The 56,841-nt window shown below is 75.3% G+C and carries 49 protein-coding genes (2 of these 49 only partly in view); 23 read left to right on the plus strand and 26 right to left on the minus strand.

The features are described 5' to 3' along the window. Positions 1–2,375: the 5' portion of a leucine--tRNA ligase gene (leuS, locus tag ACFYPD_RS24525; RefSeq protein WP_387117761.1), read on the minus strand. Its footprint begins 466 nt before the window's first position; the window shows 2,375 of its 2,841 coding nt (coding positions 1–2,375); its start codon is at positions 2,373–2,375; the stop codon falls past the left edge of the window. Between the two features lie 422 nt (positions 2,376–2,797). On the opposite strand from leuS, the gene ACFYPD_RS24530 reads away from it, so the two are divergent. Genes ACFYPD_RS24530 through ACFYPD_RS24540 form a run of 3 tightly spaced genes read left to right on the plus strand, consistent with a single transcriptional unit; the run spans position 2,798 to position 7,632 of the window. Beyond that, positions 2,798–3,847, plus strand: a complete 1,050-nt coding sequence (locus tag ACFYPD_RS24530; RefSeq protein ID WP_387117764.1) for an AAA family ATPase — start codon at positions 2,798–2,800, stop codon at positions 3,845–3,847. 1 nt (position 3,848) lies between these two features. After that, a complete protein-coding gene (locus ACFYPD_RS24535; RefSeq protein ID WP_387117767.1) occupies positions 3,849–5,147 on the plus strand; it encodes a DUF58 domain-containing protein in 1,299 nt (432 codons plus the stop codon). Between the two features lie 16 nt (positions 5,148–5,163). Continuing rightward, a complete protein-coding gene (locus tag ACFYPD_RS24540) occupies positions 5,164–7,632 on the plus strand; it encodes a DUF3488 and DUF4129 domain-containing transglutaminase family protein (protein ID WP_387117770.1) in 2,469 nt (822 codons plus the stop codon). Positions 7,633–7,930: 298 nt separating this feature from the next. Here the strand turns inward: ACFYPD_RS24540 and ACFYPD_RS24545 are convergent, their stop codons facing one another. From ACFYPD_RS24545 to ACFYPD_RS24585, 9 genes are all read right to left on the minus strand, one after another. Next, entirely contained in the window at positions 7,931–8,326 is a 396-nt protein-coding gene (locus ACFYPD_RS24545; RefSeq protein ID WP_091268111.1) for a DUF3040 domain-containing protein, read from the minus strand. Positions 8,327–8,441: 115 nt separating this feature from the next. Then, positions 8,442–9,701, minus strand: coding sequence for a DNA polymerase IV (locus ACFYPD_RS24550; protein ID WP_387117773.1), 1,260 nt, complete (start codon positions 9,699–9,701; stop codon positions 8,442–8,444). 45 nt (positions 9,702–9,746) lie between these two features. Next, positions 9,747–10,910 carry an alkaline phosphatase family protein gene (locus ACFYPD_RS24555; RefSeq protein ID WP_387117776.1) on the minus strand — a complete coding sequence of 388 codons (1,164 nt, stop codon included), beginning with the start codon at positions 10,908–10,910 and terminating at the stop codon, positions 9,747–9,749. Continuing rightward, on the minus strand, positions 10,907–11,656 hold the full coding sequence (locus ACFYPD_RS24560) for a methyltransferase domain-containing protein (protein ID WP_387117779.1): 750 nt from the start codon (positions 11,654–11,656) through the stop codon (positions 10,907–10,909). The genes ACFYPD_RS24555 and ACFYPD_RS24560 overlap by 4 nt, the downstream gene beginning before the upstream one ends. 14 nt (positions 11,657–11,670) lie before the next feature. After that, positions 11,671–11,850 (minus strand): hypothetical protein, encoded by a 180-nt coding sequence (locus tag ACFYPD_RS24565; protein ID WP_091268414.1) that lies wholly within the window; start codon positions 11,848–11,850, stop codon positions 11,671–11,673. Positions 11,851–11,947: 97 nt separating this feature from the next. Then, positions 11,948–15,325 (minus strand): error-prone DNA polymerase, encoded by a 3,378-nt coding sequence (locus tag ACFYPD_RS24570; protein WP_387117782.1) that lies wholly within the window; start codon positions 15,323–15,325, stop codon positions 11,948–11,950. Positions 15,326–15,667: 342 nt separating this feature from the next. Beyond that, positions 15,668–17,371, minus strand: coding sequence for a DNA polymerase Y family protein (locus tag ACFYPD_RS24575; protein WP_387117784.1), 1,704 nt, complete (start codon positions 17,369–17,371; stop codon positions 15,668–15,670). Beyond that, positions 17,368–18,141 (minus strand): hypothetical protein, encoded by a 774-nt coding sequence (locus ACFYPD_RS24580; protein WP_387117787.1) that lies wholly within the window; start codon positions 18,139–18,141, stop codon positions 17,368–17,370. Before ACFYPD_RS24580 ends, ACFYPD_RS24575 begins: the two co-directional genes overlap by 4 nt. Before the next feature lie 305 nt (positions 18,142–18,446). After that, positions 18,447–18,950 (minus strand): SAV_6107 family HEPN domain-containing protein, encoded by a 504-nt coding sequence (locus ACFYPD_RS24585; RefSeq protein ID WP_387117790.1) that lies wholly within the window; start codon positions 18,948–18,950, stop codon positions 18,447–18,449. 512 nt (positions 18,951–19,462) lie between these two features. On the opposite strand from ACFYPD_RS24585, the gene ACFYPD_RS24590 reads away from it, so the two are divergent. The 3 genes from ACFYPD_RS24590 to ACFYPD_RS24600 are packed head-to-tail and all read left to right on the plus strand — an operon-like array spanning position 19,463 to position 22,169. Then, positions 19,463–20,848 carry a ferric reductase-like transmembrane domain-containing protein gene (locus tag ACFYPD_RS24590; protein ID WP_387117793.1) on the plus strand — a complete coding sequence of 462 codons (1,386 nt, stop codon included), beginning with the start codon at positions 19,463–19,465 and terminating at the stop codon, positions 20,846–20,848. 20 nt (positions 20,849–20,868) lie between these two features. Then, on the plus strand, positions 20,869–21,357 hold the full coding sequence (locus ACFYPD_RS24595; protein WP_387117796.1) for an FMN-binding protein: 489 nt from the start codon (positions 20,869–20,871) through the stop codon (positions 21,355–21,357). Further along, positions 21,354–22,169: an FAD:protein FMN transferase gene (locus tag ACFYPD_RS24600; RefSeq protein ID WP_387117799.1), complete on the plus strand. Its 816-nt coding sequence runs from the start codon at positions 21,354–21,356 to the stop codon at positions 22,167–22,169. Before ACFYPD_RS24595 ends, ACFYPD_RS24600 begins: the two co-directional genes overlap by 4 nt. On the opposite strand, the gene ACFYPD_RS24605 is transcribed toward ACFYPD_RS24600, so the two are convergent. Further along, on the minus strand, positions 22,151–23,341 hold the full coding sequence (locus tag ACFYPD_RS24605; protein WP_387117802.1) for an FAD-dependent monooxygenase: 1,191 nt from the start codon (positions 23,339–23,341) through the stop codon (positions 22,151–22,153). The two genes, ACFYPD_RS24600 and ACFYPD_RS24605, sit on opposite strands and share 19 nt — an antisense overlap. A gap of 75 nt (positions 23,342–23,416) precedes the next feature. Here ACFYPD_RS24605 and ACFYPD_RS24610 point away from each other — a divergent pair, with 75 nt between their 5' ends. The 7 genes from ACFYPD_RS24610 to ACFYPD_RS24640 are packed head-to-tail and all read left to right on the plus strand — an operon-like array spanning position 23,417 to position 29,483. Next, complete coding sequence (locus tag ACFYPD_RS24610; protein WP_387117804.1) at positions 23,417–24,190, plus strand: TetR/AcrR family transcriptional regulator; 774 nt, start codon at positions 23,417–23,419, stop codon at positions 24,188–24,190. A 4-nt stretch (positions 24,191–24,194) separates the two neighbouring features. Next, positions 24,195–24,683 (plus strand): YbaK/EbsC family protein, encoded by a 489-nt coding sequence (locus ACFYPD_RS24615; protein ID WP_387117807.1) that lies wholly within the window; start codon positions 24,195–24,197, stop codon positions 24,681–24,683. Beyond that, entirely contained in the window at positions 24,680–25,411 is a 732-nt protein-coding gene (locus ACFYPD_RS24620) for a monooxygenase (protein WP_387117810.1), read from the plus strand. Before ACFYPD_RS24615 ends, ACFYPD_RS24620 begins: the two co-directional genes overlap by 4 nt. Beyond that, positions 25,408–25,992 carry a GNAT family N-acetyltransferase gene (locus ACFYPD_RS24625; RefSeq protein WP_387117812.1) on the plus strand — a complete coding sequence of 195 codons (585 nt, stop codon included), beginning with the start codon at positions 25,408–25,410 and terminating at the stop codon, positions 25,990–25,992. Before ACFYPD_RS24620 ends, ACFYPD_RS24625 begins: the two co-directional genes overlap by 4 nt. A gap of 55 nt (positions 25,993–26,047) precedes the next feature. Next, positions 26,048–26,860, plus strand: a complete 813-nt coding sequence (locus ACFYPD_RS24630) for a carotenoid biosynthesis protein (RefSeq protein ID WP_387117815.1) — start codon at positions 26,048–26,050, stop codon at positions 26,858–26,860. Next, entirely contained in the window at positions 26,857–27,984 is a 1,128-nt protein-coding gene (locus tag ACFYPD_RS24635) for a glycosyltransferase (protein WP_387117818.1), read from the plus strand. The genes ACFYPD_RS24630 and ACFYPD_RS24635 overlap by 4 nt, the downstream gene beginning before the upstream one ends. Before the next feature lie 11 nt (positions 27,985–27,995). Further along, positions 27,996–29,483 carry a phytoene desaturase family protein gene (locus ACFYPD_RS24640; protein ID WP_387117821.1) on the plus strand — a complete coding sequence of 496 codons (1,488 nt, stop codon included), beginning with the start codon at positions 27,996–27,998 and terminating at the stop codon, positions 29,481–29,483. A gap of 18 nt (positions 29,484–29,501) precedes the next feature. Here ACFYPD_RS24640 and ACFYPD_RS24645 read toward each other — a convergent pair whose 3' ends face one another. Both ACFYPD_RS24645 and metF read right to left on the minus strand, forming a co-directional pair. Then, the gene (locus ACFYPD_RS24645) at positions 29,502–30,191 is read right to left on the minus strand and encodes a CDP-alcohol phosphatidyltransferase family protein (RefSeq protein ID WP_387117824.1); all 690 of its coding nucleotides are present in this window, start codon (positions 30,189–30,191) and stop codon (positions 29,502–29,504) included. Between the two features lie 44 nt (positions 30,192–30,235). Next, positions 30,236–31,153: a methylenetetrahydrofolate reductase [NAD(P)H] gene (metF, locus tag ACFYPD_RS24650; RefSeq protein ID WP_387117827.1), complete on the minus strand. Its 918-nt coding sequence runs from the start codon at positions 31,151–31,153 to the stop codon at positions 30,236–30,238. Positions 31,154–31,381: 228 nt separating this feature from the next. Between metF and ACFYPD_RS24655 the strand changes: the two genes are divergently transcribed. Next, complete coding sequence (locus ACFYPD_RS24655) at positions 31,382–32,863, plus strand: helix-turn-helix domain-containing protein (RefSeq protein ID WP_387117830.1); 1,482 nt, start codon at positions 31,382–31,384, stop codon at positions 32,861–32,863. 10 nt (positions 32,864–32,873) lie between these two features. Further along, complete coding sequence (locus ACFYPD_RS24660) at positions 32,874–33,956, plus strand: polyprenyl synthetase family protein (RefSeq protein ID WP_387117833.1); 1,083 nt, start codon at positions 32,874–32,876, stop codon at positions 33,954–33,956. Between the two features lie 104 nt (positions 33,957–34,060). Here ACFYPD_RS24660 and ACFYPD_RS24665 read toward each other — a convergent pair whose 3' ends face one another. Next, positions 34,061–34,453, minus strand: a complete 393-nt coding sequence (locus ACFYPD_RS24665) for an Rv2175c family DNA-binding protein (protein ID WP_387117836.1) — start codon at positions 34,451–34,453, stop codon at positions 34,061–34,063. Positions 34,454–34,596: 143 nt separating this feature from the next. Here ACFYPD_RS24665 and pknB point away from each other — a divergent pair, with 143 nt between their 5' ends. Together pknB and ACFYPD_RS24675 are read left to right on the plus strand one after the other, a co-directional pair. Then, entirely contained in the window at positions 34,597–36,579 is a 1,983-nt protein-coding gene (gene pknB, locus ACFYPD_RS24670; protein ID WP_387117839.1) for a Stk1 family PASTA domain-containing Ser/Thr kinase, read from the plus strand. Further along, the gene (locus tag ACFYPD_RS24675) at positions 36,576–37,460 is read left to right on the plus strand and encodes a deoxyribonuclease IV (protein WP_387117842.1); all 885 of its coding nucleotides are present in this window, start codon (positions 36,576–36,578) and stop codon (positions 37,458–37,460) included. The genes pknB and ACFYPD_RS24675 overlap by 4 nt, the downstream gene beginning before the upstream one ends. Before the next feature lie 42 nt (positions 37,461–37,502). Here ACFYPD_RS24675 and ACFYPD_RS24680 read toward each other — a convergent pair whose 3' ends face one another. The 3 genes from ACFYPD_RS24680 to ACFYPD_RS24690 form a co-directional block, all read right to left on the minus strand. Continuing rightward, entirely contained in the window at positions 37,503–38,531 is a 1,029-nt protein-coding gene (locus ACFYPD_RS24680) for a threonine aldolase family protein (RefSeq protein WP_387117844.1), read from the minus strand. A 108-nt stretch (positions 38,532–38,639) separates the two neighbouring features. Further along, positions 38,640–40,046, minus strand: coding sequence for a class II 3-deoxy-7-phosphoheptulonate synthase (locus ACFYPD_RS24685; protein WP_387117846.1), 1,407 nt, complete (start codon positions 40,044–40,046; stop codon positions 38,640–38,642). Positions 40,047–40,160: 114 nt separating this feature from the next. Then, positions 40,161–40,655 (minus strand): hypothetical protein, encoded by a 495-nt coding sequence (locus ACFYPD_RS24690; protein ID WP_387117848.1) that lies wholly within the window; start codon positions 40,653–40,655, stop codon positions 40,161–40,163. Between the two features lie 240 nt (positions 40,656–40,895). On the opposite strand from ACFYPD_RS24690, the gene ACFYPD_RS24695 reads away from it, so the two are divergent. Next, entirely contained in the window at positions 40,896–41,885 is a 990-nt protein-coding gene (locus ACFYPD_RS24695; protein ID WP_387117850.1) for a helix-turn-helix domain-containing protein, read from the plus strand. Between the two features lie 69 nt (positions 41,886–41,954). Here the strand turns inward: ACFYPD_RS24695 and ACFYPD_RS24700 are convergent, their stop codons facing one another. Further along, positions 41,955–43,598: a glycosyl hydrolase family 18 protein gene (locus ACFYPD_RS24700; RefSeq protein WP_387117852.1), complete on the minus strand. Its 1,644-nt coding sequence runs from the start codon at positions 43,596–43,598 to the stop codon at positions 41,955–41,957. A 143-nt stretch (positions 43,599–43,741) separates the two neighbouring features. On the opposite strand from ACFYPD_RS24700, the gene ACFYPD_RS24705 reads away from it, so the two are divergent. Further along, positions 43,742–44,233, plus strand: coding sequence for a glutathione peroxidase (locus tag ACFYPD_RS24705; protein WP_387117855.1), 492 nt, complete (start codon positions 43,742–43,744; stop codon positions 44,231–44,233). 79 nt (positions 44,234–44,312) lie between these two features. After that, complete coding sequence (locus ACFYPD_RS24710; RefSeq protein ID WP_387117858.1) at positions 44,313–45,605, plus strand: exo-beta-N-acetylmuramidase NamZ domain-containing protein; 1,293 nt, start codon at positions 44,313–44,315, stop codon at positions 45,603–45,605. Positions 45,606–45,695: 90 nt separating this feature from the next. On the opposite strand, the gene ACFYPD_RS24715 is transcribed toward ACFYPD_RS24710, so the two are convergent. Beyond that, the gene (locus ACFYPD_RS24715) at positions 45,696–46,499 is read right to left on the minus strand and encodes an SGNH/GDSL hydrolase family protein (protein ID WP_387117861.1); all 804 of its coding nucleotides are present in this window, start codon (positions 46,497–46,499) and stop codon (positions 45,696–45,698) included. A gap of 179 nt (positions 46,500–46,678) precedes the next feature. Here ACFYPD_RS24715 and ACFYPD_RS24720 point away from each other — a divergent pair, with 179 nt between their 5' ends. Beyond that, positions 46,679–47,626 carry a threonine/serine dehydratase gene (locus ACFYPD_RS24720; protein WP_387117864.1) on the plus strand — a complete coding sequence of 316 codons (948 nt, stop codon included), beginning with the start codon at positions 46,679–46,681 and terminating at the stop codon, positions 47,624–47,626. A 35-nt stretch (positions 47,627–47,661) separates the two neighbouring features. Here ACFYPD_RS24720 and ACFYPD_RS24725 read toward each other — a convergent pair whose 3' ends face one another. The 5 genes from ACFYPD_RS24725 to ACFYPD_RS24745 form a co-directional block, all read right to left on the minus strand. Next, on the minus strand, positions 47,662–48,012 hold the full coding sequence (locus ACFYPD_RS24725; RefSeq protein ID WP_387117867.1) for a DUF2203 domain-containing protein: 351 nt from the start codon (positions 48,010–48,012) through the stop codon (positions 47,662–47,664). Between the two features lie 66 nt (positions 48,013–48,078). Further along, positions 48,079–48,897 (minus strand): pyrroline-5-carboxylate reductase, encoded by an 819-nt coding sequence (gene proC / locus ACFYPD_RS24730; protein WP_387117869.1) that lies wholly within the window; start codon positions 48,895–48,897, stop codon positions 48,079–48,081. A 73-nt stretch (positions 48,898–48,970) separates the two neighbouring features. Further along, a complete protein-coding gene (locus tag ACFYPD_RS24735; protein ID WP_387118130.1) occupies positions 48,971–49,999 on the minus strand; it encodes a 6-phosphofructokinase in 1,029 nt (342 codons plus the stop codon). A 178-nt stretch (positions 50,000–50,177) separates the two neighbouring features. Then, positions 50,178–50,681: a pyridoxamine 5'-phosphate oxidase family protein gene (locus tag ACFYPD_RS24740; RefSeq protein WP_387117872.1), complete on the minus strand. Its 504-nt coding sequence runs from the start codon at positions 50,679–50,681 to the stop codon at positions 50,178–50,180. A 69-nt stretch (positions 50,682–50,750) separates the two neighbouring features. Next, on the minus strand, positions 50,751–51,248 hold the full coding sequence (locus ACFYPD_RS24745) for a polyadenylate-specific 3'-exoribonuclease AS (RefSeq protein ID WP_387118133.1): 498 nt from the start codon (positions 51,246–51,248) through the stop codon (positions 50,751–50,753). 247 nt (positions 51,249–51,495) lie between these two features. Here ACFYPD_RS24745 and ACFYPD_RS24750 point away from each other — a divergent pair, with 247 nt between their 5' ends. Continuing rightward, positions 51,496–52,188: a Crp/Fnr family transcriptional regulator gene (locus ACFYPD_RS24750; RefSeq protein WP_387117875.1), complete on the plus strand. Its 693-nt coding sequence runs from the start codon at positions 51,496–51,498 to the stop codon at positions 52,186–52,188. Positions 52,189–52,296: 108 nt separating this feature from the next. Here ACFYPD_RS24750 and ACFYPD_RS24755 read toward each other — a convergent pair whose 3' ends face one another. Next, a complete protein-coding gene (locus ACFYPD_RS24755; protein WP_387117878.1) occupies positions 52,297–52,509 on the minus strand; it encodes a hypothetical protein in 213 nt (70 codons plus the stop codon). A 199-nt stretch (positions 52,510–52,708) separates the two neighbouring features. On the opposite strand from ACFYPD_RS24755, the gene ACFYPD_RS24760 reads away from it, so the two are divergent. Next, a complete protein-coding gene (locus ACFYPD_RS24760) occupies positions 52,709–56,263 on the plus strand; it encodes an ATP-binding protein (protein WP_387118136.1) in 3,555 nt (1,184 codons plus the stop codon). 19 nt (positions 56,264–56,282) lie between these two features. Here the strand turns inward: ACFYPD_RS24760 and ACFYPD_RS24765 are convergent, their stop codons facing one another. Further along, positions 56,283–56,841 carry the 3' portion of a lysophospholipid acyltransferase family protein gene (locus ACFYPD_RS24765; protein ID WP_387117881.1) on the minus strand. It continues 134 nt past the right edge of the window, so only the last 559 of its 693 coding nucleotides appear in the window; its start codon lies beyond the right edge, outside the window; its stop codon occupies positions 56,283–56,285.

Genomic DNA, 56,841 nt, shown 5'->3' on the forward strand with positions numbered 1-56,841 from the left:
GCGTCGGTGACCCGCAGGGCGCCGGTCCGCTCGTCGACCACGGCTCGCCAGACCCGCTGCAGGAACCGGTAGGAGCCCACCACCGCCCGGGTCTCCCAGGGGCGGGACACCTCCAGCGGACCCATCGACATCTCGTAGACCCGGAAGGTGTCCGCGCCGTACGCCGCGCACATCTCGTCCGGGGTGACGACGTTCTTCAGGGACTTGCCCATCTTGCCGTACTCGCGCTTGACCTCGGTCTCGCCGTGGAAGTACCGGCCGTCGACCTCGACGACCTCCTCGGCCGGCATGTAGGTGCCGCGCGGGTCGGTGAACGCGTACGCCTGGATGTAGCCCTGGTTGAACAGCCGGCGGAACGGCTCGAAGGACGAGACGTGGCCCAGGTCGTACAGCACCTTGTGCCAGAACCGCGCGTACAGCAGGTGCAGCACGGCGTGCTCGGCGCCGCCGACGTACAGGTCGGTGCCCCCGCAGTCGCCCGCGCCGCGCGGCCCCATCCAGTACGCCTCGTTCTCCGGTTCGGCGAAGCGCCGCGAGTCGGTCGGGTCCACGTAGCGCAGCTCGTACCAGCAGGAGCCGGCCCACTGCGGCATCACGTTGGTCTCCCGGGTGTAGCGCTTGGGCCCGTCGCCCAGGTCCAGCTCCACCTCCACCCAGTCGCGCCGCCGGGACAGCGGGGTCTCCGGGTTGCTGTCGGCGTCCTCCGGGTCGAACGTCTTCGGCGAGAAGTCGTCCACCTCGGGCAGCTCGACCGGCAGCATCGACTCGGGCAGCGCGATCGGCGCCCCGGTCTCGTCGTAGACGATCGGGAACGGCTCGCCCCAGTAGCGCTGCCGGGAGAACAGCCAGTCCCGCAGTCGCCAGGTGACCGCGCCCGCGCCGTGCCCGTTGGCCTCCAGCCACTCGATGATCCGCGCCTTGGCGTCGGCCACCCCCAGGCCGTTCAGGTCCAGGCCGCGGTCCGGCGCGGCGCTGTTGACCGCCGGGCCGTCCCCGGTCCACGCCTTGCCGTCGAAGCCCTCCGCCGGCTGCACGGTACGCACGATCGGCAGGTCGAAGACCTCGGCGAACTCCCAGTCCCGCTCGTCCTGGGCGGGCACCGCCATGATCGCGCCGGTGCCGTAGCCGGCCAGCACGTAGTCGGCGATGAAGATCGGGATCTGGCCGCCGGTGACCGGGTTGGTCGCGTACGCGCCGACGAAGACGCCGGTCTTCTCCTTGGTCTCCGCCTGCCGCTCCACGTCGGTCTTGGCCGCGGCGGCCTTCCGGTACGCCTCGACGGCGACCCGCGGGCTGGCGTGCCCGCCGGTCCAGGCGTCCCTGGTCCCCGCCGGCCAGGCGGCCGGCACCAGCACGTCGACCAGCTCGTGCTCGGGGGCCAGCACCATGTAGGTGGCGCCGAAGACGGTGTCCGGCCGGGTCGTGAACACCCGCACCGGGCCGTACTCGGTCGGGAAGTCGATGTGCGCGCCGGTCGACCGGCCGATCCAGTTGCGCTGCTGCAGCTTGATCGGCTCGGGCCAGTCCAGCGTGTCCAGGTCGTCCAGCAGCCGGTCGCCGTACGCGGTGATCCGCATCATCCACTGCTTCAGGTTCCGCTTGAAGACCGGGAAGTTGCCCCGCTCGGAGCGGCCGTCGGCGGTGACCTCCTCGTTGGCCAGCACGGTGCCCAGGCCCGGGCACCAGTTCACCGGCGCCTGCGAGACGTACGCCAGCCGGTGGTCGTCGACGATCTTCCGCCGCTCGCCCACGGTCAGCTCGGCCCACGGCCGGCCGTCCGGGGTGGGGCGCGTGCCGCCCTCGAACTCGGCGATCAGCTCGGCGACCGGGCGGGCCTTCTTGGCGTCCGCGTCGTACCAGGAGTTGAAGACCTGCAGGAAGATCCACTGGGTCCAGCGGTAGAAGTCGGTGTCGATGGTCGCCACGGACCGCCGCTCGTCGTGGCCCAGGCCCAGCCGGCGCAGCTGCTCCTTGTACCGCTCGATGTTGGCCTCGGTGGTGGTCCGGGGGTGGGTGCCGGTCTGCACCGCGTACTGCTCGGCGGGCAGGCCGAACGCGTCGAAGCCCATCGCGTGCAGCACGTTGCGCCCGGCCATCCGCTGGTAGCGGGCGTAGCAGTCGGTGCCGATGTAGCCCAGCGGGTGGCCGACGTGCAGGCCGGCGCCGGACGGGTAGGGGAACATGTCCAGCACGTACAGCTTCTCGGCGCCCGCGCGCGGGTGGGTCGGGTCGGCCAGCGGACCGACCGGGTTCGGCGCGTGGAAGGTGCCCTGCCGCTCCCAGGTGTCCTGCCAGCGGTGCTCGATCTCCTCGGCCAGGGCGGCGGTGTACCGGAAGGGGGGAATGTCGGTGGCCGGTGCGGCTGCCTCACTCATGGCGTCTCCTCGGCGCGGGTCATGTCGGATATGGGAGGTCTGCTGCGGGCACAAAAAAGCCCCTCGCGCAGGAGGGGCCGCCGTGCTGTCGCGCGCTCAGCGCATCAGCACGGCTCGGTAAGAAGCAGGAAGACTCCGGCCATGACCGGCAGTGTACCCCGTCGGCGGGTCGCGCCTCTCGCCCGCCACGACAGGAACCGGGACGGGGCTACCCGGGTGCGGGCGGGCCACACGTCCCCCGGTCCGGCGAATATTCCGGGCGTAACCGGCCGACCGCCTGCGGGGGTCGGCGACAACGAGAAACATGGTTAGCCTGAGAGGCCAGTGAGATTTTTGCGGCAGAAGAGGCTCGGCGTCGCGAACCCAACGGCGGGTCCAGGTGCTCTATACAGAGCTGCCGTCCGGCGACGAGGAGGAGGCCCGTGACACAACAGACCTGGGACGAGGTGGGCGGTCTGCTGCCGCACGACGAGTTCCGCGCCGCCAGCGAGGCCATCGTGGCCAACATCGAGCAGGTCATCGAGGGCAAGACGGCCACCGTCCGGCTCGCCCTGGCGGTGCTGCTGGCCGAGGGCCACCTGCTGATCGAGGACGTGCCCGGCGTCGGCAAGACCAAGCTGGCCAAGGCACTGGCCCGGTCGATCGACTGCTCGGTGCGCCGGATCCAGTTCACCCCCGACCTGCTGCCGAGCGACGTCACCGGGGTCAGCGTCTACAACCAGGAGACGCACGACTTCGAGTTCCGCCCGGGCGCCGTCTTCGCCAACCTGGTGGTCGGCGACGAGATCAACCGGGCCTCGCCGAAGACCCAGTCGGCGCTGCTGGAGTGCATGGAGGAGCGGCAGGTCACCGTCGACGGCGTGACCTACCAGTTGCAGACCCCGTTCATGGTGATCGCGACGCAGAACCCGATCGAGATGGAGGGGACCTACCCGCTGCCGGAGGCGCAGCGTGACCGGTTCACCGCCCGGATCGCGATGGGCTACCCGGACGCGGGCGCCGAGCTGGCCATGCTGGACGGCCACGGGGCCACCGACCCGCTGAACGAGCTGCGTCCGGTCTCCGACGCGGCCACCGTCCGCCGGCTGATCGGCCACGTCCGGCAGGTGCACGTCGCCGAGGCCGTCAAGCAGTACGCGATCGACCTCGTCACCGCCACCCGCGAGGCGCCCGACCTGCGGCTCGGCGCGTCCCCGCGGGCCACCCTCCAGCTACTGCGCACCGCCCGCGCGGTGGCCGCCCTGGAGGGCCGCGACTACGTCCTGCCGGACGACCTCCAGGCCCTGGCGGTGCCGGTGCTGGCGCACCGGATCATCCCGACCGCAGACGCGCAGCTCGCCCGGCGCACCACCGACGCGATCGTCGCCGAACTGGTGCACCGCCTCCCGCTTCCGCACGACCGCAAGCGCTCCCCGTACGACACCCGGCCCGGCGGCACCGGTCGCGGGCCGTACGAGCCGCGGAGGCCGTGAGGTGCGCGACGGGCTGCGAGGGCTGACCACCCGCGGCCGTTCCTTCCTGGCGGCCGCAGTGGCCGCCGCGATCTCCGCCGCCATCCTGGGCGAGAAGGACCTGCTCCGGGTGGCCGTCCTGCTCGCCATCCTGCCGCTGCTCGCGGCGGCCTATGTCGGGCGCAGCCGCTACAAGCTCGCCTGCAACCGGTCGCTGGAGCCGCACCGGGTGCCGGTCGGGGCCAACTCCCGGGTGGTGCTGCGGCTGCAGAACCTGTCCCGGCTGCCCACCGGCACCCTGCTGCTGGAGGACCGGCTGCCCTACGCGCTGGGCAGCCGCCCGCGGGTGGTGCTGGAGCGCCTCGGCGCCCACCAGGCCAGCTCGGTGGCGTACACGGTCCGGGCCGACGTGCGCGGCCGCTACGAGGTCGGGCCGCTGGTGATCCGGCTGACCGACCCGTTCGGGCTCTGCGAGCTGAGCCGCGCCTTCCCCAGCACCGACCACCTCACGGTGATCCCGCAGGTCATCCCGCTGCCTCCGGCCCGCCTCCCGGGCGAGTACGCGGGCAGCGGCGACAGCCGGGCCCGCTCGGTGGCGGTGCACGGCGAGGACGACGCGGCCACCCGGGAGTACCGGATGGGTGACGACCTGCGCCGGGTGCACTGGAAGTCGACGGCCCGCACCGGCGAGCTGATGGTGCGCCGGGAGGAGCAGCCCTGGGAGAGCCGGGCGACCGTGGTGCTGGACACCCGCGCCGCCGGGCACCGGGGCGAGGGGCCCACCGCGAGCTTCGAGTGGGCGGTCTCGACGGCCGCCAGCATCGCCGTGCACCTGCGCCAGGCCGGCTACAAGCTGCGCCTGGTCACCGGCTCCGGCGCGGACGTGGACGCCACCGAGGCCGGCGGCGACGGCCTGCTCCTCGACCACCTCGCCGAGGTGCATCTGGACAAGCGCGGCGAGCTGACCACGCTCGTGCAGCAGGTCCGGCAGCGGTCCGACGGCGGCCTGATCATCGCGCTCCTCGGCACGCTGAGCACCCCCGAGGCCGAACTGCTGGCCGGACTGCGCGGCAACGGCGCCACCTGCGTGGCCTTCCTGCTGGACAGCAACACGTGGCTGAACCTGCCACCGAAGGCCCGGGCCGAGGCGGAGCACGCGCACGGCGCCGCCGCGCTCGCCCTGTTGAAGAGTGGCTGGCGGGTCATCGGGGTGGAGCACGGCAGCCGGCTGCCGGTGCTCTGGCCGCAGGCGGGCCGCGGGTCGCAGGGCTTCGCGCTGCGGGCGGCGCTGGCCGAGACGGTGGCCGGAGGCGTGCGATGACCGGAAGGGTGGACCCGTGACCGCGCACCGCAACCTCGGCTTCGTCGCCGCGGCGGCGACCCTGCTGGCGGCGGCCCCGCTGTCGGCGATCTTCGAGCGCTGGACCTGGCTCATCCAGGCGGCCATCGTGGTCGCCGTGGTGGCCGGCGCGGCCGCGCTGAGCCGGCTGGTCCGGGCGCCGCTGTGGGGCCAGGTGCTGGCCATGCTGGCCGGTCTCACGCTCGCCCTGACCTGGGTCTTCCCGGGTGGCACCGAGTTCTTCGCGTTCGTGCCCACCCCGGCCACCTTCGCCCACTTCGGTGACCTGCTGAGCGCCTCGCTGTCGGACATGCGCTCCTACGGCGTGCAGGTGCCGGACGTGGACTCGCTGCTCTTCCTCGCCGTGCTCGGCATCGGCGCGGTGGCCGTGGTGGTCGACGTGCTCACCGTGGGGCTGCGCCGGCCGGCGCTGGCCGGGCTGCCCATGCTGGCCATCTACTCGGTGCCGGTGGCGGTCTACGTGGACAGCGTCCCCGCCACCCCGTTCGTGGTGGGCGCCTGCGGCTACCTGTGGCTGCTGGTCACCGACAACGTCGACCGCGTACGCCGGTTCGGCCGCCGGTTCACCGGCGAGGGGCGCGACGTCGACGTCTGGGAGGCGTCGCCGCTGGCGGCGGCGGGCCGCCGGCTGGCCGTGGTCGGCGTGGTCCTGGCGGTGGCCCTGCCGCTGGCCGTGCCCGGGATGACCGGCGGGCTCATGAGCGCCGTCGGCAACGGCACCGGCACCGGCAACGGGCGGCCGGGCCAGGGCGGCAGCCCCGGCCGGATCGACCTCTTCGCCGCGCTCAGCGGCCAGCTCAACCAGACGGAGGTGACCGAGCTCGTCAAGGTGACCACCAACGAGCCGGCCCCGTTCTACCTGCGCTTCGGGGTGGCCGACGAGCTGCGGCCGGACGGCTTCCGGGTGCGGGTGCCCAGCGGGCGGCCGGCCAACCGGAACCTGCCGGATCCGACGGAGCGCGGCGGCCGGGGCGTGACGCAGCAGCGCTACCGGGCCAGCGTCGAGGTGACCAAGAACCTCAACATGCCGCTGCTGCCGGTCTACTCGGAGCCGGTGAAGACCGAGGACCTGAGCGGCAACTGGCTCTACGACACCAATCTCCAGATCGTCTTCTCCAACCGGGACAACTCCCGGGGCAAGCGCTACTCGTTCGACTACGTCCGCTCGACGTTCAGCCCGACGGCGCTGCGCGCGGCGCCGTCCCTGCCCGCCGACGACCCGGTGCTGGCGCAGCAGACCGTCACGCCGGCGGTCCGCGCGGTCGACCGGCTCGTCGACCAGCTGGTCAAGGGCCGCACGAACGACTACGACAAGGTCCGGGCGATCTACGACTACTTCTCGGTGGAGAACGGGTTCACCTACTCGCTGTCCACCCGGAGCGGCAGCAGCGGGGAGGACATCACCGACTTCCTCGCCACCAAGGTGGGCTTCTGCCAGCAGTACGCCGCGGCGATGGCCTGGCTGGTCCGGTCGGCCGGCATCCCGGCCCGGGTGGCGTTCGGCTTCAGCAACGGCAGCAACGCCGGCGACGGCACGTACGCGCTGACCAACAAGAACCTGCACGCCTGGACCGAGGTCTACTTCGGCGGGATCGGCTGGGTGCCCTTCGACGCCACCCCGGCGGCGAGCGTCCAGGGATCGGTCCGCTCGGCCTGGGCTCCGGACACCGACGCCCCGGAGGACGTCACGCCGGTGCCGGGGAGCACCGCCGCCCCCGAGGGCGTCGGCCCGTCGGCCGGCGCGGACGACCCGGATCGGCTCGACAAGGACGCCGACCAGGGCCTGGCTGTCGGCGACAGCGGTCCGACCCGGCAGAGCCCGGTCTGGCCGTGGTGGGTGGCCGGGGCGCTCGCCCTGCTGGTGCTGCTCGCGGTGCCGGCCCTGCGTCGCTCCGCGCTGCGCCGGCGTCGGCGCGCCCGGGCGGCCGTGCCCGCGGCCACCACCCTGGCCGCCGTGCCCGGGCAGCGGGGCGAGGCGCGCGAGATCGTGGTCGGCGTGGACGCCGACGCGGCCCGCGGGGACGCGCATGCCGCCTGGGACGAGCTGCTCGACACGTTGGTCGACTTCCACATCCGGGTGGACCTGACGGAGACCCCCCGGACGACCGCCGAGCGGTTGGCCCGGGAGGCGCTGGTCGAGGACGCCGGTGCCGTGACGGGGGTCCGGCTGCTGGGCCGGGCCGAGGAGCGGGCCCGCTACGCCCGTGACCCGCTGACCGGCGAGGAGTTGCATCCGGCCCTGCGGTCGGTGCGCGGCGCCCTCGCGGCGCGGGCGGACCGGCGTACCCGGCTGCTGGCGGCCCTGCTGCCGCCGTCGGTGCTGCTGCGCTGGCGGACCGCCCTGGCCGAACGCTCGACCCGACTGGTCACCACGACCGGGCAGGTGCGCCAGCGGCTGCTGCGCTGGAACCCGCGTCGTCTCCTGGCGGGCCGACCGGCCCGCTGACCCGGTCCGGCCCGCCGGCGCTCCCCCGCCGGCGGGCCGGACCGGGTCGCCTCGGGCAACCCAGCGGATGCGCCGGAATCAGGGCGTGCGGTGATCAGGGCGTGCGGTGATCAGAGTGCGCGGGGAGCAGGGCCTGCCGGTGATCGGAGTGCGCGGGGATCGGGGCGTGCCGGGGATCAGATCGCGCGGGGAAACCAGTGCCAGGGGCATCAGGGCGCGCGGAAGCGACCGCGCTCGCCGGGCGCGCTGCCGGCGATCCACCGTTGCGAGGACCCGCCCCCTCAGGAGCGGGACATGCTCAGCGGTGGCCCTCCGGGCGCTGCCGCCAGCGGTCCTCCATCCGGTCGAGGAAGGAGCCCCGGCGGCCGCTGCGGCCACGGGGACGACGACGGCTCGTCGTGCCGCCGACCACGTGCAGGTCGGGCGACTGGGATCGGCGGTGCGACTGCACCGCGTAGCCCAACGAGGCCAGCATGACGACAAAGCCCGCCACGGCCAGCGGGGGCGTCTTGATCACGGCACCGTAGATCAACAGGGCCAGACCAGCGATGACCACGCCGGCAGCGACGAGCACGCGACGCCGCGCATGGAAACGCGGGTCGCTGGCGCGCACGGCCGAGGCGAACTTGGGGTCCTCGGCAAGCGACCGCTCGATCTGCTCGAACAGCCGCTGCTCGTGCTCCGAGAGCGGCACGGCACTCCTCCCCGGTCACGTTGGTCGGCCCGGACGGGCCGACAGACCGTGGCAGCCAACCGGCTGCTTACCCGCAAGTCTACGAGGGGGCTCGCGCGTCGGAAAGCGGGACGACCTACGGCCGGGTCTGTTTTTCGACTCGCCGGGGATCACGCTTCCCGAGAAGACTGGCCGGACCTATGACGGACCGCCCGAATCGGGCGGCCGCCGCGTCGGCCGCCGCCTCCGCCTCCCGCCAGCCGCGCTCCGGCGCGCCCAGGGTGAGCTGCTGCGGCGTCTCCTCCGCCGCGGCCAGCCCCTCCATCCGGACGCCGACCAGGCGGACCGGCTCGCCGGGGGCGAGGGCCGTCCAGAGCGCCCACGCCGTGTCGAACATCTCCCGGGCGGTGTCGGTGGGCACGCCGAGCGTGCGGGAGCGGCTCACCGTGCGGAAGTCGGCCAACCGGACCTTCAGCGACACGGTGCGCCCGACCTGGCCCGCCGCGCGCAGCCGGGCGCCGGCCTTCTCGGCGAGGGCGAGCAGCGCGCGGCGGATCTCCACCGGGTCAGTGACGTCGGTGTCGAACGTGACCTCCGCGCCGATCGACTTCTCCACGTGCTCCGGGGAGACCCGGCGCGGGTCCCGCCCCCAGGCCAGCTCGTGCAGGTGGCCGGCGGACGCCTCGCCCACCGCCCGGCGGAGCAGGCCCGGCGACGCCTCGGCCAGGTCGCGCACGGTGCGCAGGCCGAGCCGGTGCAGCGCCTCGGCGGAGCGCTCCCCCACCCCCCACAGGGCGGCCACCGGCAGCGGGTGCAGGAACTCCAGCACCCGGGCGGCGGGCACCACGAGCAGGCCGTCCGGCTTGGCCCGGGTGGAGCCGAGCTTGGCCACGAACTTGCTCGGCGCCACCCCGACCGAGCAGGTCAGCTGCTGCTCCTCGGCCACCCGGCGGCGAATCAGCCGGGCGATCTCGGTGGGGGTGCCGAAGAGCCGCCGGGCGCCGGCCACGTCGAGGAACGCCTCGTCCAGCGAGAGCGGCTCGACCAGCGGGGTGACGTCGCGGAAGATCCGCATCACCGCCCGGGACGCGGCCGAGTAGGCGGTGAAGTCCGGCGGCAGGTAGACCGCCTGCGGGCAGAGCGCCCGGGCCCGGGCGGTGGGCATGGCGCTGCGGACACCGAAGCGGCGGGCCTCGTAGCTGGCCGAGCTGACCACCCCGCGCGGCCCGATCCCGCCCACCACCACCGGGCGGCCGCGCAGCTCGGGGCGGCGGCGCACCTCCACCGAGGCGAAGAAGGCGTCCATGTCGACGTGCAGGATCGGGCAGCCGGTGTCGTCGGCGTCCGGCCCGAAGCGCGGATCCCCGCCCCGGGGCAACGACTGGCTGCGGCCCATCCCCGCAGGTTAGCCGCCCGGTCCGACACTCCCGCCCGGAGCGGGTCAGCCGCGGACCACCAGCAGCGGAATCGTCATCTCGGCCGCGGTGTCCGCGCCGTGGTACGCGACCAGCCGGGACTCGATCGGCTTCTCCGAGCGGGTGGCGACCACCGCGTACGTGCCGCGGCAGACCACCACCACGTCGCCGATCCGGCCCAGGTGGGCCTCCGGCACCGGGCCGAACCAGCCGGTGGCCACCGCCTCCGCCCGGGTCAGCACCCGGGCGGCGCTGTCCAGGACCGCCGACCAGGCGGCCACCACGTCGGCCGTGGCGCCCGGCTCGACGTGCAGGTAGCGGACCCGGGGCTCCCCGGCCACCACCCGGACGCCGGCCCGCAGCCGGGGGTCGGTGTCCAGGTCGATCCGGTGCTCGTCGGGCACGTCGAGCTGCCCGTGGTCGGCGGTGACCAGCAGGGCGGCGTCCGGCGGCAGCCCGTCGACCAGCCGGGCGAGCAGCCGGTCCACCTCGGCGGCAGCCAGCCGCCAGGGCGCGGAGTCCACGCCGCTGAGGTGCCCGTGCCGGTCCAGGTCGGGGTGGTAGCCGGAGACCAGGGTGGGCCCGGGACCGGCCGCCAGGGCGGCGAGCATCCGCTCGGCGACCGCGTCGGCGCCGGCCGCGCCCCGGTAGTCGCCGCCCCGGTTGGCGGCCAGGGTGAGGCCGCTGCCGCCGTACTCGGGCCGGCTGACCACGGTGACCGCCACCCCGGCGGCGCGGGCCCGTTCGTACCAGGTGGTGACGGGCTGCCAGCGCAGCGGCTCCGGGTCGCCGGCCCACTCGATGTGGCTGAGCACCCGGTCGGTGCCGGGCACCCGGACCTTGAAGCCGAGCACCCCGTGCGCGCCGGACGGGGTGCCGGTGCCGAGGCTGACCAGGCTGGTCGGGGTGGTGGAGGGGAAGCCGGCGGTGAGCGGGACGCCGACCGTGGCGGCGAGCCCGGCCAGCGTCGGCGCGTGCGGGGCGGCGGTGGGGATCTGGTACCAGCCGAGCCCGTCGACCAGCAGCACGGCGATCCGGCGCACCCCGGCCAGCCGGGGCGTCAGGCCGAGCAGGTCGGCGGCGCCGGGCACGCCGAGCAGCGCGAGCGCGCTGGGCAGCACGTCGGCCAGGCTGCCGCCGCCGTAGCGGGGCGCGACCGGGTCGAGCGGACCCACCGCCGGGCCGGTCATGCCGGGCGGCGGGCGAACAGGTGCAGCTGGGCGGCGAGGTCCCGGTGCGGCGGCCGGGCGGCGAGGGCCCGTTCCAGCTCGACCAGGGCGGCCGGCTGGCCGTCCGCCACGGCGGCCGGGAGCAGGTCGGCGAGCACGCGTACGCCGTGGATCTCCTCGACGGCGAGACCGGCGGCGGCGAGCAGGGCGGTGGCGCCGTCGGCGTCGTAGCGGCGGCGCAGGGTGTCCCGGGGGCCGGCCGTGCCGGCCGGGTCGGTGGCGAGCGCGGCGGCCACGTCCAGGTGGCCGTTCATGGCCCGGGCCAGCACGGCGGCGGCCCGGCCGGCGACCAGCACGCTGGCCGCGCCACCGGGGCGCAGGGCGGCGGCCAGCGCGGCGACCACCGGGGCGGGGTCGTCCACGACCTCCAGCACCGAGTGGCAGAGCACCAGGTCGACGGTGGCCGGCTCGACCAGCCCGGCGAGCGCGTCGCCGTCGCCCTGCACGGCGCGTACCCGCTCGGCGACCCCGGCCTCGGCGGCCCGGCGGGTCAGCGCGGCGAGCGCGTCGGGGCTGGCGTCGACGACGGTGACCCGGTGGCCGGCCTCGGCGAGCGGGACGGCGAAGCCGCCGGTCCCGCCGCCGACGTCGAGCACGGTGAGCCGCTCGCCGGCCCGCCGGTCCAGCTCGGCCCGGAGCACCGCCCAGATCACGGCGGTGCGGGGGGTCAGGGTTCGGGTCGGGTCCACGCCGCCGAGCCTAGTCACCCCGGGGCCCGCGGTCAGGACTCGCCACCGCCGGCGGGGTCCTCCTCGGCGCGGGACCGCTGGGCGTTGGCCACCGGCCCGTCGGTCACCTGGTATTCCCGCGGCTCCACCTCGTGGGTGGGCGCCCAGCCGGCGCCCAGCCGGGTCCGTCGGGCGTTCGCCACGCCACCGGGGTACGTGCTGTGAAAGGTCATCGGTTCATCCCCCATACCCGGGTGGGCCACTCTGCCCACCCGTGCCGGGAGTCTCCCGCCTCCGGAGCCCGGAAACCGTAATGTGGATCACTCCCACTCAACGGAAATCCCGGGACGCCGGTGTGACGGGCGGCTCGATCGCATCCAGCCGGTCCGCGGTGAGGCTGATGACGCCCTCGTGCCGCTGCAACCGGCCCCGCACCACCAGCGCGCCGCTGGTGCGGGCGATTCGACGGTAGCGCTGCCAGAGCCCCGGGGAGCAAGTGACATTGAGCATGCCGGTCTCGTCCTCCAGGTTGAGGAAGGTGACCCCGCCGGCGGTCGCCGGGCGCTGCCGGTGGGTGACGATCCCGCCGACCCGGATCCGCTGCCCGGGCTCCACCCGGCCCAGCCGGGCGATCGGCACCGCGCCCAGCGCGTCCAGCCGGTCCCGGATGAACCGGGCCGGATGGCTCTCCGGGGACAGGCCGGTGGCCCAGACGTCGGCGACCAGGCGATCCACCGCCTCCATCCCGGGCAGGGTGGGCGGGACCGTGCCGGTCACCGTGCCGGGCAGCCGGCCCGGCCGGTCCTGCGCCGCCGCGCCGGCGGCCCAGAGGGCCTGCCGCCGGGTCAGCCCGAAGCAGGCGAAGGCGTCCGCGGTGGCCAGCGCCTCCAGGTGCGCCGCGGTCAGCCCGACCCGGCGGGCCAGGTCCGGCATGTCCCGGTACGGCCCGTGGGCCGTCCGCTCCGCCTCGATCCGCTCGGCCACCTCGTCGCCGAGGGTACGCACGCCCGACAGCCCCAGCCGGACCGCCGGACCGCCCAGCCCCCAGGCGTGCGGCGGCTCGCCCGGCTGGCTCCCCCACCGGGTCTCCGGCGTGGACTCCAGGACCGCCTTGGCGCCGCTGGCGTTGATGTCCGGCCGGCGGACCTCGACGCCGTGCCGCCGGGCGTCGTCGACCAGGGTCTGCGGCGAGTAGAAGCCCATCGGCTGGGCGTTGAGCAGGGCGGCCAGGAACGGGCCCGGGTGGTAGCGCTTCAGCCAGGAGCTGGCGTACACCAGGTAGGCGAAGCTCATGGCGTGGCTCTCCGGGAAGCCGTAGCTGGCGAACGCGGTGAGCTTGCGGTAGACGTCGTCGGCCAGCTCGCCCGTGATGCCCCGCTCGGCCATCCCGGCGTAGAGCCGGTCGGCGATCTGCGCCATCCGCTCCACCGAGCGCTTCGCCCCCATGGCCCGGCGCAGCTGGTCCGCCCCGGCCGCGTCGAAACCGGCCAGGTCGATGGCGAGCTGCATGAGCTGCTCCTGGAACAGCGGCACGCCGAGGGTCTTCTCCAGCGCGTTGCGCATCAGCGGGTGCGCGAAGGTCACCGGCTCCTGGCCGTTCTTGCGCCGGATGTACGGGTGCACCGAGCCGCCCTGGATCGGGCCGGGCCGGATCAGCGCCACCTCCACCACCAGGTCGTAGAACTCCCGGGGCTTGAGCCGGGGCAGGGTGGCCATCTGGGCTCGGCTCTCCACCTGGAACACCCCGACCGAGTCGGCCCGGCAGAGCATGTCGTAGACCTCGGGATCGTCCAGGGTCATGTCGCCCAGGTCCAGGCTCATTCCGATCAGGTCGTAGCCGTAGTGCAGCGCGGAGAGCATGCCGAGGCCGAGCAGGTCGAACTTGACCAGGCCGACGGCGGCGCAGTCGTCCTTGTCCCACTGGAGCACGCTGCGGCCGGGCATCCGCCCCCACTCCACCGGGCAGACCTCGATCACCGGCCGGTCGCAGATCACCATGCCGCCGGAGTGGATGCCCAGGTGCCGGGGGAAGGTCTGCAGCTCGTTGGCGTACGCCACCACCTGCTCGGGGATGTCCTCGACGTCGACCGCCGCGACCGAGCCCCAGCGGTCGATCTGCTTGCTCCAGGCGTCCTGCTGCCCGGGCGAGAAGCCGAACGCCTTGGCCACGTCCCGCACCGCCGACCGCGGCCGGTAGGAGATGACGTTGGCGACCTGGGCGGTGTGCTCCCGGCCGTACCGGGCGTAGACGTGCTGGATCACCTCCTCCCGGCGGTCGGATTCGATGTCCACGTCGATGTCGGGCGGGCCGTCCCGCTCGGGGGCGAGGAAGCGCTCGAAGAGCAGCCGGTGCCGCACCGCGTCCACGTTGGTGATCCGCAGCGCGTAGCACACCGCCGAGTTGGCCGCCGAGCCCCGGCCCTGGCAGTAGATGTCCTGCTCGCGGCAGAACGCGACGATGTCGTAGACCACCAGGAAGTAGCCGGGGAAGCCGAGGTCGGAGATCATCCGCAGCTCGTGCTCCAGCTGCGCGTATGCCTCCGGGTGCGCCTCGGGCGGGCCGTAGCGTTCCCGGGCGCCGGCCATGGTGAGGTGGCGCAGCCAGCTCATCTCGGTGTGCCCCGGCGGCACCGGGTACGCCGGCAGCTGCGGCGCGACAAGTTGCAGGTCGAACGCGAGTTCCGCGCCGAACTCGGCGGCCCGGGCCACCGCCCCCGGGTACGCGGCGAACCGCGCCGCCATCTCCGCGCCGCTGCGCAGGTGGGCGGTGGCGGCGGCGGGCAGCCAGCCGTCGATCTCGTCCAGGCTGCGCCGGGCCCGCACCGCCGCCACGGTGGTGGCCAGCCGGCGCCGCCCCGGGGTGGCGTAGTGCACGTTGTTGGTGGCCACCGTGGGTAGCCCCGCCGCGGCGGCCAGCTCGGCCAGCGCGTCGTTGCGGTCGGCGTCGAGCGGGTGACCGTGGTCGGTCAGCTCCACCGCCACCGTCTCGGCGCCGAAGAGCGCGGTGAGCCGGTCCAGCTCCCGGGCCGCCGCGTCGACGCCCTCGGTGAGCAGCGCGGCGGGCACGTGCCCCTTGCGGCAGCCGGTGAGCACCAGCACGTGGTCGCGCAGCTCGGCGGCGACCTCCGCCAGCTCGCCGTAGACCGGGCGGCCCTTCTCGCCGCCGCGCAGCTGCGCCCGGGCGATGGTGGCGGCCAGTCGGGCGTATCCCTCGTGGCCGTGGGCCAGCACCAGCAGGTGCGCGCCGTGCGGGTCCGGCTCGCCGTTCTGCGGGCCGGGCAGCCCGAGGGAGAGCTCCGCGCCGAAGACCGTCGGCAGGTGCAGCGCGCGGGCCGCCTCGGCGAAGCGCACCACGCCGTAGAAGCCGTCGTGGTCGGTGACGGCGAGCGCGGTGAGCCCCAGCCGGGCGGCCTCCTCGGCCAGCTCCTCGGGGTGGCTGGCGCCGTCGAGGAAGCTGAAGTTGGAGTGCGCGTGCAGCTCCGCGTAGGGCACCGCGTCGTCGGGGCGGGGCAGCTCCGGCGGCGCGTACTGCTGCCGCTTGCGGCTCCACGCCGGGGAGTCGCCGCCGTCGGCGTCGACCGCGAGCGGGTCCACCACGTGCAGGTGCCGCTCGCCCCGGGGTCGCCCCTTGCCGGACCGCCCGTCGGGTCGTCCGGAGAGCACCTGCTCCAGCTCCGACCAGGGCATCTTCGGGTTGTGGAAGCTCACCGGCCGGCTCCCGGACGGTTTCGCGTCGAAGTTCTGGCCGGCCTCCGGAGGGGCCGGATTCCTCCCGGATCGGGTTCCGTCCCCGCCAGCCGGTGGGTGACTGTTGGTTGACTACGAACTTGATGACGCGGATGAATCACGGAGGCGGAAGCCGAAGCGGAAGCGGAAGCGGAAGCGGATGGCGATCCGTTCACGTCATCAAGTTCGTAGCCTCTGATGGGTAGGAGCCGGCGTGGCACGTCGGCGTACCGCGCGGCCGGGACACGGCGCGCGACCAGAGCACAGCGCATGGCCGGGGCACGGCCCGCAGCCGACGCACGGCCCGCGGCCGAGACACGGCGGTCAGTCATAGATCGCCTCCACCAGCCACTGGCCGCTCTCGACCGCGAGCAGCAGGGCGGCCCCGTCGGCCAGGCAGACCTGGAACCGGGCCCGGCGGCGGGCCTCGGCCGGCGCCCACCACCGCTCGTCCACCGGCCACGGGCCGGCCCAGCCGACGATCTCGGCCGGCCGGCCGGCGCCGACGGTCAGCCGGGCCGGCGCGGCGCTGATCGCCAGCCGGGCGCTGACCACCACCGGCTCGCCGGTGGCGTCGTGCACGGCGGCCAGCAGCGGGGTGGGCAGCACCACGGCCGGCGCGGGCGGCGGGATCCGCCCCGGCCACGGCGGCACCGGCGCCGCCGCACCGCTCCGGGCCGGGCGGCCAGTCCGCACTACCGCACCGGCCGTGGCCCGCCCGGTCGGCACCGTCGGCCCGGCGGCGGAGCCGGGCTCGGCGGCCGAGGCAGGCGCGGCGGCCGGCAGGGGTGGCGGGCCGGGGCGGGTGGGCAGGCGCTCGTCGCCCCACGGGACCAGGCGCACCTGGTCGGCCGGGGAGCGCCCGCCGCCGAGCACGGCGGTGACCACCGCCTCGGGGCCCAGGATGCCCTGCACCCGGCTCAACGCGCGGTGCGCCCGCTCCCGCTCCTCGCCCGTCTCCCCCCACAGGCCGGGTTGCAGGCCGGCCTGGGCGAGCACCCCGTCGGGCACCAGCCGCAGCCGGATGATCCCGGCGGTGGGGCGGGCCGGGCGGGCGCCGCCCCGGCCGTTGCTGCCGGACAGCCAGCCGTCGAGCTGCCAGCGGACCCGGTCGGCGATGGCCGCGGCGGTGAGCAGGCCGTCGTGCCGCCAGACCCGGTGCAGCTCCTGGCCGTGCGCGGTGACCGCCTCGATGCCGAGCCGGGTGCAGGCCAGCCCGTGCGCGGCGAGTCGCTCGTGCAGTTGCTCGGCCAGCGTCCGGGCGGCGAACGCCGCGGCGTCGACCCGGTCGATCGGCTCGTCGTGGTCGGCGGTGACGGTCAGGTCGGCGGGCGGCTGCCGGACCGCGAGCGGCCGGTGGTCCCGGCCGGCGGCGAGCCGGTGGGCCAGCGTCCCGTCGAAGCCGAACCGGGCCAGCACGTCACCGGGAGGCAGCGCGGCGAAGTCGCCGAGGGTGCGTACGCCCAGCCGGCGCAGCAGGTCGGTCAGGGTGGGCCGGCCGAGCGCCTCGACGGGCAGGCCGGCCAGGAACTCCGGGGTCCCGCCGGGAGGCACGATCCGCCCGTCCCGGGCGGCCAGCCCGGCGGCGAAGACCCCGTCGGCGATGCCGACCTGGCTCTCCACGGCGCAGGTCTGGGCGACGTGCTCGACGATCCGCTCGGCCGCCGCCTCCTCGCCGCCGAGGTAGCGGCTGGGGCCCCGGGCGGCCAGCGCGCAGGCCCCGGGGCGGATCACCTCGACCCCGGCGACCACCTCCTCGACGGCGGCCACCACCGGCTCGAACGCCCGGGCGTCCCGGGCGGGATCGTGGTCGACGACGGTGAGCTGGGGGCAGCGCCCCTGCGCCTCCCGCCGGCGCAGCCCCCGGCGGACGCCCTCGGCGCGGGCCCGCTCGGAGCAGGCGACCACCCGGTTGGCGTGCAGCACCGCGACCGGGTCGGTGGCCGGCACCCCGTCGACGATCTCGGCGGCGAGGACCGGCCAGTCCGGGCACCAGAGCAGCAGGGTCCGCGCCGGCGCACCGCTCATGCCGACCCGACCACGGTGAGCGGCCGGACGGCGGCAGCGGCCGGGGCCACCACGCGGAACCGCCGGGGCGCGGCGGCGCGGACGGCACCGCCAGCGCCGGTCGACCGGGGGATCACCCGGGTCAGCTCGTCGCCGGGCAGCCAGACCTTGATCTCCTTGGGGCGGGCGGCCGCGCCCCGGCCGCGGGCCGAGACGGTCACCTCCCGGCGGCGCAGCCGGCCCCGGCCGGGCCCGAGTCCCTCCCAGACCCCGCGGACCACCTGGAGCGTCACGTCCGCGCCGTCCCACCGGCCGTACGGGACGAGCACGCTGCCGCGCTGCCGGGCCCGGGCGGCCAGCCGGTTGGCGACCGAGACGGAGACCGTGGTCGGCACGGCGGTGACCACCACGTCGACCCCGTCGATGAGCGCGGCGACGACGGTGGGCCACTCCGGCCCGGGGTTCGGCACCAGGGCGAGCCGGTCCAGGGCGATGCCGGCCTCCGCCGCCGCGCCCGCCCCGAAGGTGGGCACGCCGACCACGGCGCACCACGAGCCGGCCCGGGACGCCTCGGCGAGCAGGGCGAGGATCAGGGAGGTGGCGCCGCTGCGCCGGGGCTGGCCGACGCCGACCGCGATGGTGCTGCCGCGCCGCAGCCCGCGGTTGGGCAGCAGCCCGGTCAGCTCGGGCCGGACGGGAAGCACCCGGTGGCCGCCCGCCGGGTCGGGCGCGCTGGCCGGGCGTACCAGCTCGGCCAGGGCGGCGGAACCGACCACCATGCGGCCCGCCATCGGACCAACCCCCCGTCGTGTGTTCACCACGGGCACCGGCCCGTGGATGGTGCTTGGATCGTGCGGTGCGGGACGCCCGTGTGGCCCCGGCGGCGGCGCACACGCCGCCGCCGGGAGTGGCGGCCCGCCCCCCCCGGGGCCCCCCGGGGGGGGCGGGGGCCCCCCCCCGGGGGGGGGGGGGGCCGGGGCGGGGGGCGGGGGGGCGCCCCCCCCCCCCCCCCCCGGGGGGGGGCCCCCCCCCCCCCCCCCCGCGGGGGCCCCCCCCCCCCCCGGGGGGGGGGGGGGGGGGGGCGCCCCCCCACGACTCAGGCGGCGGCTGCTCCGGGTCGCGGCGAGGCGTCAGACACGCCGAGCCGGAGTGGCCGGTCCAGCCCGTCGAGCGCCGGTTGGTGTCCCAGGCCGAGCGCGGTCTCCACCACGGTCACGAACTCCTCGGCGGCGCGGAGCAGGTCGTCGGCCTCCCGGGCGGTGACCACCCGGGGGATGCCGGCCTCGGCGGCGGCCCGCTTGCTGGCCCCGGCGGCGAAGTAGGTGGCCCACTCGTCCAGCTCGGGGGCGACGGCGGCGAGCAGCACCCAGACGCTGGTGATCCGGTTGCGCCGGGTGGGTGCGGGGCGGGCGCGGGCGGCCAGCAGGGCGGCGGCGGCGCGCAGCGCGGCGAGGTGGGCGGCGGCGTACCGGAGGCCGTCGGGGCGGGTCCGGGCGGCCTCGGCCAGCCCGTGGCGGGCCACCACGAGCAGCTGGGCGGGGGTGCGGTGCGGCAGCACGTGCGCGGGCACCGTGGGCGCCTGGGCCGGACTGGTCGACATGGTCTCTCCTCCGCGTGGGCCGGGGCGGGGCGGCCTGCGCGACGGGGAGCCGTCGCCCGGGACGCCCGGAACGGGCGGTGCGGAGGAAGACGCACCAGGTGGGGGCCGGCCGGGTGTGGACGCTTCCCCACACCACACCCGGCCGGCGTACCGGCGGGTCCGTCGCCCGCCGCCCGGGGGTCGTGGGCGGCGGGCGACGATCCTGCCTGACGGGTCCGGACTCGCGACTGTCCGGAGCCCGGTGCGGTCCGCGGAACCGCACCTCCCGGGAGCCGGAGCCGCGAAACACCGCTCCCGGACGTTGGAACGAGCGTACGACTGAATCGAACACTCGTTCTAACTGCTCTGACAGTACACCTCCCCTCCGACGAAAATGCAACGTGTGACGCGGCGGCGCGTCGAGCGCCGGCCGGTGGATTCCCAGCGCGCGCACAGCATCGACAAAGGAGCCGCCGAACTCCGGCCCCCAGGGTTGACGACATGAACGTCAGCCGTACCGAGAAGAACCCCCGATGACCGCCGCCGTCGCCGGCCGGCGGACCCTGCCGGCGGCCCCGGCCTGGTGGGCCGACGTGGCCGGCAGCGCCGCGGCGCTCAGCCTGCTCGTGGTCACCGCGCTCTGGACCGCCGACCGCGGCGTGCAGGAGCTGCTGGGCGGTGTGGCCACCGGCCTCACCTCGCTCGGCCGGCTCGCCGGCCTGGTCAGCGCCGACCTGATGCTCGTCCAGGTGGTGCTCATGGCCCGGGTGCCGCTGATCGAGCGGCGCTTCGGCCAGGACCGGACCGCCCGCTGGCACCGGCTCACCGGCTTCACCTCGTTCCACCTGCTCCTGGCGCACGTGCTGCTGACCGTCCTCGGGTACGCCGGCACCGCCCGCCGGGGGGTGCTCGCCGAGACCTGGGACCTGGTCGTCACGTACCCGGGGATGCTGTTGGCCACCGCGGCGCTGGCCCTGCTGGTGCTCGTGGTGGTGACCTCGGTCCGCGCGGCCCGGCGCCGGCTGCGCTACGAGTCCTGGCACCTGCTGCACCTGTACGCGTACCTGGGCGTCGCGCTGGCGCTGCCGCACCAGCTCTGGACCGGCGCGGACTTCCTCGCCTCGCCGCTGGCCCGCGCCTACTGGTGGACCGTCTACCTGCTGGCGCTGGCCAGCGTGCTGGTCTGGCGGCTGGGGCTGCCCGCCTGGCGCTCGCTGCGGCACCGGATCGAGGTGGCCGCCGTGGTCCCCGAGGCGCCCGGGATCACCTCGGTCTGGCTGCGCGGGCGCGACCTGCACCGGCTGCCCGTCCGGGCCGGGCAGTTCCTGCTCTGGCGGTTCCTGGACGGCCCCGGCTGGTCCCGGGCCCACCCGTACTCGCTGTCCGCGCCGCCGAACGGCGACCTGATGCGGATCACGGTCAAGGACCTGGGCGACGGCAGCGCCCGGGTGGCCGCCCTGCGCCCCGGCACGCGGGTGCTCGTCGAGGGACCGTACGGGCGGCTCACCGGGGAGCACTGGCGCGGCGGCGGGATCACCATGCTGGCCTGCGGGGTCGGCATCACCCCGCTGCTGGCGCTGCTGTGGGAGCTGCCGTACGCGCCCGGCCAGGCGGTGCTGCTCCACCGCGCGCGTACCCCCGCCGACCTGGCCTTCCGGGCGGAGCTGGACCGGCTCGCCGCGGAGCGCGGGCTGGTCGTGCACCACCTGGTCGGCCCCCGGGCGGCGCGCCCGTCCTGGCTGCCGGCCTACGCCGAGGGGATCTCCGACGCGGAGGCGCTGCGCCGGCTCTCCCCCGGCGTCGCCGGCCACGACGTCTTCCTCTGCGGACCGGACGGCTGGGTCGACGCCGCCCGCGCCGCGACCCGTGCGGCGGGGGTCCCCGACGCGCACACCCATCACGAACGTTTCGCCTGGTGACAGGCGCGAAGGGAGGATCCGTGCGACGGATCACCGGCTGGCTGCTCTCCACCGTGGCGGCGCTGGTGCTGCTGTTCAGCTACAAGACCAGCACCATGGGCGCGGGCGGGGCGAGCAGCGCGATCACCTCGGGCGCCGACGGCTCGGCCGGCAGCACCTGGAACGGCACGGACGGCGGCGGCACCGACTCCGCCGGAACGGGCCCGTCGTCGACCGGCTCCTCCGGCGGCGACGGCACGGCCACCGGGTCGGTGGCGCAGACCCGGTGGGGGCCGGTGCAGGTGCGGATCACCGTCTCCGGCAGGAAGATCACCGACATCGCCGTGCTCCAGGTGCCGGACGGCAACCACCGGGACCAGGAGATCAACGACTACGCGGTGCCGATCCTGCGGCAGGAGGCCCTCGCGGCGCAGAGCGCGCGGATCGACACCGTCTCCGGGGCCACCGTCACCAGCGACGGCTACCGCGAGTCCCTCCAGTCCGCCATCGACGCGGCGCACCTGGGATGAGCGGGACCAGGCCCGACGGACCGGACCGGCGCGCCTGGGTGGCGCAGGTGATGGGGCTGCCGGTGAGCGTGCACCTGCGCGGCCCCGGGGTGCGCACCGACGCGGTGGCCGAGCGGGTGGCGCGGGTCTTCGCCGAGCTGCGCGACGTGGACGCGACCTTCAGCACGTACCGGCCGGACAGCGTGCTGGGCCGGCTCGGCGGGGCGATGCCCGACCCGGCCGCCGCGGATCCGCTGGTGCGTGAGGTGGTCGAGCGCTGCGAGGCGGCCCGCGTCCGCACCGCCGGGTGGTTCGACGCCCGGCGGCTGACGCTGCCCGGCGGGGGCACCGGCTTCGACCCGTCCGGCTTGGTCAAGGGCTGGGCGGTGGAGCGGGCCGCGCGCTGGCTGGCGCTGCCCGAGCACGACCTGTGCCTCAACGCCGGCGGGGACGTGCTGCTGCGCACCGCGCCGGGCCGGCCGGCCTGGCGGGTCGGGATCGAGGACCCGGACCGCCCCGAGCGGCTGCTCGACGTCGTCGCCCGCCCGCACGGCGCGGTCGCCACGTCGGGCACCGCGCGGCGCGGCGCGCACATCACCGACCCGCGCGCCGGGCGGCCGGCCGAGGCCGTCCGGTCGGTCACCGTGGTCGGCCCCGACCTGCTGTGGGCCGACGTGTACGCCACCGCGGCCGTCGCCCGCGGCGCGGACGCGCTCGACTGGCTGGCCACCCTGGACGGGTACGCGGCCCTGCTGGTGGACGCCGGCGGCGGGGTCCGGGCCACCCCGAACTGGTCCGGCTCCCGCCCGGCGGCTCAGACCCGCGCCGCGTAGTCGGGCAGGTCGGCCTCGGTGGCCAGCGAGTCGGTGCTGCGGACCAGCAGCGACTGGACCGGGCGGGTGGCCAGCAGCCGGTCGCGCAGCCACAGCCCCCAGCCGCTGGCCGGGGCGAGGAAGTGGCCGGGGCTGGCGCCGCGCTGCCAGCGGCCGGCGTAGCCACGCATCCGCCGCTCGTACGCGGGCAACGCCACCCGGTGGTCGCCGCCGGCCAGGGCCAGCTCGCCGGCGAGCACGTACGCCCCGACCAGGCCGGTGCCCACCCCCATCCCGCCGAGGGTCACCCCCCAGGCCGCGTCGCCGAGCAGCACCGCCCGGCCGGTGTGCCAGTGGGGCACGCTGACCCGGGCGATCGCGTCGAAGTAGAGCTCGGGCGCGGCGCGCAGGCCGGCCAGCAGCCGGGGCACGTGCCAGCCCAGCCCGGCGAAGGCGTCGGTGATCAACGCCTTCTGCCGGTCGAGGTCGAGCCGGTCGTGGTCCTGCCGGGGCGAGGCGAACACGACGAGGGCGCCCGCCCGGCCCGGGTCGCGCTGGTCGGCGGCCACGCTGGCCATCCGGCCGGGCACGTTGTACTGCCGTGGGACGACGTCGAAGCCGCCGTCGTTGGGCAGGTCCCAGCCGGCCAGGTGGTAGCCGAGGTGGGTGACGTACGCCGACTCGGGCCCGAAGGCCAGCCGCCGCACACCGGAGTGCAGCCCGTCCGCCCCGACCACCAGGTCGACGGTGCGGGAGGCGCCCCGGGCGAAGTCGACCCGCACCCCGTCGGTGGTCTCGGTGAGCGCGGTGATCCGGTCGCCGAACACGTATCCGACCCGGTCGGCGCCGTGCTCGTAGAGGATCCGGGACAGGTCCCGGCGGAGGACCTCCAGCTCGCCGCCGGCGAACTCGGCGGGCAGCCGGAAGATCTCCCGGTCGTGCTCGTCCACCCGGCTCATGGCGCCGGCGTGGGTCTGCACGGCGCGCAACTCGTCGAGCACGCCCATGGCGGCGAGCACACCGAGGTGGGTCGGGCCGCGGAAGTCGACGGCGAAGCCGCTGGTCCGCAGCGCGGGGGCGGTCTCGACGACGGTGACCTCGGCCCCGTGCCGGGCGAGCCACCAGGCCACCGCCGGGCCGGCGACACCGGCGCCGGAGACGAGCACGCGGAAACCGCGCAGTGGAGTGGGCATGTCTTTCCCCGTTCTAAACTGTGTCCGTCGGATACAGAGTACTCTAGACACATTTTCGAGCCGAGGACAAGAGGGGTGACCGTGGAGACCGGTGGCGTCGACAAACGCCGGCTGTTCGAGCTGCTGTGGGGCACACCGACCGGCCCCCGGCGCGGGCCGCGCCCCACCCTCACGCTGGCCGCGATCGCCCGCGCCGGCATCACCATCGCCGACGCCGACGGACTCGACGGGCTGACCATGCAGCGGGTCGCCGAGTCGTTAAACGTCACCAAGATGGCGCTCTACCGGTACGTGCCCGGCCGCGCCGAACTGGTGGCGCTCATGCTGGAGACGGCGGTCGGCGAGCCGCCCCCGCCGCCGGCCGGGGCCGACTGGCGCGGCCAGCTCGACGACTGGACCCGGCAGCTCTTCGACCGGTTCCGCCGGCACCCGTGGGCCCAGGCGGCGACCGTCGGCCCCCGGCTGCCCGGCCCGAACGAGCTGGCCTGGCTGGAACGGGTGGTCGCCGCCCTCGCCGGCGCCGGGCTGACCGGCGCCGAGCAGCTCGACGTCGCGGTGCTCCTGGTCGGGCACGCCCGCAACCTGGCCCAGCACGCGGCGCCGGACGACGCGCCCGGCGCGGGCCGGGAGGCCGCCTTCGGCGTCCTGGTCCGCGGCCGGGAGGAGCGGTTCCCGGCGCTGGACGCCGCCCTGCGCGGCATCGACCCGGAGGCCGCCGACGCGGCCCTCGACTTCGGCCTGGCCCGGATCCTCGACGGCATCGACGCGCTCATCACCGCCCGCGCCGCCACCGGCCCCGGACACCCGGGCGGGGCGCACAAGCGTGGTCCGGTCGACCGGGAAGAATGAGGGCATGCAGCCACACCCGAACGTGCAGGCCGTGCAGCGGGCCCTCGACGACGCGGGCGCGCGGGACGGCTCCGGCGGCCCGAGCCAGGTCCGCCTGCTGCCCGAGGCCGTGCACACCGCCGCCGCGGCGGCCGAGACGCTCGGCGTCGGAGTCGGCGCCATCGCCAACTCGCTCGTCTTCGACGCCGACGACGCGCCCCTGCTGGTGCTCACCTCCGGCGCGCACCGGGTGGACACCGCCGGGCTGGCCGCGTCCCTCGGGGTCACCCACCTGCGCCGGGCCACCCCGGAGTTCGTCAAGCGGCACACCGGGCAGGTGATCGGCGGGGTCGCCCCGGTCGGCCACCCGCGGCCGCTGCGCACCCTCGTGGACACCGCGCTGGCGGCGTACGACGAGGTGTGGGCGGCCGGCGGCGTGCCGCAGGCGGTCTTCCCCACCACGCACGCCGAACTGCTGCGGCTCACCGCCGGCACCCCGACCGAGGTGGCGTGACCCCGGGACTCGTCACGCTGCACGTGTGGCGGATCCCCCGGACGGCCGTCCCCCGGGCGCTGGCCCGGATGGCGACCCACCCGGCGCGGCTGCGCCGGATGCCCGGCGTCCGGTTCGCCAAGCTGCTCGGCACCGGGACCGGCACCGGCTTCGGCCCCGGCGACGCCGACCTGACCCGGTGGGCCGCACTGGTGGTGTGGGACTCCCCCGCCGCGGCGGCCGGCTTCGACGCCTCCCCGGTCGGCCGCTCCTGGGCCCGGCTCGCCCGGGCCGCCGTCCGGGTGGAGCTGCGCCCGCTGACCAGCCGGGGCGAGTGGTCCGGCCACCGGCCGTTCGGCGAGCCGTCCGGCGGCCGGGTCGCCGGGCCGGTGCTGGCGCTGACCCGGGCCCGGCTGCGGGCCCGCCGGGCGGTCACCTTCTGGCGGGCGGTCCCGCCGGTCGCCGCCGCCCTGCACACCGCGCCCGGGCTGCTCGCCCGGTTCGGCGTCGGCGAGGCCCCACTGGGCTGGCAGGGCACGGTGAGCGTGTGGCGCGACGCCGCGGACCTCGTCGCGTTCGCGTACCGTCACCCGGAGCACCGGGCCGCGATCACCCGTACCCCCACCGAGGGCTGGTACGCGGAGGAACTGTTCGCGCGGTTCGCGGTGGCCGACGTGGTCGGCGACCGCGCGGTGCTGGGATGGGCCGCCCCCGAAGGCGATCCGGAAACGGCGAGAGGGAACGCATGAGGTTGGTGCGGTGGACGCCGGACGATCTGGTCCGGCGGCTGGACGACGTGGTGGCCGTCTACGGCGAGGCGATGGGCTACCGCGCTGACCTGCTGGAGGCCCGGCGCGGCTACATCGCCACCCACGTCCGCCGGCCCGGCTTCCGCGCCGTCGCCAGCCTGACCACCGAGGGGCGTCTCGCCGGATTCGGGTACGGCTACCTCGGCGCCGCCGGCCAGTGGTGGCACGACCAGGTGCACCGCGCGCTGGACGGCGAGGCCCGGCAGCGCTGGCTGACCCACTGCTTCGAGGTGGTCGAGCTGCACGTCCGCCCGCCCGCGCAGGGGCACGGCCTGGGCGCCGGCCAGCTGCGCGCGCTGCTCACCATGGCCGAGGGGAGCACCACCCTGCTCTCCACGCCGGAGGCCGACGAGCAGAAGTCCCGGGCCTGGCGGCTCTACCGCCGGTTCGGCTTCGTCGACATCCTGCGCCACTTCCACTTCCCCGGCGACGAGCGGCCGTTCGGCGTGCTCGGCCGGGACCTGCCGCTGCCCCCGCCCAGCCCCGGCGGCGCCCCGGCCCCGGCCCCGGACACGCCGTGAGCGCGAGGAGTGAGCCGGGGTTGCGAGCCCCGCAGTCGCGAACCAAGGGGACGCCGTGAGCCGTGGCCGGCTGCCCTGGGCGCTGCTGGCCGTCCTGGTCCTGGCCCAGATCTGCTACCCGCTCACCGGCGGCGCGACCCGGGCCGGGCTGACCGTGGCCACCGTCGGGCTCGGCTGGCTGCTCTCCGTCGGGCACGCCCTGCTCAGCCGGGGTACGCGCACCGCGCTCGCGCTGGTCGCCGTGGCCACCGGCGGCGGCTTCGCGATCGAGGCGCTGGGGGTGGCCACCGGCTTCCCGTTCGGCAGCTACGACTACTCCGGCGAGCTGGGCCCGAAGCTGGCCGGGGTGCCGCTGGTCATCCCGCTGGCCTGGACCTGGATGGCCTGGCCGGCCTGGCTCGCCGCGGTCCGGCTCACCCGCTCCCGCCCCGGCCGGGTCGCCCTCGCCGCGGTCGGGCTGGCCGCCTGGGACCTCTTCCTCGACCCGCAGATGGTGGCCGAGGGCTACTGGCGCTGGCGGGACGCCACCCCGGCCCTGCCCGGCCTGCCCGGCATCCCGGTCAGCAACTACCTCGGCTGGCTGCTCTTCGCGGTGCTCCTGACGGCCGCGCTGCGCCCGCTCGCCGGGCCGGCCGTCGACCGCACCGACGGGCGGGACGCGCCGATGTTCGCGCTCTACCTGTGGACGTACGCCTCCAGCGTGCTGGCGCACGCGGTCTTCCTCCGGCTGCCCGCCTCGGCGGCCTGGGGCGCGGCCGGGATGGCGGTGGCCGCCGTGCCGCTGGCGGTGACGCTGCTGCGCGCCCGCCGGCACCGGGCCGGTGGCGGGGTGGCGGAGCCGACCCCCCGCGTCGACGCGCCGGCATGATCCCCGCGCTGGTCCTGGTCGCGGCGGTCGCCGCGCTCACCGCGCACACCATCGTCAACGCGACCGCCTGGTTGCGCCGCCCCGACGCCGGCCCGGTCGAGGTCACCGAGGCGGTGGCGGTGCTGCTGCCGCTGCGCGACGAGGCCGACCGGGTCACCCCGTGCCTGCGCGCGCTGCTCGCCCAACGCGGCGTGCCGGAGCTGCGGATCGTGGTGCTCGACGACGGCTCGACCGACGGCACCGCCGACGTGGTCCGCGCGGTGGCCGGCGACGACCCCCGGGTCACCCTGCTCACCGGGGTCGCCCCGCCGCCCGGCTGGCTGGGCAAGCCGCACGCCTGCTGGCAGCTCGCCACCCGCACCGACCCGGCCCCGACCGTGCTGGCCTTCGTCGACGCCGACGTGGTGCTCACCCCGTACGCGGTCGCCGCGGCGGTGACCGGGCTGCGCGCGGCGGGCGCGACGCTGCTGTCGCCGTACCCCCGGATCCTGGTGCGGACGGCGGCCGACCGGCTGGTGCAGCCGCTGCTGCAGTGGTTGTGGCTGACCTTCCTGCCGCTGCGCGCGATGGAACGCTCGCCCCGGCCGTCCCTCGCGGCGGCGGGCGGGCAGTTCCTGGTCGTGGACCGGGCCGGCTACCTGCGGGCCGGCGGGCACGCCGCGGTCGCCGACCGGGTCCTGGAGGACATCGAGCTGGCCCGGGCGGTGAAGCGGTCCGGCGGCCGGATCGCCCTGGCCGACGGCTCCCGGCTGGCCGCCTGCCGGATGTACGACAGTTGGCCGCAGCTGCGTGACGGCTACACCAAGTCGCTCTGGGCCTCCTTCGGGCACCCGACCGCCGCCGCGGTGGTGGTGGCCCTGCTGCTCCTGCTCTACACCGCTCCCCCGCTGGTCGCGGCCGGCGCCCTGGCGGCTGGCGCGCCCGCGACGGCCGGGCTCGCGCTGGCCGCCTATCTGCTCGGCGTCGCCGGCCGGGCGGTCAGCGCCCGGGCGACCGGCGGGCGTGCCTGGCCCGACGCGCTGGCACACCCCGTATCGGTCGTGGTCCTCGGTTGGTTGACCCTCCGGTCGTACCATCTGCGGAAGCGGCGCCGGCTCACCTGGCGGGGTCGCCCGGTCGGCTAGGAGGGGGTGGCATGGCGCGGATCGTGGTCATCGGCGCCGGCGTGGGCGGGCTGGCCGCCGCCGCCCGGCTGGCGGTCACCGGGCACGAGGTCACCGTCCTCGAACGGGCCGACACGGTCGGCGGCAAGCTCGGCCGGCACCGGCACGACACCCCCGAGGGGTCGTGGCGCTTCGACACCGGGCCGAGCCTGGTCACCCTGCCGCAGGTGTTCCACGACCTGTTCGAGGCGACCGGCGCGAAGCTCGACGAATACCTCGACCTGGTGCCGCTGGACCCGATCGTCCGGCACGTCTTCCCCGACGGCGGCCCCGCCCTCGACTCGTGCGCCGACCCGGCCGAGTTCGCCGCCCGGATCGGCGCGGCGTTCGGCGACCGGGCCGCCGCCGACTGGCAGCGGCTCTGGCGGCGGGCCGGCCGGGTGTGGGCGGCCTCGCACCGGGACGTGCTGCGCCGCACCGTCGACTCCCCCCGCGACCTGGCCGCGCTGGCCTGGCGGCTGGGCGACCTCGCCGCCATCGGCCCCGGCCGCACCCTGCGCGGGCTGAGCCGCCGGCACCTGTCCGACCCACGGCTGCGGATGCTGCTCGACCGGTACGCCACCTACACCGGCGCCGACCCGCGCCGCGCCCCGGCCGCGCTGGTCGCCGTCCCCTACGCCGAACTGGCGTACGGCGGCTGGTACCTGCGCGGCGGGCTGGGGACCCTGGCCGACGCGCTGCTGTCGCGCTGCCTGGACCTCGGCGTCGTGGTGCGGACCGGCGCCACGGTCACCCGGATCGACGCGGCCGGCGGCCGGGTGCACGGCGTACGCCTCGCCGGGGTGGCCGCACCCGTCCCCGCCGACGTGGTGGTGGCCAACGTCGACGCGCTGACCGTCTACCGGGACCTGCTGCCCAGCCCGCGCCGACTCGCCGGGCTCACCGACCGCAGCCTGGCCGGTTTCGTGCTGCTGCTCGGCGTGCGCGGCGACTCCGGGCTGGCCCACCACACCGTCTTCTTCCCGCGCGACCACGACGCCGAGTTCGACGCGGTCTTCGGCGACCCGGGGCGGGGCGTCCGGGCCCGGCCCGCGCCCGACCCGACCGTCTTCGTCACCGTGGCCGACGACCCGGCGGTCCACCCGGACGGGCACGAGGCGTGGTTCGTGCTGGTCAACGCGGCCCGGCACGGCACCGCCGCGGGCGCGGTCGACTGGCGGCGGCCGGGGCTGGCCGAGGCGTACGCCGACCGGATCCTCGACGTGCTCGCCGAGCGGGGCGTGGACGTGCGGGACCGGCTGGTGTTCCGGGAGATCCGCACCCCGGCCGACCTGGACGCGGCGACCGGCGCGCCGGGTGGGGCGATCTACGGCACCGCGGGCGGGCTGCTCCGCCCGGCCAACCGGGGCCCGGCGGCCGGGCTCTGGCTGGTCGGCGGCTCCAGCCACCCCGGCGGCGGCCTCCCCATGGTCGCCCTGTCGGCGGAGATCGTCGCCGACGCCATCGGCCCGGCCTGGTAGGTCCCTGCCGGGCGGGGGTCAGCCGGCGTCGACCAGGGCGCGGCGGACGGCGGAGAGCAACTGGCCGAGGCCGAAGCCGGCCAGCAGCACCCAGACCGTGGTGGCCATGGTGATGGTGCCGGCGGTCAGGTCGGCGTCGATCAGCCCGGTGAGCCCGGCGACCACCAGCCCGACCAGGGCCACGCACACCCGGGTGGGACGCTCCCCCACGGTCACCGCCCCGATCTCCCGCATTCCGGCGGAGACCGCCCGCGCCCGCACGTACTCGTGCAGCCAGGACAGGCCCCCGGCCGCGGCGACCAGCGCGCCGGGCGCGCCGAGCAGCCAGAACGCGGTCAGCCAGGCGGCCTCGCCGAGCCGGTCGGCCACCGAGTCGTAGACGTAGCCGAGCCGGGTGGTGCGGTTGGTCGCCACCGCCACCGCGCCGTCGACGCTGTCCGCCACCGCCGCCAGCAGCACGAACAGCGCGCCCAGGAACGGCCCGTCGCCCACCCGCCCCACCAGCAGGGGTACGCAGATGCAGAGCAGCACCCCGACCACGGTCACCGGGGTCGGGCCGACCCGCAGCCGCCCCAGGATGTAGCCCAGGTGGTAGGCGAAGCGCAGCCAGGCGCGGACCACCGGCGCGGCCACCCGGGGGTCGAAGCCGCCGTGCAGCCGCGCCCACGCGGTCGCGTACTGGTCCCAGTTCAGCTGTGTGCCCACCACGGATCAACCGTAGAAGGGCGGCGCCGGTGTCGTGGGCCGGCTGGTCACACCCGCGCGTCGGCGCGCAGGCGCTGCCAGACCTCCCGGGTGGCGGTGGACCGGTTGAGGGTGATGAAGTGGATCCCCGGCACGCCCTCGTCCAGCAGCTTCGCGCACATCTCGCCGGCCTGCTCGATGCCGAGCCGGCGGACCGCCTCCGGGTCGTCGGCCACCGCGGCGAACCGCTCCGCGAGGGCCGGCGGGAACGGCGCGCCGGAGAGCTGCACGGACCGCTCGATGGTGCCCAGCTGGGTCACCGGCATCACCCCGGCCAGGATCGGGGTGTCGCAGCCGGCGGCGGCCACCCGGTCGCGCAGCCGCAGGTAGTCGTCGGCGTCGAAGAACATCTGGGTGATCGCGAACTCGGCCCCGGCCCGGCATTTGCGGACGAAGTGCGCGGTGTCGCTGGCCACGTCGGGCGAGCGCGGGTGCTTGTAGGGGAACGCGGCCACCCCGACGCTGAAGTCGCCGGCGTCCCGCACCAGCCGGACCAGCTCCTCGGCGTACCGCACGCCCTCCGGGTGCTCGACCCACTCGCCGCCCGGGTTGCCGGGCGGGTCGCCGCGCACGGCCAGCACGTTGCGCACCCCCACCGAGGCCAGCCGGCCGATGACGTGCCGCAGCTCGGCGACCGAGTGGTCGACCGCGGTGAGGTGCGCCATCGGCAGCAGGGTCGTCTCGGTGGCGATCCGCTCGGTCACGGCGACCGTGGTGTCCCGGGTCGACCCGCCCGCGCCGTAGGTGATCGAGACGAACGAGGGGCGCAGCGACTCCAGCTCGCGGATGGCCTGCCAGAGCAGGCGTTCCCCCTGCGGGGTCTTCGGCGGGAAGAACTCGAAGGAGAAGGTGGGCTGGCCGTCACGGATCAGCTCCCCGATGGCCGGCTGGGGATTGGGGAGGACCGAGGGAAGACCGAGCGCCACGGATCGACTGTAACCGGCGGGTCCGGGCCGACCCAGGATCTTCCCAGCCCGCGAGCACGAGCGCGGCGGAGCGTCGTACCCCGGGGGTAGGAAGGGGGCAGCGCGGTGGGGCCGGCCGGTGGCCGGTCCCGGGGGGCCCGCGCGGGGGTCGCCACGATCGGCGACGCGCCGGTCCGGCACCGCCGGGCGTCCGCGTCGCCACCCGCGCCGTCGCCTCGGGAGGACCCGATGACCCCGTCCCCGCCACCCGGCCCGCGCCTGCTCGGGCCGCTCCTGGCCGAGCTGCGGGCCGCTCGCGGCTGGAGCCAGCAGCGGGTCGCCGCCGAGCTGTGCGCCGCCGCCGGCGTGCCGACCCTGACCCGGCACGAGGTGTCCCGGTGGGAGCGGCAGCGCCGGCTCCCCGGCGACTTCTGGTCCGGCTGGCTGGCGGTGGTCCTCGGGGTGCCGGGTGAGCTGCTCGCCGAGGCCGCCGCGCGCAGCCGCCGGCTCGGGGCGGTGCCGGCCGCCGTCGATCCGGCCGGCTCCCGCGCCCGGCTCGCCCTGCTCACCCTGGCGCACCGCTGGGCGGCCGACCCGTCCGGTGGCACGCTGGGCGGTCCGCTCGCCGGCGTGGGGCCGTCCGGGCGACCGTCCCCGCCCGGGCCGGCGGCCGACCCGGGTGCCCCGGCCCGGCATGCCCGGGTCCACCACGCCGCACCGCCGGGCCGCGACGGTCCGCCGGGCGGCGACGGTCCGCCGGGCGGCGGCGAGCTGGCCGAGCTGCGGCGCTGGGACGACCTGCTGGGCGGGGCCGACCTGGCCGGGCACGGCGCCCGCCGGCTACGCCATGCGGCCCGGGGCTACCGCGCGGCCGGGCCCGGCGGCCGCCGCCGGCTGCTGCCGGCGCTCGCCGAATCCGCGCAGCTGGCCGGCTGGCTGGCCGCCGACGCCGGGGACCTGACCGGCGGGTTGGTCGCCTACCGGCTGGCGCTGCGCGCCGCGGTGGCCGCCGGGGACCCGCCGCTCGCCGGGCACGTGCTCGGGTCGGCCAGCCACCTGCTGGCCGGCGCCGGGGACCCGGCGGGCGCGCTGACGCTGGCCCGGATCGGCTACGCCGGCTGCCGCGCCGCCGCCTCCCCCGGCCTGCGGGCGCTGCTGCTGCACCGGGTGGCCCTCGCCGCCGCGCTCGCCGGCCGGCCGCGCGCCGCCGGGCAGGCGCTGGCCGGGGCCGCCCGGGCCGGCGCTCCCGACCCGGGCCGGGAGCCGCCCTGGCTGTACTGGCTCGACGAGGCCGAGCTGGCGGCGATGACCGGGCGCACCCTGGTCGCGCTGGGCCGCCCCGGGCCGGCGGTGCCGCTGCTCCGGCCGGCGGCCGGCGCGCGGGGCCGGCCGCGCCGGGCCGCCGTCTACGGCGGCTGGCTGGCCCGGGGCTACCTCCAGCTCGGCGAGGTCCCGGGAGCCTGCGCGGTGGCCGGCGCGGCGCTGCTCGACGCCGTCCGGTCCGGCTCGCCCCGGGCGGTCGGCCAGCTCACCGAGGTGCGCCGCGGGCTGGCCGCGCACCCGCACGAGCCGGCCGCCCGGCGCTGGGCGGGACTGTTCGCGGCGGCCCGCCCCTACCTGCCGGTCGGCCCGCCGGGCGGATCCGGGGCGGCGCGGGCCCGCCGGCCCGGGTCGACATCGCGCGCGGCACGCCGGGACGGCGGTCGGGCACGACCGGCGGGGACCGGCTAGCGTCGTCGGCGTGACCCACGCTGCTCCCGTGTCCCCCGTCGACCGCGCCGGTCTCCGCCAGCGGATCGACAAGGCCCTCACCGAGTTCCTCGCCGGCCAGCGCGGCTGGCTCACCACCCTCGACGACGGCCTGGTGCCCGTCGCCGAGGCGATCGAGGCGTTCGTGCTGGGCGGCGGGAAGCGGCTGCGCCCGGCCTTCGGCTACTGGGGCTACCGGGGCGCCGGCGGGGTCGACTCCGACCAGGTGGTCGCCGCCCTGGCCGCGCTGGAGTTCGTGCAGGCCAGCGCGCTGATCCACGACGACCTGATGGACCGCTCGGACACCCGCCGGGGCGAGCCGGCGGTGCACCGGCGGTTCGCCGCCCGGCACCGCGCGGCCGGCTGGAGCGGCGACCCGGACGGGTTCGGCGACGCGGCGGCCATCCTGCTGGGCGACCTCTGCCTGGTCTGGTCCGACGAGCTGCTGCACTCCGCCGGCCTGGACCCGCGCACGGTGGCCCGGGCCCGGCCGGTCTTCGACGAGATGCGCACCGAGGTGACCGTCGGGCAGTACCTGGACGTGCTGACCCAGGCCACCGGGGACACCTCGCTGGAACGGGCCGGCAAGGTAGCCCGCTACAAGTCGGCGAAGTACACCGTCGAGCGGCCGCTGCTGCTCGGCGCCGCGCTGGCCGACGCCCCGGCCGAGGTGCACGCGGCCTACTCGGCGTACGGGCTGCCGCTGGGCGAGGCGTTCCAGCTCCGCGACGACGTGCTGGGGGTGTTCGGCGACCCGGAGCGCACCGGCAAGCCGGCCGGCGACGACCTGCGCGAGGGCAAGCGGACGTACCTGGTGGCCGCGGCCCTCGAGGCACTCGACGACGCCGGCCGGGAGCTGCTGCTCGGCGGGCTCGGCGACCCGGGGCTGGACGCCGCCGGGGTGGCCCGCCTGCGCGAGCTGATCACGGCGAGCGGCGCGCTGGAGCGCACCGAGCGGCGCATCGCCGCCCTCACCGAGAGCGCCCTGGCCGCCCTCACCACCGTCGACCTGGACACCGAGGCCCGCCAGTCCCTGGTCGACCTGGCCATAGCCGCCACCCGCCGAACCGACTGACCCGGCCCCTTCCCGGCGCCACCCGGACGATCATGAGGTTGGCGGCGAAGTCGATCTCGGAAAGTGCCGCAAACCTCATGATCGACGGGCTGGGGCGGGGCCGGTCAGAAGCCGAGGGCCTGGGCGCGGCGCTTGACCTCGCGGGCCTGGTCGCCGGCGAGGGCGGCGGCCGGGGTGGCGCCCGCGAGGGTGGGGTCCTCCTGGTAGAGCCAGCGCAGCGCCTCCTCGTCGTCGTACCCGGCGTCGGCGAGCAGGTTGAGCACGCCGGGCAGGTGCTTGAGCACGGTGTGGTTGGCCACCAGGTCGGCCGGGATCCGGCGGACGCCGTCGCGGCGCACCGCGAGCAGATCCCGGTCGCGGATCATCTGGTGCACCTTGCTGATCGAGAGGTCGAGGCGCTCAGCCACGTCCGGCAGGGTCAGCCAGCCGGCCGGGTCGGTCGGTCCGGGCAGGTCGGCCCCGGTGGTGGCGCTCTCGGCGGGTACGGAATCGGTCACCCGACCACCCTGCCACGTGCCCTGCGGGGCCGGTCGGCGGCACCCCGTACCCCGCCGGACGCGTGCGCGGGTGCCGCCGCGTCGGATGCCGGCTGTAGCATCCTGTTCAACCTTCACCCTCCCGACACATAGACTGCCTGCCGATGGACACACAGGTCGCCGACACGTTGCTGGGCTCGCTGATCGACGGGCGCTACCGCATTCGCGGTCGCGTGGCTCGTGGCGGCATGGCGACCGTGTACACCGCCACCGACGAGCGCCTGGAGCGCACCGTGGCGGTCAAGATCATTCACCCGACCCAGGCGCCCGAGGCCCGGGCCCGGATGGCCGGCTTCGTCGAGCGCTTCACCGACGAGGCGAAGACCATCGCCCGGCTCACCCACCCCAACGTGGTGGCGGTCTACGACCAGGGCAGCCACGCCGGCCTCCCCTACCTCGTGATGGAGTACGTGCGCGGCCGCACCCTGCGCGACGTGCTCGCCGAGCGGCGCCGGCTCAACCCGGACGAGGCGCTGGCCATCGCCGAGCAGATGCTCGCCGCGATCGCCGCCGCGCACCGGGCCGGCCTGGTGCACCGCGACGTCAAGCCGGAGAACGTGCTGGTCGCCGAGGCGCCCAACGGCGGCACCACCAGCCTGGTGGACAGCGTGGTCAAGGTGGCCGACTTCGGGCTCGCCCGCGCGGTCGAGGCGAGCGCCGAGGAGGAGAACGGCAACCAGCTCATGGCCACCGTGGCCTACGTGGCGCCGGAGCTGGTCTCGCACGGCCACGCGGACCCGCGCACCGACGTCTACTCGGCCGGCATCGTGCTGTTCGAGATGCTCACCGGCCGGGTGCCCTACGACGGCGACCGCCCGGTGGAGGTCGCCTGGCAGCACGTCGACCGCGACGTGCCGGCCCCGTCGACCCTGGTGCCGGCGCTGCCCCCGGTCCTCGACCAGCTGGTCGCCCGGGCCACCCGGCGCGACCCGGCCGCCCGCCCGGCCGACGCCGGCGCGCTGCTGACCGAGGTGCAGGCCGCGCGGGACGAGTTGGGCAACGTCAACTCGCACACCGCGGTGCTGCGGCAGGTGGGCGACGAGACGAGTGTGCTCGCGCAGCCCACCATGGTGGTGGCGGCGGTCCGCCCGGCCGAGCGCCCCGCCTGGGCCCGGCTGCCCGAGGGCGGCGCCCAGCGCACGCACCGCCGCCGCGCCGTCGAGGACGAGGGCCTGGGCGGCCGGCTGGCCGGGCTGCGTACCCGGGTGATGGGCTCGCCACGCGGCCGGCTGGCGGTCGCCGCGGCGGCCGTGGTGCTCGGCCTGGTGGCCGCGGTGGGCGGCTGGTGGTTCGGGGTGGGCCGCTACACGGTCGCCCCGCAGCTCGTGAGCCTGACCAAGGTCGACGCGGAGACGCAGGCCACCCGAGGCGGCTTCACCCTGCGCTACGCCGATCCCCGCTACGACGAGAAGATCCCCAAGGACACGGTGCTAGGCCAGGACCCGGTCTCCGCCACCCGGATCGTCAAGGGCGGCACGATCACCCTGACCCTGTCGCTCGGTCCGGAGCGGCTCCCGGTGCCCGACGTGGTGGGCAAGGACTTCGAGCTGGCCCAGGCCGAGCTGACCGACGCCAAGCTGGTGCCGGTCAAGGGCAGTTCCCGCTACGACGACGCGCTGCCGGCCGGGGTGGTGCTGGCCACCGACCCGAAGGTGGGCACGGTGGTCAAACCGGGCGCGAAGGTGACGGTGGTCCTGAGCAAGGGCCGCGCGCCGGTGACCGTGCCGAACCTGGTGGGCAAGAGCCTCACCGACGCCCGCGGCATCCTCGCCCGGCTGGGGCTGACCCCGGTCGAGACGTACAAGGACTCCGACAAGCCGAGGGACGAGATCCTCGGCCAGAGCCCGGCCGACGGCACCGGCGTGGAGAAGGGCACCCAGGTCAAGCTGGACGTCAGCAAGGGCCCCGCCCAGGTGCCCGTCCCCCGGGTGGTCGACCTGCCGTGCCAGCAGGCCAAGCAGGTGCTGGAGAGCCAGGGCTTCCCGGTCACCATCCAGCTCAACCCGAACGGGGTGGCCCGCTTCCAGAACCCGGGCGAGAACACCCCGGTGCCGCCGGGCACCCCGGTCACGGTGACCTGCCTGTGAGCGAGCGAACCGTGGGGCTCAGCAGCACGCGACGGCGGGTCGGCTCGCACACCCCCACCTCCGGCGGCCTGGCCAAGGCGGCGCTGCCCTACGCCGACGCGGCCGCCTCCGAGGCGGTGCAGGTCTACGTCTCCAACTCCCGGGGCTGGGCGCTGCCGGCGGGTGACCCGAAGCAGGACGTGCTGTTCCGGGACGGCTGCGGCGAGCGCGGCCTGCCGGCCTTCATCCACGCCTCGCTGCTGGTCAACCTCGGCTCCCCCACCCCGGCCACGGTCGAGCGGTCGGCGGAGACCCTGGCGCACGCGCTGCGCCGGGGCCGGGCCATCGGCGCCGAGGCCGTGGTGTTCCACGCCGGCAGCGCCGTCGACGCGGGCCACGCCGAGGCGGCCATGCGGCAGGTCCGCGAGGCCCTGCTCCCGCTGCTGGACGAGGCCGCGGCCACCGGCGGGCCGATGCTGCTGGTCGAGCCGAGCGCCGGGGGCGGCCGGTCGCTGGCCTCCCGGGTCGAGCACCTGGGCCCCTACCTCGAGGCGGTGGACCGGCACCCGATGATGGGCGTCTGCTTCGACACCTGCCACGCCTGGGCGGCCGGGCACGACCTGGCCGCCGAGGGCGGGATGACCGCCACGCTGGACGCGCTGGTCGCCGCGGTGGGCGCGGACCGGCTGAAGCTGGTGCACGCGAACGACTCGAAGGACCTGTGCGGCTCCACCCGGGACCGGCACGAGAGCATCGGCAAGGGCACCATCGGCGAGCCCGCGTTCGCGGAGCTGATGCGCCACCCCGCCACCGCCGGCGTCCCCGTCCTGGTGGAGACCCCCACCGAGAAGCACGTGGGCCACGCCGCCGACATCGCAACCCTCAAACGCCTCCACCCCTGAGGCCCACCCGGGCCCAGCCGGGCACCCAGGTGGGCCGGCGGGTCAGGCGCGGAGGAGGTTGGTCAGGATCTCCGCGGCGTGGTCGATCTGGGCGTCGGAGACGTCCATGTGGGTGACCAGGCGGGCGGTACGCGGGCCGAGCACCGAGATCAGCAGGCCCTGCGCCCGGGCGGCGGCCGCCAGGGCGGGCGCGTCGAGCGGGTGCTTGGCCAGGTCGAGCGGGACGATGTTGGTCCGCACCACGGTCGCGAGCACCCCGTACGGGGCGACCGCCTCGGCCAGCCGGGCGGCCTTGGCGTGGTCCTCGGCGAGCCGCTCGACGTGGTGGGCCAGCGCGTGCCGGCCGGCGGCGGCCAGGATGCCGACCTGCCGCATCCCGCCACCCATCCGCTTGCGGACGAACCGCGCCCGGGCGATCTTCTCGGCGCTGCCGACCACCAGCGAGCCGACCGGGGCGCCGAGGCCCTTGGAGAGGCAGACCGAGAGGGTGTCGAACAGCCCGCCGTACTCGGCCAGCGGCACCCCATCGGCGACGTGCGCGTGCCAGATCCGGGCGCCGTCGCAGTGCAGGGCGAGACCGTGCTCGTCGGCGACCCGCCGCAGCTCACGCAGGGTCGCGAGGGGGATCACCCCGCCGCCGCCCCGGTTGTGGGTCTGCTCGACGGCGATGGCCCGGGTCGGCACCGCGAAGTAGCCGTCCGGCCGGACCATCCCGGCCACCACCTCGGGGTCGACCTCCGCGCCCACCGCCGGCCAGGTCCGCGAGGAGATCCCGCCGTACGCCGCCGCGGCGCCGATCTCGTACGTGACCACGTGCGCGTCGGCGTCGCAGAGCAGCTCGTCCCCGGGCGGGACGACAAGCTGGAGGGCGATCTGGTTGGCCATCGAGCCGGTCGGGGCGAACAGCGCCGCCTCGTGCCCGAAGAGCGCCGCGACCTCGGCCTCCAGCGCGGCGACGGTCGGGTCCTCCCCGTAGACGTCGTCGCCGACCTCGGCGGTCGCCATCGCCTCCCGCATCCCGGCGGTCGGCCGGGTCACGGTGTCCGAACGAAGATCAACAAAGTCAGCCATTGTCATCCTTTCGGCTGCCGACTGCGGGGCTCGCAAGCTCACTCCTCGCGTCAGCCACTGCCATTCTTTCGGCTGCCGACTGCGGGGCTCGCAAGCTCACTCCTCGCGTCAGCCACGGAGCATCTCCGCAACCAGGAAGGCCAGCTCCAGCGACTGCTGGGTGTTCAGTCGCGGGTCGCAGGCGGTTTCGTACCGGTCGGGCAGGTCGAGGTCCTCGATGCCCTGGGCGCCGCCGAGGCACTCGGTGACGTCCTCGCCGGTCAGCTCGACGTGCAGGCCGCCCGGGTGGGTCTCCAGGCCGCGGTGCACCTCGAAGTAGCCGAGCACCTCGTCGACGATCCGGTCGAAGTGCCGGGTCTTGTAGCCGTTCGAGGACTCGTGGGTGTTGCCGTGCATCGGGTCGCACTGCCAGACGACCTTGGCGCCGGCGGCGGTGACCTTGGCGACGATCGGGGGCAGGGCGTCCCGGACCCGGTGGTTGCCCATCCGGCTGATCAGGGTGAGCCGGCCGGGGACGTTGTCCGGGTTGAGCTTCTCGCAGAGTTCGATGGCCTCGTCCGGGGTGGTGGTCGGGCCGAGCTTCACCCCGATCGGGTTGGCGATGCGGGAGATGAAGTCGAGGTGCGCGCCGTCGAGCTGCCGGGTCCGCTCGCCGACCCAGAGGAAGTGCCCGGACAGCCCGTACGCCCGGTTGCCGGAGATCCGGGTGAGCGCCCGGTCGTACTCCAGCGCCAGCGCCTCGTGGGAGCAGTAGAGGGTGACGGTGCGCAGCGCCTCGTCGTCGGTCATCCCGCAGGCGCGGATGAAGGCCAGCGCGCGGTCGATCTCCCGGGCGATCGCCTCGTAGCGCTCGCCGGCCGGGGACTGCTTCACGAAGCCCTTGTTCCAGTCGTGCACCGCGTGGAGATCGGCCAGCCCGCCGGCCAGGTACGCCCGGAGCATGTTCATGGCGGCGGCCGAGTTGGCGTACGCCCGGATCATGCGCTGCGGGTCGGCGACCCGCGCCGCCGGCGTGGCCTCCAGCGAGTTGATCATGTCGCCGCGGTAGGCCGGGAGGCCGCGCGCGTCGGTCGGCAGCGACCGGGGCTTGGTGTACTGCCCGGCGACCCGGGCCACCTTGACCACCGGCAGCGACGCGCCGTAGGTCAGCACGATCGCCATCTGGAGCAGGGTGCGGGCGTTGGCCAGCAGGTGGCTCTCGGTGTTGTCGGCGAAGGTCTCCGCGCAGTCGCCGCCCTGCAGCAGGAACGCCTTGCCCTCGCAGACCAGCGCCAGCCGCTGCCGGAGCTGGTCGACCTCGTAGGGGGCGACCACGGACGGCACGGTGTCCAGCACCTTGCAGACCTCGGCGACCTGCTCCTGGTCCGGCCAGGGCGGGGTCTGCGCGCGCGGCAGCTCCCGCCAGCGGTCCAGGCCGAGGGCCGCGTCCTCGGCGGAGTCGACGGTCGGACGACTGGTCTGGAGCCCCGGGCTGCCCACGGCGGGGTGACTCAGCTGATGCCACTCATGGCGCATGGGAGAAAGCGTACGGCGACGGCCGGGGCGGCCCGCCGCCGAGGGGGACGGTTCCGGTGGTTGGGAGATCAGCGACACACTCCGGGACCGCCGCAGGTCGGGGCGGGTGCGGGGTCAGGGGGTGATGCCGGGCTCCGGGGTGTTGCCGCCCGGCGCCTCGCCGTCGATGCACCAGTCGGCGCCGGTGCGGGTGACGGTGAACAGCAGCGAGCGGGTGGCCTTGCGGGACCCGACGGCCACGGTGACCGACGTGGTCACCTCCTCGCCGCGCGGGCCGGACCGGACGTCGGTGATGGTGGCCTGCGGGACGGTGAAGTGGTCGGCGAAGTCGCCGTTCGGCCCGGTGGCGGCGGCGTCGAAGGCGGTCTGCATGGGCGCGCAGAGCTGGCTGCGACCGGCGTCGACGTCCTTGGCCGCCATCGCATCCAGGTACGCCTGGACCCGCTCCCGGCTCTTGGCCGCCGCCTCCTCGGCCGGCGCCCGCTGGGACTGGCTGGCCGGGCTGCCCGGGGCGTCGTCCCCGCCGCCGAGGCCGCAGCCGGCCAGCGTGACCGGCAGGAGCGCGAGCAGGGCCGCGCCGGCCACCGCCCTCGGGTGCGTCAGGCCCATCGGTCCCCTTCCATCGGCGCGGGCATCGGGACATGCCGAGCGGCGAGTCTGTCACATCGACGTCGCCGGATGCCGGCCCGCCGGGCCGCCGAGCGGCGGCGGCCACCGGATCCTCGACGACCCTGCCATCCTCGCCCGGATCGCCCCGGCCGGCCAGGGCGGCACGCGGACCGGCGTCCGGGCCCGCGGGCGAATGGACGCCGGGCCGGCCGGCAACGACAATGGCGTACCCCCAAGGAGGTGACGGTCATCCTCGCCGTGGCAACGGTCGACACCGCCGGGTTACCCCCGGCCGAGCGGTTCGACTTCTGGCAGGACGTCGTGGCCCGTGAGTCGGTGGCCGCGCGGATCAGCAGCGCGCACGCGGCCGACTTCGCCGCCTCGGCCCGGGCCGTCGACCTGGGCGTGGTCCGGATCGGCGCCTGGCGGTACCCGTCGCTGGAGCTGGCCCGTACGCCACGGCTGATCCGCAGCTCGGACCCGGAGCTCTACCAGCTCGCCCTGCCGCTGAACGGCCACGGCGTGGTGTCGCAGCAGCGGCGGTCGGGCCGGCTCGGCCCGTCCGGTTTCGCCCTCATCGACACCGTCCGCCCGCACGGCTCCCGGCACGCCCCGGACCGGGCCGCCGACCCGCTGGAGACGCTGACCGTCCTGGTGCCGCACCGGGCCCTGCCGCTGCCCCCGCGCCGCGCGGCGGCGCTGCTCGCCGCGGACATCCCCGCCGACGCCGGGATGGGCGCCCTGCTGGCCAACTTCCTGCGCCGGCTGGTGGCCCACCCCGAGCAGTACGCCGCCTCGGACGCGCCGCGGCTCGACCGGATCGCCCTGGATCTGATCGCCGGCACCCTGGCCGGGCAGCTGGAGGCGGAGCGGGAACTGCCCGTCGAGGTGCGGATCACCGGCCTGCTGGCCCGGGCGGAGGCGTGGATCCGGCAGCACCTGGCCGATCCCGGGCTCACCCCGGCCGCCGTGGCGGAGGCGCACCACCTCTCGGTGCGCGCGCTGCACCGGCTCTTCGAGGACGCCGACACGAGTGTGGCGGCACTGATCCGCACCGCCCGGCTGGAGCGCTGCTTCCGCGACCTGGCCGACCCGCGGCTGCGGCACCTCGCCGTCCACCAGGTGGCCGCCCACTCGGGCTTCCGCGACCGGGCACACTTCAGCCGGGCGTTCCGTGCCGCGTACGGGCTCTCGCCCCGGGAGCACCGGGCCCGCAGCATCCGTACCTGAACGAAAACCGTGCGGGGAGGGGCCGGTGCGGCCCCTCCCCGCCGGGTGGGTGGTGCGTCGGCCCTCGGCTCAGCCGAGACCGCCCTTGATGGCGCCGATCAGCTCACCGTTGCTGGTGTCTCCGGAGAGCTCCCAGAAGAACGCGCCACCGAGGCCCTGGTTTCTCGCGTAGGTCATCTTGCCGCCGATGGTCGCCGGGGTGTCGTAGCTCCACCAGTTGCTGCCGCACTTGGCGTAGGCGGTGCCGCCGACCGTGCCGGTGGCCGGGCAGCTGTTCTTGAGCACCTTGTAGTCCTCGATGCCCTGTTCGTAGGTGCCGGGCGCAGGGCCGGTGGCGGTGCCGCCGGGGGCGCTCTGGGTCACGCCGGTCCATCCCCGGCCGTAGAAGCCGACGCCGAGCAGCAGCTTGTCCGACGGCACGCCCTTGGACTTGAGCTTCTGGATCGCCGCGTCGGACCAGAAGCCCTGCTGCGGGATCCCGGTGTAGGAGTAGAGCGGGGAGTGCGGCGCGGTCGGCCCCTGGGCGTTGAAGGCGCCGAAGTAGTCGTACGTCATCGGCATGAGCCAGTTGAGGTACGGCGTGGCGCCGGCGTAGTCGGTCGCGTCGATCTTGCCGCCGTTGCTGCCGTCCGCGGTGATCGCCGAGGTGACCAGGAAGTTGGCGCCGAACTTGCTCCGCAGCGCGCTGACCACGTTCTTGAACGCGTTCGGGCCGCTGGTGTCGCACTGGAGGCCGCAGGCGTTCGGGTACTCCCAGTCGACGTCGATGCCGTCGAAGACGTCCGCCCAACGCGGGTCCTTGACCAGCGCGTAGCAGGAGTCGGCGAACGCGGCCGGGTTCTGCGCGGCCTGGGTGAAGCCGGCCGACCAGGTCCAGCCGCCGAAGGACCAGAGCACCTTCAGGTTCGGGTACATCTTCTTCAGCTTGCGCAGCTGGTTGAAGCTGCCGCGCAGCGGCTGGTCCCAGGTGTCGGCCACGCCGTCGACGCTGTCCGCCGCGGTGTACGCCTTGTCGTAGTCGGCGTAGCTGTCCCCGATGCTGCACCGGCCGCCGGTGGTGTTGCCGAAGGCGTACAGGATGTGGGTGAGCTTGGCGGCGGACCCGCTGGTGTGGATGTTCTTCACGTGGTAGTTCCGGCCGTAGACGCCCCACTCGGCGAAGTAGCCGACAACCTTCTTGCCCCCGGTCGGCGGGGTCGTGGTGGGCGGAGGCGTGGTCGGCGGGGTGGTCGTGGGCGGCGTCGTGGTGGGCGGCGTCGTCGTGGGCGGCGTCGTCGTGGGCGGCGTGGTCGTCGTCGGAGGAGTGCCGCCGCCGGAGCAGGACGCGCCGTTGACCGTGCAGTTCACGGGCGCCTTGTACGCCCCGGTGCCGTTGTAGCCCCAGCTGAAGCTGGCGCCCGCGGCGAGCGGGCCGGCCCAGCTCTTCTTGACCGCCACGTAGTGGTTGCCGCTGCTGGTGACGTCGGCGTCCCAGGAGCTGCTGATGGTGGTCCCCGCGGGCAGGTCGAACTCGATGCGCCAGGTGTTCACGCTGGCGCTCGTGCCGTTGGTGATGGTCACCTTCGCCTCGTGACCGGTCCCCCAGTCCTGCACCTTGGTGAACGTGGCGGTAACGCTGCCCGCGGCGGAGGCGGTCGCCATCGGCACCGCCGCGACCGCGAGCGCGACCACGGCGCCGGTGGCCCAGAGGGCCCGGCGGAGCGATGTCTTCATACGGCGTCTCCCCAAACAGTTAGGAAACTTTCCAGATTGGATGCTGAGACGCTACTCACGCGTCACCACTTCGTCAAGATGTAGATACATCGATTCATCGGGTCCGGCGTCGGTCGGCCCCCGCGGCCCCGTAGCCTCGTGCCATGACCGTTTTCGACGTGCAGATCGACACCCTCGCCGGCGGCCCCGCGGACCTCGGTCGCTATCGGGGCCGCGCCCTGTTGGTGGTCAACGTGGCGTCCCGGTGCGGCCTCACCCCGCAGTACGCCGGCCTCCAGGCCCTCGCCGACGAGTACGCGGACCGGGGCCTGACCGTGCTGGGCGTGCCGTGCAACCAGTTCGCCGGCCAGGAGCCCGGCAGCGCCGCCGAGATCGAGGAGTTCTGCCAGGTCAACTACGGCGTGACGTTCCCGCTGACGGAGAAGGTCGACGTCAACGGCCCGCACCGGCACCCGCTCTACGCCGAACTGGTGTCCACCCCGGACGCCGAGGGGCACACCGGGGACGTGCGCTGGAACTTCGAGAAGTTCCTCGTCGCGCCGGACGGCACGGTGGCCGCCCGGTTCGCTCCGACGGTGACCCCGGACTCCCCCGAGCTGCGTGCCACCGTCGAGAAGGTGCTGCCGGTCGACTGACGCCGTCTTGTAGGGAACCTTCCTTGACCGCCCATCGAACTGTAGCTAAGTTTCAATGACCTCGGACGAGGAGGTCATGATGGAGCGCAGAAGGTTCCTGGCCGGCGCGGGTGCGGTCACCGCGGGCGCGGTTGCCGCGACGGGCCCGGGCACGCCGGGGCAGGCGGTGCCCGGCATCCGTCGGGTGGCGACCGGCCTGGACGTGCTGGTCGATTCCGGCTTCGCCGCACTGGCCGGCCAGCGGGTGGGGGTGGTGTCCAACCCCACGGGCGTGGACTCGGCCTACCGGCACCTGGTCGACCTCATGCACTCCTCGGGCAGCGTGCAGGTCGTCGCGGCGTTCGGCCCCGAACACGGATTCCGCGGATCCGCCCAGGCCGGCGGCAGCGAGGGCACCGGGACGGATGCCCGCACCGGCATCACGGTCTACGACGCGTACGGCGCCAGCCAGGCCAAGTGGGAGAGCCTGTTCACGTCTGCCGACGTGGACACGGTCGTCTTCGACATCCAGGACGTGGGCGCCCGCTTCTACACGTACATCTGGACGATGTACACGTCGATGGTCGCGGCCGCCCGGGTCGGCAAGCGGTACGTCGTGCTCGACCGGCCCAACCCCGTCGGGGGGCGGGCGCGCGGGCCGATGATGACGCCCGCCTTCACCTCCGGCGTGGGGCTGAAGGAGATCGTCCAGCAGCACGGCATGACCGTCGGCGAGCTGGCCCGGTTCTTCAACGCGGAGTTCCTGCCCGCCGACGCCGGACGGCCGGTCGAGCTGGAGGTGGTCCGGTGCCGGAACTGGAAGCGTGACCGGCTCGCCGCCGACACCGACCTGCCGTGGGTGATGCCCAGCCCGAACATGCCGACGCCCGACACCGCGCTGGTCTACCCCGGCACCTGCCTGTTCGAGGGCGTCGCCTCGATCACCGAGGGGCGGGGCACCTGCCGGCCGTTCGAGCTGATCGGCGGGCTCGCCGGCGGCTTCGACCACCACTGGGGAGACCGGCTCAACGCCCGGAACCTGCCCGGTGTCGAATTCCGTGAGGCGTACTTCGCCCCGACGTCGGCGGGGCAGAAACCGGCCCTGCTGAACAAGCAATGCGCCGGCGTCGAGATCAAGGTCGTCGACCGGGCCGCCTACGACCCGATCCGCACCGCGGTGGCGATGCTGGTGGAGGCGCGGAAGTACCCGGCGTTCGCGTGGCGGTTCGACTCGTACGACACCGCCCGGCCGTACTGGGTGGACAAGCTGACCGGCTCGCCCCGGCTGCGCACGATGATCGACGCGGGAGCCGAGGTGGACGACGTGGTCGGCGCCTGGGCCGACGAGCTGGCGGCCTTCGACCGGCGGCGGCGTCCGTACCTGCTCTACTGAGGCCGGTCGACGACGGGGCCCGGGGTGTCCGCACCCCGGGCCCCACCGCCCGCTCGGCCCGTCAGGCGGACCGGAGCGGGCCCGTCCCGATCAGCCCGCGGCGGAGCGGAAGACCGGGTAGTAGCCGCCGGACTGCCCCGCCGCCGTCGGGTGGTACGAGACGGTGAGGTTCAGGTAGTTCAACGCGTGCAGCCACTTCTCGCCGTAGCTGCACAGCTGGTGGCCGACGAAGATCGAGCGGACGTCCGCGAACGTGAAGCCGGCCGAACTGGCCGCCGTGCGGGTGATGTCGTCGACCAGGTTGATCCCCTCGTTGATCTTCGCGCGGGAGGTGGCGCTGAGCCCGACGCAGACCGTGCCGAGCTGGTAGAAGACCGGGTAGCCGACCACCACGACCCGGGCGGAGGGGGCCCGGCTGCGGATGCCGTTGTAGACGTTGGCCAGCTTGCCGGGAAGCTGGGTGCGGGCCTTGTCCTCGGCGGCCTGGATCGCGGCCACGCACTGGGTCTCGCCCTGGAGCACGCAGGTGCTCATGATGGTGGCGAAGCCGACGTCGTTGCCGCCGATGGTGACGCTGACCAGCGTGGTGGTCGAGGAGAGCGCGGCGAGCTGGTTGTTGATGACGTCCGTGGTGGTCGCGCCGGAGCAGGCGACCGAGCGGTACGAGGCCGGCCTGATGTTGGTGTTGTAGAGCGCCGGGTAGGCGTTGTTGCTGCGCAGGCAGGACCCGCTCTCGGAGGTGTAGCTGTCGGCGCCGACGCCGGAGGCGTACGAGTCGCCGAGAGCGACGTAGCGGTCGGTCGGGGCCGCCTGGGCGGGGGCGGCCAGGGTCATCGTGACGCCGAACGAGGCGGCCAGCGTCAGGGCGAGGGTGGCAAGACGGGATCTCCGCACGTCGCACTCCTGGGGGTGGGAAGTGGTGGTGAGAGATAGATATCAATGAATCGGGGGCCTACGGAAGATCAACATTTCGCGCCGGTTGCCGATAGATACTTATAGATACAAAACGTTGTCGTGCCAGTGACCGCGACTGAAGGTTTTCGCCACCGCGCGGAGCGGACTAGGCTCGTCGAGTGCGGTTGATCACCGGGGACGACATGACGGCGGCCGAGCGGCGCCTCGACGGGCGGGTGGTCCGCACCCCGCTGCTGGACGCGCCGGCCCTCGGCGCCGACCTGGGCCTCCGGTTGGCGGTCAAGGCCGAGAACCTCCAGCACACCGGGAGCTTCAAGGTCCGCGGCGCCACGAACGCGCTGCTCGCCCACGCCGAGCGCGCCGGCACACCGGCCGGGCTGGTGGCCTTCTCCGCCGGCAACCACGCGATCGCGGTGGCCCACGTCGCCCGCGCCTCCGGGCTGCCCGCGGTGGTCTGCATGCCGCCGCACGCGGTGCCCGGCAAGCTGGCCACGGTCCGCCGGCTCGGCGCCGAGGCGGTGCTCACCGACGACCTGCTGGCCACCGCCGAGGCGGTCGCCGCCGAGCGCGGCTTCCACCTGCTCGCGCCCTTCGACGACCCGGACGTGATCGCCGGTCAGGCCACCGTCGGGCGGGAGATCCTGGCCGACGGGCCGCCCCCGGACCTGGTGCTCGTCCCGGTGGGCGGCGGCGGGCTGATCAGCGGGATCGCCGCGGCGATCCGGGCCGGGTCACCGGGCACGCGGATCGTCGGGGTGGAGCCGGACGGGGCCAACGCCATGTCGTACGCGCTGCGGACCGGGACACCGACCCCGCCGTTCCGCCCCGCCTCGGTCGCCGACGGCCTGGCCGCCCCGTTCGCCGGGCGGCACACCCTGGCGCACGTCCGGGCGCTGGTCGACGCGGTGGTCGAGGTGCCGGAGGCGGCCGTCCTGCCCGCCTGGGCCGAGTTGGTGGAGGCCACGAAGCTGCTGCTGGAGCCGGCCGCCGCGGTCACCCTGGCGGCGCTGCGGGCGGGGCTGGTCGAGGTGGCGCCCGGCGAGCGGACCGTCCTGGTGCTCAGCGGCGGCAACGTCGCGCCGGCCCTGCTGGCCACCCTCGGCTGACCGGTCAGAGCGGGCGGCGGCCGGCTCCGGCGGGATCAGACCGGGCGGCGGCCGGCGAAGCCGCACTCCACCCGGTGGTACCAGCGGACGTCGGCGTCCCCCTCCAGCCAGCACCAGAGCACCGCCCGGCCGTCCCGCTCGCCGGGGAAGTCGAGCAGCACCGGGGCGATTCCCTTGACCTGGATGCCGTGCTGGTGCAACTCCTCCACGACGGCGTGCAGCCGGGCCTCCAGGGCCTTCACCTCGGCCAGCCCACCGAGGGCGCTGACCCCGTGGTCGGCCAGGTCGATCCGGAGTTCGGCCAGGTCGGCGCGGAGCCGGATCAGCTCGTCGATGCGCGGCCGCAGGGTGGCCACCAGGTGTCGCGCCTGGGCGAGAGTGAACACCGCGCCAGTATGGGGCACGCCGCCGGAGATCGACTCCCGGTCGCCGTGCCGGCGGGAGCGGGCCGGTCAGTCGGCCTGGGCGGCGAGTTCGCGGGCCCGGTCGCGGGCCGCCTCCAGCGCCGCCAGCATGGCCGCGCGGACACCATGGTTCTCCAGCTCGCGGATCGCGGAGATGGTGGTGCCGGCCGGCGAGGTGACCGCCTCGCGGAGCTTCACCGGGTGCTCGCCGGAGTCGCGCAACATCACGGCCGAGCCGATGGCGGTCTGCACGATCAGCTCGTGCGCGACCTGCCGGGGCAGCCCGAGCAGGATGCCCGCGTCGATCATGGCCTCGACCAGCAGGTAGAAGTAGGCCGGGCCGGAGCCGGAGAGGGCGGTCACCGCATCCTGCTGGGACTCGGGCACCCGGAGGGTGGCGCCGAGCGGCTTGAACATCTCCTCGGCCAGGGCCAGGTGCGCGCCGGTGGCGTGCGCCCCGGGCGAGATCGCGCTCATCGCCTCGTCGACCAGGGCCGGGGTGTTCGTCATCACCCGGACCACCGGGGTGCCCTCGGGCAGCCGGCGGTTGAAGAAGGCGGTGGGCAGGCCGGCGCAGAGCGAGATGACCAGCTTGTCGGCGGGCACCTTGGGGCCGATCTCGTCCAGCAGCGTGGCCGCGTCCTGCGGCTTGACCGAGACGGCGAGCACCTCGGCCTCGTCCACCGCGGTGAGGTTGTCCACCACCCGGACGCCGTACCGGGCGGTCAGTTCCTCGGCGCGGGCGGGTCGCCGGGCGGTGGCGAGCAGCCGCTCGACCGGCCAGCCGGAGCGGAGCAGCCCGGAGAGCATCAGCTCGCCGATCTTGCCCGCGCCGATCACCGCGACCGTGTGCACCTCGGGTGCCATGAGCCGTACCCCTCTCGGTGGAGGTGCGGCGCGGCGGGCCCGTCGGAGGACCCGCCGCGCCGCCCGCCGTCGGTCAGCTGCCGAAGAAGACCTCGGCCTCGGCGTACCGCTCCAGCGGCACGGTCTTCAGCTCCCGGGTGGCCTCGGCCAGCGGGACGCGGACGATGTCCGTGCTCTGCATCGCGACCATCTTGCCCCAGTCGCCCTCGTTCGCCGCGTCGATCGCGTGCAGGCCGAGCCGGGTGGCGAGCACCCGGTCGAACGCGGTCGGCGTGCCGCCGCGCTGGATGTGGCCGAGCACCACGGTGCGGGCCTCCTTGCCGGTCTTCGCCTCCAGCTGCTCGGCGAGCCACTGGCCGACGCCGCCCAGGCGGACGTGGCCGAACGCGTCGAGCTCCTGGTTGTGCAGCACCATCTGGCCGTCCAGCGGCTGGGCGCCCTCGGCGACCACGACGATCGGGGCGTACTGGTGCTGGAAGCGCTTCTCGACGTAGCCGGCCACCTGCTCGACGTCGAACTGCCGCTCCGGCAGCAGGATCACGTTGGCGCCGCCGGCGAGACCGGCGTGCAGGGCGATCCAGCCGGCGTGCCGGCCCATCACCTCGACGACCAGGGTGCGGTGGTGGCTCTCCGCCGTGGTGTGCAGCCGGTCGATCGCCTCCATGGCGATGTTCACGGCGGTGTCGAAGCCGAAGGTGTAGTCGGTGGCGCCGAGGTCGTTGTCGATGGTCTTCGGCACGCCGATGACGTGGACGCCCAGCTCGTGCAGCTTGGTGGCGACCCCGAGGGTGTCCTCGCCGCCGATCGCGATGAGCGCGTCCACGCCCTGCGCGGCGAGGTTGTCCTTGATCCGCTCCACGCCGCCGTCGATCTTGAACGGGTTGGTCCGGGACGAGCCGAGGATGGTGCCGCCGCGCGGCAGGATGCCACGGACGTCCGCGATGCCCAGCGGCTTGGACAGGCCCTCCAGCGGACCCTTCCAGCCGTCCCGGAAGCCCACGAACTCGTGACCGTAGGTGGCGACGCCCTTGCGGACCACCGCCCGAATCACCGCATTGAGACCTGGGCAGTCGCCGCCGCCGGTGAGCACGCCGATACGCATGATCTGCTCATCCTCCTGGAGCATCAGGTAAAGCCCGGATAAGCCCCAGGATATGTGTCAGATCAGACCATCGGCGCCGTTGCCGGCCCGGGGCGGGCCGTCAGTGCGCACTGTAGTCGGCGTGGGTCTCCGCCGACACCGCGCCCCGGCCGGTTCCGGCCCCCGGACCGGCTACCGTTCAGTAGCTGACCTCGCGGTTCTCCCCCGCCGTCGGCGGCTGCCCGGTGACCGCCGCCCGGGCGAGGCCGAGCAGATTGACCACCCTGTTGCCCGGCGCGTCCCAGTACTCGGCCGAGCCGGCGTGCACCCTGATCAGCGTGATGCCCGGGGTGTCCAGCCCGTCCGGGAACCAGGTCTTCAGCAGCGGGTGCCACAGCCGCTCGGCCCGGGCCCGGTCCCACTGCTCGACGGCGGTGCCGGCCACCGACACCCAGGCGTGGTGCCGCTGGTCGGAGAAGCCGACGTTGACCTGCGGGTTGACCCGGATCTGGCGGACCTTCGCGGAGTCCGCGTACGCGAAGAACCACAGGTCGCCGTCGAACTCGGCCTCCTGGAGTCCCATCGGGCGGCTGACCAGCCGCCCGTCGACTGCGGTGGTGGTCAGCAGGCAGATGCGCGCGTCCCGGATCAGCTCGGTGACCCGGCGGCGGCCCTCCTCGGCGCTGGTCGGCTGCTGGCTCATGCGCCCTCCCTCGCGATCGGTTCGATGCGAACCGTGCCCGGGACAGAAACGGTCAAACCTGCCGACAGGTCACCTGGCGGTCATGGCCCGCCAGCGGGCCAGGTTGTGCCGGGCGTCGACCAGCGCGTCATGCCGGTCCGCGTCGGCCTCCGGCAGCCGCGGCCGGCCCCGGTCGTCCCAGAGCTGGCGCAGCTCCTTGGTGAACCGCGGGATCTCCCGGGGCAGCGCCGGCATCGCGCCCCAGAGCTGGGCCAGCACGACGTGGTCGTACGCCGCGTACCAGGCCCAGAGCTCCAGCTGCTCCCCCGGCCGGTCCCGGACCGGCGCCAGCAGGAACTCGTGGAGGTCGTCGCGGATCCGCTCCCGGGACCGCCAGGCCCGGTCGGCCGGCGAGGGGAGCTTGTCCAGGACGTTGCGGCGCACCCAGGGCACCGCCCGGGAGTCGTCGAACTCGGTGGAGACCGCGTAGAACTCGCGGCCGTACTCGTCGACGACGCCGATCGACACGAGGTCGACGATCCGGCCGTCCTCGATGAACTCGCAGTCGTAGAAGTAGCGGTAGACCATCGGCACCATCCTCGCCCACCGCCGTCACCCGCCGGTCGCCGGGGCCCGCGCCGAGCTGCGACGGCGCGCCACCGCAGCTGGGGACGGTCACGGAAGTGTCTCCAGGGGTGTACAGCACGCGACGGGACCGTCATGATCTGATGTGTACCGCTACCGGACGCCGAACCGGTTGAGATGCCTCGTGCCGGGGATGAACAGGTTCACCCGGTGTGCGAGTTGTGGTCCTTGACCGGGGAGGGGTTGGGCCGTGGAGATGCGCCTGCCGGAGCCGGGTGACGCGCTCACGGGCGTCGAGATGTTCGCCGGGCTGGAGCCGGAGGTGCGGCAGCGGGTCATCGCCGCGGCGGTGCCGCGGACGTACCGCAAGGGTCAGTTGCTGTTCGTCGAGAACGACCCCGGCGAGTCGCTGATCGTGCTGCGCCGCGGCGCGGTGGCGGTGTTCCGCACCGCCCCGACCGGCGAGCGCGCGGTGCTGTCGGTCATCCGGCCGCCGGACGTGCTGGGCGAGGTCTCCCTGTTGGACGCCTCGACCCGGTCGGCGTCGGCCGAGGCGATCGAGGACTCCGCCGCGCTGGCGCTGTCCCGGCCGGCCTTCATGGAGCTGGTGCACTCCAACCCGCGCATCCTCGACGCGGTGATGCGCTCCCTCGGACAGCTGATCCGGCGGCTCACCGAACAGAACGCCGACCACGTCTTCCTCGACCTCCCCGGCCGGGTGGCCAAGACGCTGGTCCGGCTGGCCGGCGAGAGCCAGGCCCCGATGATCACCATCGAGCTCAACCAGAGCCAGCTCGCCGAGATGGCCGGCGGCTCGCGGCAGAGCGTCAACCAGGCCATCGGCTCCTTCGCCAGCCGGGGCTGGCTGCGCACCGAGGGGCGCCGGATCGTGGTCACCGACGTGGCCGCGCTGCGCCGCCGCGCCGGCATGAACGACCGCTGACGGCACGCACGCGGCGCCCGGCCACGGGCCGGGGCGCCGCCGTCGGCTGACGGACACGCCGAAAGGGCCGGGGCGCCACGCCCCGGCCCTTCGTCGTCTCCGACCGGCTCAGACGCCGGCGCTGCCCGGCCCCGCCCACGCGGTGGTGCTGCCCGGGCCGGCCCACTCGCTGGTGTCCTTGCCGCCGCCGGAGCCCTCGCTGACGATGCCCTCGGCCTGGAGGGTGGCGAGGGTGGCCGCGTCCACGTCGACGGACTCGCCCGCCGCGTGGGCGACGCCGTCGCCGTCGGTCCAGTCGCTCTCCAGCTTCACGTACACCATGGTTGGTCCCCCTCGATCGCGGTCGTCGTCGTCCGGCGGCATGAATCTAATCGCCTGACGGCCCTCCCGGCCGCCCGGACGAGTGTCCACAAGCCAACAGCCCGGTACCTGACACTGCCGCCGGGCGGGATACTCACCGTGACGCCGCGGGGGACGGCGCCCGGCCGGGACCGGCCGGAAGATCCAGTGGAGGCCTGACATCTCCGCGCAGTGTGACCGTTGTGGACGTACCGCGACCGACGGCGACCGCTTCTGCGGTGGCTGCGGCGCCGAGCTGGGTGCCGTCTGCCCACACTGCCTGCGCCCGCTCGCCACCGACGTGACGTTCTGCACCTCGTGCGGCGCGCCCCGCGCCGGGGCCAGGCAGCCGGTGCCGACGCCGCAGGAGGACCGCCGCCGGGTCAGCGTGCTCTTCGTCGACCTGATCGACTTCACCCCGTACGTCGAGCGGGCCGACCCGGAGCAGGTCCGCGGCATGCAGACCGGCTTCTTCTCCGCCGCAAAGCGGGTCGTCGGGCAGTACGGCGGGGTGGTGGAGAAGTACATCGGCGACGCCGTGATGGCGCTCTTCGGCGCACCGGTGGCCACCGAGACCGACGCGCTGCGCTGCGTACGGGCCGGGCTGGAGCTGCAACGGGTGCTCACCCGGTTCGCCCCGAGCGGCCACGACGAGCTGCGCTTCCGGGTCGGGGTGGCCACCGGCGAGGCGCTGGTGGACGTGGCCGCCGCCCGCGACGGCGGGCAGGCCATCGTGGCCGGCGACGTGGTCAACACGGCGTCCCGGATGCAGTCGGTGGCCCCGCCCGGCGGGGTGCTGGTCTGCGGCGCCACGCACGCGCTCACCAAGGACGCCATCCGCTACGAGGAGCAGCCCGCGGTCACCCTGCGCGGCCGCTCCTCCCCCACCGAGGTCTGGCTGGCCCTGGCCCCGGTACGCCGGCAGCCCACCGACCGCGAGCCCGACACCACCCCGCTGATCGACCGCGAGCACGAGCTGGGCCTGCTGGTCAACGCGCTGCACCGCTCGCTGCGGGACCGGCTGCCCCAGGTGGTGACCGTCTTCGGCCGGGCCGGGCTGGGCAAGAGCCGGCTCATCCGGGAGCTGCACCGGCACGCCGGGCGGCTGGTCGACGAGCCGCTGACCTGGCGTACCGGGCGGTGCCCGCCGTTCGGCGAGAACGTCACCTTCGCCGCGCTGGCCGACATCGTGAAGACCGAGGCCGGCATCCTCGACACCGACCCGGCGTCGACCGCCGCCCAGCGGCTCACCGCCGCGGTCACCGAGCTGGCCGGCCCGGCCGAGCGGGACCGCCTGGTCGACGCGCTGCGCCCGCTGGTCGGGCTCACCGGCACCGCCCTGCCCGCCGAGGAGGCCGAGTCGGCCTGGCGGCGGTTCCTCGTGGCGCTGGCGGCCCGGCGCCCCACCGTGCTGGTCTTCGAGGACCTGCACTGGGCCGACGACGCGATGCTGCGCTTCGTCGAGCTGCTCGGCAGCGCCGCCCGGGACGTGCCGCTGCTGCTGCTCTGCACCGCCCGCCCGGAGCTGGTCGACCGGGACCCGAGCTGGGCGGGGACGATCACCGGCTCGGTCACCATCACCCTGCCCCCGCTGCGGGACACCGGCATCGCCTCGCTCTACGCGCACATGTTCGGCCAGGCCGCGTTCCCCGCCGAGATGCTCACCCCGCTGGTCGAGGTGGCCGGCGGCAACCCGCTCTACGCCCACGAGTACGTGCGGATGCTCATCGAGCAGGGCGCGCTGCGCCAGTCCGGGCGCGGCTGGTCGCTGGAGAAGCACCTCGACCTGCCCATGCCGGAGAGCGTCCACGCGGTCATCGCCAACCGGGTCGACCTGCTCGACGCCAAGGACCGGGCGGTGCTGCTGGCCGCCTCGGTGGTGGGCGTGCAGTTCTGGCCGGGCGCGGTGGCCGCCGCGCTGGGCCAGCCCGTCGAGGCGGTGGAACGGGCGCTGCGTCGGCTGGAGCAGCGCGACTTCGTGCACGAGCAGGCGGCGTCGACGATGGCCGGGCAGCCGGAGTTCCGGTTCCGGCACGTGCTGGTGCGGGACGTCTGCTACCAGCGGCTGCCCCGGACCGAGCGGGTGGCCCGGCACGAGCGGACCGCGGACTGGCTGGACGCCCTCTCGCACACCCGGGACACCGACCTGGCCGAGGTGCTCGCCCACCACCGCTGGGCGGCCCACGAGATCGCCCGCACCCTCGGCATGGACACCCACCGCTACGCCGGCGCGGCGCGGGCCGCGCTGCACCGGGCGGCCCGCCGGGCGTACGCCCTGCACGGGCTGGACGCGGCGGCGGCGCACGCCGGCCGGGCGCTCGGCCTGGCCGACGACAGCGACCCGGTGGGCCGACTCCAGCTGGAGCTGCTCAGCACCGAGATCTCGTTCTACCGCGACGGCAACGCGTTCCTCTCCGGCGGCGGGCCGGAGCAGCTGCACGCGCTCGCCGACCGGCTGCTCGCGCACGGCGACGAGGCCTGCGCGGCGCGGGCCTGGACCCTGCTCGGTCAGGCGGCCTGGCTGCGCGCCGACCGGAGCGCGGCGGTGGCCTGCCTGGACCGGGCGGTGGCGCTGTTCGAGCCGCTGCCGGACAGCCCGCAGAAGGCCGACGCGTACGCCGAGCTGGGCCGGCTGCACATGCTCAACTACGAGCGGGACGCGGCGGTCGCCGCCGCCGAGACCGCGGCGGAGATCGGCGAGCGGCTGGGGCTGTCGGAGACCCGGACCAACGCCCGGATCACCGCCGCCACCGCCCGCTACCAGGCGGGCGACCGGTCCGGCCTGGACGACCTGCACGCCCTCGTGGAATACAGCCGGGACCAGCAGCTGCTCGCCCTGCACCGGGCGGTGCAGAACCTCGCGTACGCGGTCCGCGAGGAGGGCGACTGGTTGCGCTCGGACGCGCTGCTCACCACCGCGCCGGCCCGGACGGCGAGCGGGCAGACGCTGACCACCAGCTACTCCGGCGAGGCCATGCGGGCCTACTTCGACGGGGACTTCGGCCGGGTGATCACCGCCGCGGACGCGTTCGTGGACACCCCGACCGGCGGCTGGGACATGCAGGTGCGCGGGCTGCGCTCCTGCCTGCTGGTGCTGCGCGGGCAGCCGGTGCCGCCGGCGCCCCGGCCCGCCCCGCGCGACGGCGTGGCGGCGCCGCGGCACCGGGACGACGTGGCCGCCGCGCTGGACAGCGCGCGGCGGAGCGGATTCCACCGGCCGCACTGGACCATGCTCGGCATGGCGGCGCTGTGCCGGGCGCTGCAGGACCGGGCCGAGGAGGCGGCGGACCTGGTCGACGAGCTGGCGGAGGCCTGGTCGGCGGTGCCCGCACTGGCCAGCGGCGAGTGGATCGCCGCGGCCGGGTACGCCGCCGCCCTGGCCGGCCGGGACGCGGCCGTGCGGGTCCGGGCCATGCTGGACCGGCTCGACCATCGCACGCCCTGGTCGGAGGCGGCGCTGCGGACGGTCACCGGTGCGGTCGCGGCGGCCGACGGTGACCACCGCCGGGCGGCCGAGCTGCACCTGGCCGGCGCGGAGATCTACGCCGGAATCCCGGACGTGACCGACCGGATGCTGGCCCTCGCCCTGGCCGCCGGCGAGCTGGGGCTGGCCGGGGACCCGGAGACCGCCCCGCTGGCGGAGGTGCGGGCATTCGCCCAGCGCAACGAGGCGCCCGGGCTGCTGGTCCTGGCCCGCCGCCCGGTGCCGGACGCCGGCCCCGCGGTGGCCTGCTGAACCGCGCCGCGCGGGCGGCTCAGGCGGGCACCGGCTCCCGGGGCCGGGTCTTCGCCTTCTGCGCGTACATGTCCACGTACTCGCGGCCGGAGAGTTCCATCAGTTCGTACATGATCTCGTCGGTGACGGCGCGCTCGACGAACCGGTCGCCGGACATCCCGGCGTAGCGGGAGAAGTCGAGCGGGGCGCCGAAGCGGATCCGCACCCGGCCCAGGTTGGGGATGATCTGACCGGTCGGCTGGATGGCGTCGGAGTTGAGCATGGCCATCGGCACCACGAGGGCGCCGCTCTCCAGGGCGAGCCGGGCCACACCGGTCTTGCCCCGGTAGAGCCGGCCGTCCGGCGAGCGGGTGCCCTCCGGATAGATGCCCGCGATGCCCCCGGAGCGCAGCACCCCGAGCTGGGTGTCCAGGGCGGCGCGGGCCGCCCGCCCGCCGGAGCGGTCGACCGGGATGGTGCCGGAGCCGACGAAGAACATCTTGGTCAGCCAGCCCTTGAGGCCCTTGCCGGTGAAGTATTCGGCTTTCGCGATGAATGTAACTTTTCGCTTGACGATCAGCGGGGTGAAGATCGAGTCC

The sequence above is a fragment of the Micromonospora sp. NPDC005299 genome (assembly GCF_042872345.1).
Lineage (GTDB): Bacteria > Actinomycetota > Actinomycetes > Mycobacteriales > Micromonosporaceae > Micromonospora.

Bases quoted from the DNA above. Each gene is read 5' to 3' on its own strand.
- ACFYPD_RS24600 (WP_387117799.1), top strand. From the start codon at position 21,354: ATGAGCGGGACCAGGCCCGACGGACCGGACCGGCGCGCCTGGGTGGCG.
- ACFYPD_RS24680 (WP_387117844.1), bottom strand. From the start codon at position 38,531: ATGGCTGACTTTGTTGATCTTCGTTCGGACACCGTGACCCGGCCGACC.
- ACFYPD_RS24685 (WP_387117846.1), bottom strand. From the start codon at position 40,046: ATGCGCCATGAGTGGCATCAGCTGAGTCACCCCGCCGTGGGCAGCCCG.
- ACFYPD_RS24740 (WP_387117872.1), bottom strand. From the start codon at position 50,681: ATGAGCCAGCAGCCGACCAGCGCCGAGGAGGGCCGCCGCCGGGTCACC.
- ACFYPD_RS24615 (WP_387117807.1), top strand. From the start codon at position 24,195: ATGCAGCCACACCCGAACGTGCAGGCCGTGCAGCGGGCCCTCGACGAC.
- proC (WP_387117869.1), bottom strand. From the start codon at position 48,897: ATGGCACCCGAGGTGCACACGGTCGCGGTGATCGGCGCGGGCAAGATC.
- ACFYPD_RS24700 (WP_387117852.1), bottom strand. From the start codon at position 43,598: ATGAAGACATCGCTCCGCCGGGCCCTCTGGGCCACCGGCGCCGTGGTC.
- ACFYPD_RS24690 (WP_387117848.1), bottom strand. From the start codon at position 40,655: ATGGGCCTGACGCACCCGAGGGCGGTGGCCGGCGCGGCCCTGCTCGCG.
- ACFYPD_RS24710 (WP_387117858.1), top strand. From the start codon at position 44,313: ATGGAGCGCAGAAGGTTCCTGGCCGGCGCGGGTGCGGTCACCGCGGGC.
- ACFYPD_RS24575 (WP_387117784.1), bottom strand. From the start codon at position 17,371: ATGAGCGGTGCGCCGGCGCGGACCCTGCTGCTCTGGTGCCCGGACTGG.
- ACFYPD_RS24635 (WP_387117818.1), top strand. From the start codon at position 26,857: ATGATCCCCGCGCTGGTCCTGGTCGCGGCGGTCGCCGCGCTCACCGCG.
- ACFYPD_RS24625 (WP_387117812.1), top strand. From the start codon at position 25,408: ATGAGGTTGGTGCGGTGGACGCCGGACGATCTGGTCCGGCGGCTGGAC.
- ACFYPD_RS24585 (WP_387117790.1), bottom strand. From the start codon at position 18,950: ATGTCGACCAGTCCGGCCCAGGCGCCCACGGTGCCCGCGCACGTGCTG.
- ACFYPD_RS24735 (WP_387118130.1), bottom strand. From the start codon at position 49,999: ATGCGTATCGGCGTGCTCACCGGCGGCGGCGACTGCCCAGGTCTCAAT.
- ACFYPD_RS24655 (WP_387117830.1), top strand. From the start codon at position 31,382: ATGACCCCGTCCCCGCCACCCGGCCCGCGCCTGCTCGGGCCGCTCCTG.
- ACFYPD_RS24565 (WP_091268414.1), bottom strand. From the start codon at position 11,850: ATGACCTTTCACAGCACGTACCCCGGTGGCGTGGCGAACGCCCGACGG.
- ACFYPD_RS24550 (WP_387117773.1), bottom strand. From the start codon at position 9,701: ATGGGCCGCAGCCAGTCGTTGCCCCGGGGCGGGGATCCGCGCTTCGGG.
- pknB (WP_387117839.1), top strand. From the start codon at position 34,597: ATGGACACACAGGTCGCCGACACGTTGCTGGGCTCGCTGATCGACGGG.
- ACFYPD_RS24705 (WP_387117855.1), top strand. From the start codon at position 43,742: ATGACCGTTTTCGACGTGCAGATCGACACCCTCGCCGGCGGCCCCGCG.
- ACFYPD_RS24640 (WP_387117821.1), top strand. From the start codon at position 27,996: ATGGCGCGGATCGTGGTCATCGGCGCCGGCGTGGGCGGGCTGGCCGCC.
- ACFYPD_RS24580 (WP_387117787.1), bottom strand. From the start codon at position 18,141: ATGGCGGGCCGCATGGTGGTCGGTTCCGCCGCCCTGGCCGAGCTGGTA.
- ACFYPD_RS24745 (WP_387118133.1), bottom strand. From the start codon at position 51,248: ATGGTCTACCGCTACTTCTACGACTGCGAGTTCATCGAGGACGGCCGG.
- ACFYPD_RS24555 (WP_387117776.1), bottom strand. From the start codon at position 10,910: ATGACCGGCCCGGCGGTGGGTCCGCTCGACCCGGTCGCGCCCCGCTAC.
- ACFYPD_RS24590 (WP_387117793.1), top strand. From the start codon at position 19,463: ATGACCGCCGCCGTCGCCGGCCGGCGGACCCTGCCGGCGGCCCCGGCC.
- ACFYPD_RS24755 (WP_387117878.1), bottom strand. From the start codon at position 52,509: ATGGTGTACGTGAAGCTGGAGAGCGACTGGACCGACGGCGACGGCGTC.
- ACFYPD_RS24605 (WP_387117802.1), bottom strand. From the start codon at position 23,341: ATGCCCACTCCACTGCGCGGTTTCCGCGTGCTCGTCTCCGGCGCCGGT.